A 57,671-nucleotide genomic window follows, 5' to 3' on the forward strand; every position below is an offset into this window, starting at 1 on the left:
AGTACGCGCGTCTTACCGCTGCCCGCCCCCGCTACTACCAGAAGATGTGCACCTTCATATACAACTGCTTCATATTGACGTGGGTTAAGCCCGGCTACTATTTTTTCTATCCGCTCCGCCAAATACGGATTTACGGCCGGCTGGCGCGGTAGGGCCAATTGTGAATTAAATTTTTCTCCCGTTGCCGCGCGCGCTGCCTCTCCCGCTACTCCGCGCGACTGCAAATCGCCTCCAGAATTGCCTGCTGGCTGCGGTTTTTCCGCCGATTTTTCCGTTGCTTCTAGGCGCTGCTGTATTCTTTCCATGGCTGCCAAATAGGCAGAGTGCACTGCTTTATCGTTCATAACACTCTCAGCCTACTCAACGGCGCGGAAAAGTACCTTGCGGCACTCGGTTAATAGAGCCACATATTCTTTTTTCCGCACTACTTAGCTATCGAAACATTACTTAGCTATCGAAACATTACTTAGCTACCGAAACACTACTTAGCTATCGAAAATTCTGGAAGTAGTTTTTGCAAGAAATGGTGCATTTCGCGGCCTTTTTGCGCGGCATTTTCTTTGCTGATTCCGCTGTAATCTACTACTAACTGGCGCTCATAACGGCGAGCTTGCGCCGGCGGCGCTGCCGAAAAATCGGCTAGACATCCCATTCCAGCTGGGAATTTCCCCAGCATATCCCGGCGCAGCGACCAGTGAGATGGAATCATAAGCAAAAAACTCAAGCCGGAATCAGCGTGAGAAATTTTTATATCCGGATATTTCTCTAAATTGAGCTCAGCAATTATCGTATCGCGAACATGCCGGTAGGAAGTACGCGAACGATTCAAGTGGCGTTCATAAGCTCCGTCTTCAATATATTTCGCTAAAACAAACTGCTCGATTGTGGAAACAGTAGAGGAATAAAAACTTAAGTTTTTTTGGAATTTCTTCATAAGAGGCGGCGGTAATATCGCATAGGCAATGCGCAGCGAATGCCCCAACGTCTTAGAAAAAGTATTGGTATAGATTACCCGCCCACCGGTATCAATACTTTGCAGCGGCGGTATCGGCAAGCCAGCTAAGCGATATTCACAGTCATAATCATCTTCGATGATGTAACGATTTGGCTTTTCTAGTGCCCACGCCAGTATTTCATAACGGCGCGAAGCAGAAGTGACTAAACCACTCGGATATTGATGCGAGGGCATAATATGAGCCACCTGTGCTTTACTTTCACGCAGTCTTCCTATTTCTATTCCTTCTGTATCGAGCGGGATATGCACTGTCGGAATATTCTGAGCAGCGTAAAGATTAGTAAGACGCTGGTAGCCGGGGTCTTCGAGCGCGTATAAATTATTTTTCCCTAGTAGTTGCGCAATTATCCCATAGAGCACCTGCGCTCCCGCTCCGATTAAGATATTTTGCGGATCTGCTAAAAGAGAACGGTTTTGCCGTAAATGCCGCGCAATCGCTATCCGCAATTCGGGAATCCCGGCCGGTGGGGCTGGAGCCGCCAATTTAGCTTCCGGCAACTGATTAAGCACTGCTCGCATCGTCTTACCCCAACTCCGCAGCGGAAATCCCGTAAAAGAAACACTTTTCGCAAAGCTTCTTTCGGCGCTTCTCGTAAAACTTCTTTCAAAGCTTTTCTCCGAGAATACCTCCGCTTGGCCAGCTGTCCGATTAACTGCTTGTCTCTCTTCAGTACCCACCGCTGCTACTCTTTGCCCAAAATTTGCTGCGGATGCCGACGCCGTGGAAGAAGATTCCAGGGCAGCTAAATCGCTTATATAAGTACCGCGGCGTTCTTTAGTGTAGATATATCCTTCCGCCAGTAATTGGTTATAGGCTCCCTCTACCGTAATCTGGCTTATACCCAGTTGCTGCGCCAAAGTGCGTTTCGCTGGTAATTTTTCTCCCCCTCTAAGCACCCCTCTTTCAATATCTGCCCTGATTAAAGCATATAAATAAGCATAGAGAGGCTGGGACCCCCGTTTAGTTAAATCATAAGCAAGCATTTCTCTGACCCTATATCTGGCATTAACGAATAATCCTATTTTGCATCTATCATTAAGGCTAGTCTACGGCTAAGGTCAAGTTTTGTAAGAATTATCAGCCAAAATATAAGGAATGACTTATGGAAACTGCAAAAGAATCAATCAATATAGCGGAAAAACGCGCCTTAACTGAAACTTTCAAAGGCGGAGTTATTATGGATGTCACCACGGCCGAACAGGCAAAAATTGCCGAAGACGCCGGAGCAGTGGCAGTGATGGCTCTGGAGCGGATTCCCGCCGATATCCGCGCCGCCGGCGGAGTCAGCCGCATGAGCGATCCGGATTTAATAGATAAAATTAAAGACTCCGTAAGCATTCCCGTCATGGCCAAATGCCGGATTGGGCATTTCGTAGAAGCGCAAATTCTGGAAGCAATCGGGATTGACTATATCGATGAAAGCGAAGTGCTCTCCCCCGCCGACGATATGCACCATATCGATAAGCATTCTTTCCGCACTCCGTTCGTCTGCGGAGCACGTAATTTAGGAGAAGCACTCCGGCGGATAGCTGAAGGTGCAGCTATGATTCGCACAAAGGGTGAAGCCGGCACCGGCGATGTAATTCAAGCCGTACGCCATATGCGCACCATCCAAGCTGAAATGCGCAAAGTAGCAGCCCTGCCCGAAGATGAACTTTTCACTATCGCCAAAGAACTAGCGGCTCCACTTGCCTTAGTGCAAGAAATTCACCGCACTGGCAAACTTCCGGTGGCAAATTTCTCCGCCGGCGGAGTGGCCACTCCGGCAGATGCTGCCTTAATGGTGCAGCTAGGAGCAGAAGGCGTCTTTGTAGGCAGCGGCATCTTTAAGAGTGGAAATCCAGCGAAGCGTGCAGATGCTATTGTACGTACGGTAGCTAATTACCAAGATGCAGCTCTTATTGCTGATGTATCCCGGGGGCTCGGCGAAGCAATGGTGGGAATTAACCCCGATGAAATTCAGGTAATTATGGAAGGTCGGTAAACTTAGCTAATTGATCCGCTGTCGTCTAGCACAAATAAGGAATCTGCTGGAGTTTTTATATCGGCCCGGTGAGTGATCTCCACAGTGGTAAGAGAAGGAAATTCTCTATCTAGACGGCAGCGGATTCTCTCTGCTAAATCTGCATTTAGATTGGCGTTGAATTCGTCTAATACTAAAACTGCCGGATTAGTTAGTAAGGAGCGCGCCAAGCACAGCCGCTGACGCTGTCCGCCCGAAAGAGCAGTTCCTTCGGTGCCGGTAGGAGTATCGAGACCTTGTGGCAAAGAAGAAATGTAGTCAGCTAGTTCTACTATTTCCAGCACTTTCCATAAATCAGCCGCAGAAGCCTGCGCATTTCCTAAGCGTAAATTCTCTGCAATAGTGGAGTTGAGTAGCTGCGCGCGCTGAGGCACGAAAGCCACACCGCGGCGGAGAGAATCTAAAGTGTAATCTTGGACAGGCCGCCCGTCTAAGAAAATTTCTCCCGCATCTGGATCGTCATAGCGCAGAAGCAGCTGCACCGCCGTAGACTTTCCCGTTCCCGAAGCACCCGTAATAATAGATTTTTGCCCAGCTTCCGCTCGCATAGAAAGATTTTTCAATACTGGTTTTCCACCGGATTCCGGATAGCTATAGCTGACTTTACGCCACTCCACTGCTACCGGAGCCGTAGGGGAAAATACTATATTTCCGTCTTTAATTTTGGTATCCGCGTGGCAGATTTCGTAGAGCCGCTGTGCCGCCGCCAAGGAAAAGCTCCCATCGTCTACCGCCGCCGCAATATCGCGCGTCCCCGCAAAAAGTTTCAAGCATCCTCCGAGCAGCACAGCTAGCAAACAAGGATCAGTACCGGCGCTGCGCGCACTGACGAAAACTCCCAGCATAGAAAATAATGGCAGCGTGAAGCTAATTCCCCTGCGCAACGCGGGAGGAATTGCACTGCGTACTGCGCGGAAAGTTATTTTTTCTCCGAGCTCCCCCATCTCTGCTACCCGGACTTTTTCCTGTCCATATACCGTCACTTCTTCAGCACCGAATACCGAATCAGTCACGTGCTGGGCAAGGTCGCGGCGCACCTGCAGCAATTGCTCCGTCTCCGCTAAACCCGCGCGAAACCCGATAAAGGGAACCACGAAAATAGCTAGCAGTACGCAAAGCAAGGGAGCCCAGACCAAATTCCAGCCCCAGCAAATTCCGGCGCCAATGGTGAAGAAAAGCGGAATAAAAATTCCACTTAGCACTGGTGCTACTGTGTGCGCATAGAGTACTTCTATGCGGTCTATATCGCGAGTAAGAGAAGCGAGCATGTCACCAGATTTAATGCGGGTGACGATATAAGGCGATTTTGGCCAGAGCAAAGAAAAAGCCTGCGTACGAAGCAATTCCAAGGCCTTAAAAGCCACAAAATGCCCCGAGAATTGCTCCAAATAAGCGCTGATTGCTTTTAATACTGCCATTACCACCAGTGCCGTCAAAAGGTTGGAAAATTCAGCATTTCCTCTCCACACGGCTATTATTCCGCCTGCTCCCACTGCAAAAAGTAAGATATTCAGGGTCTGGGAGCAAAATCGCATCACAATAGAAAGCAAGAGCGCTCTATGTACAGGGCGAGTAATCGAAGCTAACCAAAGTAGTATCTTGCGCACTTTTATTTTGGGCATTTTCTACTCCTCACCGCTGGCCATTTCCGTATACTCCATGCCGGCAATATCCACCTTTTTTAAGACGCCACCCTCTAAGCGGTACACAACATCGGCAATTTTCAATAAAGAATGCCGATGCGTCACCAGTACAATCGTTTTCCGCGTAGCTAAAGAAGCAATAGCTTTGGTGATCAAAGCCTCCGATTCGTAATCCACATGTGCAGTAGCTTCGTCGAATAAGAGAATTTCTCGCCCACTGAGCAGGGCCCGTGCCAGAGATATCCGTTGCTTTTGCCCACCGGAAAGCAAATCTCCCCCTTCTCCTACGTCAGTATGTAGCTGCTGGGGCATACGGCGAATATCCGCAGCTATATTAGCTGCCTCTAAAGCCTGCCAAAGCTCGGCCTCCGTAGCTTGCGGATTTGCAAAGTAGAGATTCTCCGCAATAGTGCCGCTAAATAGCCACGAACGCTGCATTACGGTGGCCGAAGCCGCCCGAATTGACGCCACATTATTGGAAGTAGCAGACACTCCGCCGATTTCTAACTCGCCGCCCTGCATTGGAATCTGGCCACTGAGTAAGGAAATAAAGGTACTTTTTCCGCAGCCTGAATCACCAATTATAGCGACCGTGCTTCCGCTGAGAACTTCTAAATTTACATCTTTTAATACCGTATTCTCTCCATACGCATAGGAAATATGCTGCGCTTTAATTGCTGGATCTGCCGAAATAGAGGGCACGCGGGCAGAATCCCCAGCAGTAGTTAAGTTCTGCACTGAGCGCGGGTGCGCTGCCAAATATCTACGGAGAGCTTTTTGCGCCGCTAGACCACCCATTCCCACATAGAAAAATCCGGCCACCTGCTCAATGGGCTCTAAAATTATCATTAGAAGCAGCACGACGGTAATAGCTTCACCCACCGTAATTATTCCCGCCTGTAAACGAAGCAGAGATACCGCAATGCTCATCGTAATGAGCAACAACGAGACTGCTCCGTCCAGAATAATAATCACTACCTGATTTCCAGCTAGCATACGCATGATAGAACGCCGATTCGCTTCTCCCACCTGCCGCAAATCTGTTTCTACCCGTTCACCTGCCCCTAAGAGCCGGATAGGTACTAAGTTACGAATGGCATCTAGGTACTTCCCCGCCAGCTGGGCGCGGCGCGCGCGCGAAAGCCGAGATCGCTTTCGATAAAGCCGCATAAATCCCCCCGCTAGAAGCGGCACAGCTGGCAAAGCTATAAAAAATAATCCTCCGAGGAGCTTATCTATTGCGAAGAATATATAAAAAGAAATTAAGAATGGCGCCAACAAGGCAGCTTGGGTAGATCCCCAATAATTTTGCCGAAATTCGGTAGTACGCTCCACGTGATCATTTAGTAGCGTCACCACCTGCGCTGGCTCATAGGCACCCGCTTCCCGTATCGCCATCTGCGGAGAAGCATAGAGAGATTCTAAAAGCGCCCGCCGCAGCCGGATTTCTTCGCGCCGGGCTGCCCATACCCCGCTGAGAACTTCTAGAAATGCACAAATACCACCTATAATCGCTGCCAACAAAGCTATAAATACGTATTTATTGCTTGCTATATAGGTATTTAGCAATTTTCCAATGCAGATAATAGTGATTGCTGCGCTTAGCAGACTAGCTAAACGTAAAACTGCCACCTGCCGAGTGCCCCAACGCCCAGCTGCCGAAATTATCTTAGGTTTACCTCTCTTAACCACCATATCAAGGTAACTAAATTAGCTGTTTTGCGCAATTAAGCCGGCAAAAATGAGAACGGTAAGAACAGCACTTTTAAGTTAAGTGCTAAAATATACATAATTTAAGGTTTGTAAAATATCGCAAGGTGGCGTTTTTTATGACAAGACAAATCACTCCACTCGGAAGCCGTAATTGGTTCGCCGTTATTCTTATCGGGTTAGTAGGGCAAATTGCCTGGACTATAGAAAATATGTATTTAAATATCTTTATTTACAATACGATTACCGATGATCCCCGTGCTATCGCTGCCACCGTCTCTGCCTCTGCAGTAGTAGCTACTATCACCACCTTATTAATGGGTGGAGTATCCGATCATTTTGGAAAGCGCAAAGCATTTATTGTAGCGGGCTATATTCTTTGGGGTTTCTCTACGATTGGTTTCGGTTTTATTAAAGTGCCAGCTGGAGCAGCAGATATTGCTGCCGCCACCCACAGTGCGGTACTCTTCGTAATCCTGCTCGATTGTGTGATGACTTTCTTTGGCTCTACTGCCAATGACGCCGCCTATAACGCTTGGATTGTAGATATTACCGATAAGACTAACCGCGGGCGCGTAGAAGGCGTAGTCACTGCCTTACCGTTATTTGCTATTCTGCTCATATTCGCCGTCTTCGATCCACTTACGCAGGCGGGGCGCTGGCAATTATTTTTCTTAATAATCGGCGTAATTATTCTCTGCGTAGGCGGAATCGGGATTCTCCTCATTCACGAATCTCCGCAAACTCCCCGCACCGAATCTCTGGGGAAGAAAATAATTTACGGTTTCCGCCCTTCCACTATTCGCCAGTTACCGCGGCTATACACTACCTACAGTGCACTTCTCCTCATAAGTATCGCCAACCAAATTTATATGCCGTACTTAATTATCTATATTCAAAACTATCTACAGATTAAAAACTATGTGCCCATCCTGGCAGTGGTATTACTCGGCAGCGCAATCGCCGTGGTAATAGCAGGAAGACTTATCGATAAATTTGGCAAAGTACCTATTGCTTTTGGCGCTTTTCTACTCCACGGCTGCGGCTTGCTAGCGATGTACTTTGCGCGCAATCCCCTTCCGACCACTATTTCCGGTCTGATAATGCTTTCCGGATTTATGGCATTGAGCGCGGCCCTAATGGCGTTGACGCTTGATAATATTCCCGCCCAAATGGGAGGAAGATTCCAGGGAGTGCGCATGATTTTCGTAGTTATGATTCCAATGATTATCGGGCCTTTTATCGGCAGCAGCGTCATAAAAAATTCCGATTTGCACTACACCGACTTGGGAGTAGTAAAGCAAGTGCCTACTCCCGCTATTTTCCTTACAGCCGCACTTGTTTCACTACTCGTATTAATCCCTTTGTATTTCTTAAAGAAAGGCACTCAGAACCATGCCTGATATTTCTTCCACTGCTAAACCACAGATTCCACTGCCCGAGTATCCCCGCCCCCAGCTCCAGCGCAGTGCCACCACGTGGAAATCACTAAATGGCTATTGGCGCTACGGCATAGAAGCGGGAGATTTAGCAGCCTTACGGCAGCGCTATGGGGAAAAAGCAACCGCTAACGAGAGAGAAAAATTCTGCCCTCCTCCACTTACCGAGAAAATACTGGTACCTTTCTCTCCGGAAGCACCTCTTTCCGGTGCAGGAAAAAGGTTATTACCTGGGGAATTACTCTACTATGAACGCACTCTCTCCCCCGATGAGCTTCCCGATAGTTTTATTTTCCCCAATTCAGATTCCCCTTCCGGCGCGTACCCGCCCGCGCGACTTTTGTTGCATTTTGGCGCCGTAGACCAGAATTGTTTGGTATTCATAAACGGCCACTATGCCGGAGAAAACCGCGGCGGATATTTTGCTTTTACGTTGGATATTACTCCTTATCTACAAGCCGGAGAGCAAAAGATTCAAGTAGTAGTAGAAGATCCCAGCAATCAGGGGCAAAGCGCCTACGGTAAGCAATCTCTACAACCGGGAAATATCTGGTATCGCCCCAGCTCTGGAATATGGCAGAGCGTATGGCTAGAAGCAGTGCCCACGTCTTATATTTCCGCGGTGCAAATTACGCCTTATTTCGATAGCGGTGCCGTCGAATTAGAAGTACAGATAGAATCACCCCTATCTACCACTACTGCCACTGGCATTACTCCCGATAGTTCCCTTAATGCTGCTGCTAGCACTACTGCTAATTCTCTACCAATCCAAGGGAAAATTTTGGCACCTGCGGCTGCCGGTCTGCAAGGAGAATCTATAGAGCTCGGTTCTTTCGAAATAAAAGCTGTTTCTACTTCCACTGCTACGTTATATGGGAAGTTACCACCCGATTTTCGCCCGTGGAGTCCAGAAGATCCTTATCTTTACCGCTACGAACTTCAGTATGGAGAAGACTTGCTCCAAGGTTATTTTGGAATGCGGAAGTTTTCCCTTATCAGCACGAAAAATGGAGTACAACGGCTAGCTCTCAATAACCGCCCCTATGTACATATGGGAGTACTCGACCAAGGATATTGGAGTGAGGGCTTCTATACTCCCCCGAGCGATGCCGATTTAATTGCCGATATTAAGAGTATGCAAGCGCTCGGATTTAATATGCTCCGCAAACATATAAAAATTGAATCCGCACGCGCCTACTATCACTGCGACCGACTGGGTATGCTTATCTGGCAAGATATGGTGTCAGGCGGTGGCCCCTACTGTAAACCTGCTATCTCAGTGCTGCCTTTTTTGGGTATTCATTTTAACGATATGCGCTGGGCTCACCTCTTTGGGCGCCGTAATAGTGAAAGTAAAGACCTCTATAACCAGGAATTATTACGCACTGTAAAGCAGCTTTATTCCGTACCTAGCATAGCTTTATGGGTACCTTTTAACGAAGGATGGGGGCAATTTTCCGCTTTAGCCGCAGCAAAGAAAATTCGCGATTTAGATCCTACCCGATTGGTAGATCACGCCAGTGGCTGGCATGACCAGGGTGGTGGAGATGTAAAGAGTAGGCATATTTATTTCCGCAAACCGCGGATGCGCCTCGATAAAAAAGGGCGAGCACTAGCTCTGAGTGAATTTGGCGGTTATAGCTTTGCAGTACCCGGGCATTGCTACAGCTCCCACAGCTTCGGGTATCGGCGTTATAAAGATATCGCTACTTATCAACAAGCCGTGCTAGAACTTTTCCGATTCCTGCTAAATACGGGTAAAGATATATCAGCTTACGTATATACCCAGCTCAGTGACGTAGAAGATGAAGTAAATGGCTTCCTCACCTACGATCGAGCAGTGAATAAATGGCCAGATTCTTCCCTCGCTGCGGCAGAATTACGCAGCCTACTTCTCGCTCTGCGCAAGCAAATATAAGAAGCTACCTGCAGAGCAGATTCACCGCGGCGCAAGCTTAACCAAGCAGCCGCGGCGCAAACTAGCACACGCAGACCTAGCGAGCTAGCGGCGCAAGCCCTCCCGCACATAAATTTGCCATTATTTACCTGCAAATATTACGCCGTAATCACAGTAAAAGAAGATGAAGAATCTCTTTTTCATAGATAATATAGTTTGTATATACGTTCACTTTTCGAAGGAAATATATTGTTATCTACAATTTTCTCTACACTTGCTGAAAATCAAGTGTTACTCCTATTTGTATTAGTAGGGGTCGGTGCACTCTTTGCGAAAGTACGAGTAAAGAATATTTCGCTAGGTGCCGCTGCCGTACTATTTTTCGCAATTGCCCTCACTGCTTGGGGCTTAAGTATGGGATACGAGCTGAAAGTAGAGCACGATCTCGGCGTGCTCGGTCTAGCCCTCTTTGCTTTCGCAATTGGCATCAGCTCCGGCCCTTCCTTCTTCCAGACCCTAAAGTCCTCGGTAAAACCCGTATTATTGATGCTGCTCGTAGTAGCCACTGCGGCCGTATCTGCTGGCCTAATCGGGCGGCTATTGGGAATGGACTGGGCACTTATCGCCGGTACCTTTGCCGGAGCGGTCACTAACACCCCAGCTCTTTCCGCTGCGGGTCAGGCTTCTGGAGACCCGGCTACTGCCACTGTTGGCTACGCAATCGCCTATCTTTTCGGCGTAATCGGTATGCTGGGCTGGGCTATGCTGGCCCTCTCAAAGCGCGCAAGTGATACCGACGCCCCTTCCCCGATTGTGAACCGCACTATTCGGGTGGATATGGAAGAACCGATTACCGTCACCAAGGCACAAAAAGAGATCGGTACCGGAGCTACTTTTTCGCGGCTGCGCCGTGGCGAGGTAGGCCCCATTTGGGTACCTACTGATGCCGATGTGCTGATGAATGACGATTTAGTGACGGTAGTAGGCACTTCTTCCGCCGTCGATAAAGCAATTGCTTTGCTCGGACATAAATCTTCTCATTCGCTGCTCGCTGATCGTTCTTTCATCGATTTCCGCCGCATTACGCTTTCCAATCCAAAGCTAGCCAATATGACGGTACAAGAAGTAAATCTGGAAGAAAAATACGATGCCACTATTTCTCGTATTCGCCGGGGCGACGTAGATATTATTGCGCATGCTAATGAACCTCTGCAGCTCGGAGATAGAATCCGCGTAATTGCTCCTGCCACTAAGATGAAGGAAATTTCTAAGTTCTTCGGCGATTCTGCACATGGACTCACCAATATCAATCCTTTTGCGTTGGGCTTAGGAATGGCGCTCGGCGTTTTGATTGGCGAATTAGAATTCCTCACTCCTACTGGATTGAAGTTCTCCATCGGTTCGGCAGCTGGGACGCTCATCGTGGGCTTGATTATGGGCAAGCTAGGAAAAGTAGGCAATTTCATCACCACTATTCCACATGCTACTTGCCAGGTACTCTCTGAGCTCGGTTTGTTAATATTCCTTGCCTATGCGGGTACCACAGCCGGCTCGCAAATTCTCAACGCCTTTACCGGCGGTTCCTGGATTAAGATCTTTATCCTAGGAGCAATCGTCACCATGATTATGGGCGCTGGGCTCTATTTCACGATGCGATACATCGGAAAAGTTGGCGGTACTCGCCTCTCCGGTATTCTGGCTGGTACCCAAACCCAGCCGGCCGTACTGGCCTTCTCCAATGACCGCACTAATTTCGATCCGCGCGTAGCCCTCGGATATGCCATGGTATATCCGGTTGCGATGGTGGTAAAGATTTTCTGTGGGCAGATTTTGGGATCTTTTGCGATGTTCTAAAAGCTCTAAAAGCTCTAGAAATAAAAATGCCTGGGGAAATCCCCCAGGCATTTTTATTTACGCTTCTCTAAATCTCTTATAGCATTGAATACCTATCCCAAAGCTCTTCAGAAAAATCTTTAAAGCTAAATTCTAAGTATCTAAATTGCTAGGCCCCACATTCTTAATTACTCAGATCCTTAAATACTCAAACTATTCCAACCTTATACCGACTGAAAATTTTTCTGCTCTAAAGAATCAGGCAAAGTAGAGGTATCAATATCCATACGCCAATCCGGGTCTAAGATAGTCCGAGCTAAAGCAAGGCCGAAACCGATAGCCATCACTACGAAGAAAACTTCTGCTAACGAAGAAAGTGCATCTAATACATTTCCTTCGTTGGCTGCCACTAGAGCTCGGTAAAAAGGCACTCCCGGTATCATAATCACTACCGCTGGCACAGAAAGTGATACCCGGGAATGCGCCGTCTTCCAAGCAATAACTGTGGAGAGAATGCCGATTACTAGAGCGGCCATACCTACACTTACTTGCCAAGGTATATCTAGGCATTCTTGGAGTACGATAATACGCCCGGCATTAGCAAAAGCTCCTACCCCGGCGGCGGCCGCTGCCACTTTCCACGGCGCATTAAAAAGAACTGCAAAGCCGTATGCTGCTATAAAGGAGCACAATATGCGCAGAGCATTTCGCAAAGCAGGATCTATCAGATGATTAGCTGGATTAGCCACATTCCAATCTGCAAAGTGGCATACCAACCAGACTGAAAGCCCGGCAGAGCCAATCACTAAGATACAGTAGCTAAAACGAGTAATAGCGGATTGATAGTCGCCGCGCACTAAATCCAACATCGCAGTGGTAAGAGGAAATCCGGGAATTAGATAGAGTATTGAAGATATTATTCCCGCCTCGTGCATATATACCCCAGCTAGCTGGAAGTATTCATAGCAGTTAAGAATTCCGATATAAAGAAGAGTAGATACAATCGCACAGACAATCCACACTAAAAAATGCGCATAGTTGCGGCGCAGCATTACTTTTCGTACATATTGCCCGACTCCCGCAGCAAAGAATACCGCAGAACATTCCACAACATATCCACCGTTCAAAAAGCAGAAAGCTGCACAGGCAATGGCAGCAAAGAATACCGTGACCCAGCGCCGATAATGCCAATCATCTGCAGAAAGCTGCTTCAGAGTACTGCGAAAATCTGCTACCGTCATCCCCGGGCGAAGCTTTTCGGAAAAAACCATGAGCCGGTCTAGTTTTTCTGCGTTTACTCCCACCTGCCGTTGCTCAGTATACTGAGTATGGGCTTTTTCGTTTTCCCAAGCTGTAGCAGTAATATGCTTCATCGAAATATGGGATTCGTATTTGGTGAGTCCTAGTGCTTTTGCCGCGCGAGCCAAACAAGATTTCACTCGGTAACCACCGGCGCCGCAAGCCAGAAGCAGACTACCAAAATCTAATATCGCTGCCGCTTTTTCTGCAAGTGAATCAGAGGTACTAAAATCTTTTTCGTTCGCTGCCACTTCCGCTGCCATGCATCACTCCGCTTCAAATTTCTTAAATACTCAGCTCATACGTAAAGCTCATACGTAAAGATACTATCTATTATTAAAAACTGCTGACAAATTTTCCCTTAGCTTGTCTAGTTTATTACTGCTTATATGCTGTCCACAGCAGAGTGTGATACGGAAGTCGGATTCTTCCTTCCGCAAAATCTATCCCCAGCTCCTCACAGATATACCAACGCAAATTTTCGCGCATTTTCTGCCGATTTTCTGCACTAGATTTAATCCACGAAGAACGAGTGGTGCCAAGAGCAAAGAGTTCTGACACTCGGAGAGTATCTATCCAATAGCTGCGTTCCAGCTGCGGAGAAGAAAAATCTTTTCCTAGTTTAGGCGGTTTATCAAACCGATGTACATCCCCGGAACGCATAATTCGCGAAAGCTGCAATACCCACGGTATAGAGACGTCGAATTGATTATAAACTATCGCCACTACGCCACCGGGAGTTAAAATTCGCGCCGCCTCTTGGGCCGCTTTTTCTGCATCTAACCAATGCCAACACTGGGCATAAGTGAGAAGTGAAAAAGTAGCGGGATCAAACCCCGTATTTTCGGCGGTAGCAGAGACTAAACGAGAAGTAGGAAAATCTGGAAGCTCCTGCTGGAAAATTTCCCGGAATTCTTTAGCTGGCTCTACCGCCCAGACCGAATCGCTTATCTGGCAAAGCTGCGCAGTGAGTTTCCCCGTACCTGCTCCTATATCTGCAACTGGAGTATGAGAACTGAGCGGCAACTGCGAAATAATATCTGCTGGATAGCTAGGACGTACATCGCGATAGGCAGCAGCACCGCCACCTATCTGTAAAAAAGGATTCTGTACTTCCGCTTTCACTACTTTATTTTCTTTTGGGGGTGTGGGAACGGGGCTCCATTTGTTTGGAGCCCCGTTCGTTTTTTAGGTTTGAATGGCGGCGGTTTCTTACTCTCCCACGCTCTCTCGAGTGCAGTACCATCAGCGTTACCAGGCTTAGCTTCCGGGTTCGGAATGGGACCGGGCGTTTCCCTGGCACTATTGCCACCGCCAAAACGGTTGGATAGCCACTCTTTCTGAAAAGAATCCTCTTTTTTTGGTTGGTGGCCGGGAATTGTATAGTGGATGCGAAACATTAAATAAAACTTTTATAGATTTGTTGGTAAGTGATCGGTCATTAGTACTAGTCAGCTCCAGACCTCTCGGCCTGTCCACTTCTAGCCTATCAACCCTATAGTCTATAGGGGACCTCCCAACCCTAAAGGGTTATCGAAACCTTATCTCGGAGCAGGCTTCCCACTTAGATGCTTTCAGCGGTTATCCTTACCGAACGTAGCAAACCAGCCATGCACCTGGCGGTACAACTGGCACACCAGAGGTTCGTCCGTCCCGGTCCTCTCGTACTAGGGACAGCCCTCCACAAGTTTCTAACGCGCGCAGAGGATAGGGACCGAACTGTCTCACGACGTTCTGAACCCAGCTCGCGTGCCGCTTTAATGGGCGAACAGCCCAACCCTTGGGACCTACTCCAGCCCCAGGATGCGACGAGCCGACATCGAGGTGCCAAACCATGCCGTCGATATGAACTCTTGGGCAGGATCAGCCTGTTATCCCCGGGGTACCTTTTATCCGTTGAGCGACCACGCTACCATAAGCCATGGCCGGATCACTAGTTCCTACTTTCGTACCTGCTCGACCCGTCAGTCTCACAGTCAAGCTCCCTTCTACACTTACACTCGCCACCTGATTACCAACCAGGCTGAGGGAACCATTGAGCGCCTCCGTTACAATTTAGGAGGCAACCGCCCCAGTTAAACTACCCACCAGGCACTGTCCCTAAACCAGATCATGGTCCAAGGTTAGACATCCAGCACGATCAGAGTGGTATTTCAACAATGACTCCACCCAAACTAGCGTCTGAGCTTCACAGTCTCCCACCTATCCTACACAAAACGTACCAAACACCAATACCAAGCTATAGTAAAGGTCCCGGGGTCTTTCCGTCCTTCTGCGCGTAACGAGCATCTTTACTCGTAATGCAATTTCACCGAGTTCGCGGTTGAGACAGTGGAGAAGTCGTTACGCCATTCGTGCAGGTCGGAACTTACCCGACAAGGAATTTCGCTACCTTAGGATGGTTATAGTTACCACCGCCGTTTACTGGGGCTTAAATTCTCAGCTTCGCCACCACAAGGATGACTAACCAGTCCTCTTAACCTTCCAGCACCGGGCAGGCGTCAGTCCGTATACATCCACTTACGTGTTCGCACAGACCTATGTTTTTGATAAACAGTCGCTTCTCCCTGGTTTCTGCCACCATCACCCCTAGCCTGCAAAAAGGCCTCAAGGTTCCGGTCCCCCTTCTCCCAAAGTTACGGGGGCATTTTGCCGAGTTCCTTAACCACGATTCACTCGAACGCCTTAATATACTCTACCCAACTACCTGTGTCGGTTTCGGGTACGGGCGGCTCGAACCTCACGTCGAGGCTTTTCTAGACAGTACAGGATCACCCTACTTCCCTTAAAAAAAGGTCATCATCCAGCCTCACCTTAAACATTTCCCGGATTTACCTAGGAAACAGGCCACACTGTTAAACGCGGCAAGCCATAAGCCACGCGGAAGCTACCTCACTGCGTCACCCCTGTTAACACGCTTGCCTACCACAAGATCAGTTCCCACGCCATCAACCACCCAACACCCGAAAGTGTCAAGCAATATCCGGGATGGTTAGTATCCCTCGCTTCAGCACGGACGGTTCTACACCGGTACCAGAATAACAACTGGTCACCCATCGACTACGCCTGACGGCCTCGCCTTAGGACCCGACTAACCCAGGGCGGAACAACCTGGCCCTGGAACCCTTAGTCATACGGCGGATAGGATTCTCACCTATCAAATCGCTACTCATGCCTGAATTCTCACTCGCACGCAATCCACAACAAGTTCACACCATCGCTTCACCTCACGCACGACGCTCCCCTACCCAATACAAAATATTGCCACGGTTTCGGCGGTGTACTTAGCCCCGCTACATTGTCGGCGCAGAATCACTAGACCAGTGNTGAGTCCCCACCCGAAGTGATGGCAACACAAGACAAGGGTTGCGCTCGTTGCGGGACTTAACCCAACATCTCACGACACGAGCTGACGACAACCATGCACCACCTGTACACCAGCCCGAAGGCAACCACATCTCTGCAGTCTTCCAGTGTATGTCAAGCCTTGGTAAGGTTCTTCGCGTTGCGTCGAATTAATCCGCATGCTCCGCCGCTTGTGCGGGTCCCCGTCAATTCCTTTGAGTTTTAGCCTTGCGACCGTACTCCCCAGGCGGGACACTTAATGCGTTAGCTACGGCGCAGAACCCATGGAAAAGGCCCCACACCTAGTGTCCAACGTTTACAGCATGGACTACCAGGGTATCTAATCCTGTTCGCTCCCCATGCTTTCGCTCCTCAGCGTCAGTAACGGCCCAGTAACCTGCCTTCGCCATCGGTGTTCCTCCTGATATCTGCGCATTCCACCGCTACACCAGGAATTCCAGCTACCCCTACCGCACTCTAGTCTGCCCGTACCCACTGCAACCCCGGAGTTAAGCCCCGGTCTTTCACAGCAGACGCGACAAACCGCCTACGAGCCCTTTACGCCCAATAATTCCGGACAACGCTCGCGCCCTACGTATTACCGCGGCTGCTGGCACGTAGTTAGCCGGCGCTTATTCAACACCTACCCTCAACCCTAAAAAGAGCCTTGTTCAGCATCAAAAGGAGTTTACAACCCGAAAGCCTTCATCCCCCACGCGGCGTCGCTGCATCAGACTTCCGTCCATTGTGCAATATTCCCCACTGCTGCCTCCCGTAGGAGTCTGGGCCGTATCTCAGTCCCAATGTGGCCGGTCACCCTCTCAGGCCGGCTACCCGTCACCGCCTTGGTAGGCCATCACCCCACCAACAAGCTGATAGGCCGTGAGCCCATCCCCCACCAGAAAAACCTTTCCAACCCCCACCATGCGGCAGAAGCAGAATATCCAGTATTAGACCCAGTTTCCCAGGCTTATCCCAAAGAAGAAGGCAGGTTACTCACGTATTACTCACCCGTTCGCCACTCGAGTACCCCAAGCAAGCTTGAGGCCTTTCCGTTCGACTTGCATGTGTTAAGCACGCCGCCAGCGTTCGTCCTGAGCCAGGATCAAACTCTCCACAAAAAACCAAAAAATTTTGCAAAAAGCCCAAAACGACTCAAACAAAAAACAAAAAACCAGCAACACCACCAAAAAAAAGCAGCACCACCAGTCAAAAAAGCCAACCCCCAAAAACCAGCAAAACCAGAATCCAGAAGCCAACCAAAAAATACAACAAAAAAGCTGACACACTATTGAGATCCCAAACAACACACCCACACCCGACTCCTAATTCATTTTCGAATCAGTGCCGGAGGAGCAACTTCTCTATCTTAATATTTTTGAAAAAACTTTCCAAATGAAAAGACTCAAAAATCTTGTGATATCGGCCGCTATTTCCCGGAACTCCAGATTTTCTCCAGAGGACCTAGGTCTTGGCGACAAGAAAAAACTTTACGACATCTGAGTATTTACGTCAAATAAGAACGCGGTGGCTCTGCTCACACCCCCAAAACCGCTTTATCATGCGCTTTTACTACCGCATTAGCCACCGTTTCCGCCACGTGTAAATCAAAAACTTCTGGAATCACGCGCCGCGGACGCACTTCTTGTGCCGGCAGAATGTTGGCAATTGCCCGCGCAGCTGCCGAAAGCATATCGATAGTTATCTCTTTTGCTCCCGCATCTAATAAGCCGCGGAACAAACCTGGAAATACCAGCACATTATTTATCTGATTCGGATAATCGGAACGCCCAGTGGCCACTATAGCGGCTTCTTTCCATGCATCGAGCGGATCTATTTCCGGAGTCGGATTGGCAAGTGCAAATACAATCGCGTGCTCAGCCATCTGGGCAATATCAGCTAGCTGCAATAAATTACCACTAGATACCCCAATAAACACATCGGCTCCTGCCAAGACTTCCTGCACACTCCCCTGCACATTGCGTGGATTTGTATGCTGTGCAAGCCATTGCCGATCGGCACCTTTCTCAGTGCGAAAACGCCCAATTGCCCCTTGCCGGCCGCAACCGATAATATCGCGCACTCCCGCATGCATTAAAAGTTTAATAATTGCCGTACCAGCCGCTCCGATTCCCGATACGACCACCCGAATATCTTGGATATTTTTCCGGACGACTTGCAATGAATTATAGAGAGCCGCTAAGACCACTACTGCCGTGCCGTATTGATCATCGTGAAAAACTGGTATATCTAACTCAGCCCGCAATTTTCTTTCGATTTCAAAGCAGCGCGGAGCCGATATATCTTCTAAATTTATTCCACCAAAACCAGGCGCAATTGCTTTTACGATTTGCACAATTTCATCTGTATCTTGCGTATCTAAACAAATTGGCCAGGCATCTACGCCGGCAAAGCGCTTAAAAAGTGCCGCTTTTCCTTCCATCACTGGCAAAGCAGCTTTCGGCCCGATATTACCCAAGCCAAGCACTGCACTGCCGTCCGTTACCACCGCTACCGAATTTTTCTTCACCGTAAATTCGCGTGCCAAACTCGTATCTTCATGAATAGCTGTGCACATTTGTGCCACTCCCGGAGTGTAGACGCGCGCCAGATCTGCCGCATCGGTAATAGGATAGCGCAAAGATATGGCAATTTTTCCGCCCCGATGCACGTCTTTAATCGCATTTAACTGTTGCAGGTTCATCTAAACCGACCTCCCGGCATCTATATACACTCACGAAACTATTTGTCAGTACCTATCAGTAGCGACTTCCTAATGTTGCCAAAATTTTTTTGATTTTTATACGTTAAATAAGAGAGGAGCGAGAATAGTTACAATTCCCGCTCCTCTACGATAACTATTTTTATCGGCTATTAATTTAGGCCTTTTGCCACCATTTCCGCGATAAGTGCATTTACTTTTGCCGCATCTGCTTTTCCATGTGTGGCGCGCATAACTGCACCGACTATAGCTCCGGCAGCTTTCACCTTGCCACCCCGGATCTTCTCCACAATATCGGGATTCTTTGCTAATTCGGTGCTTATCACCGCCATCAGCTCATCGTCATTAGATACGATTTCCAGATTGCGTGCTTTCACTACTTCGAGCGGATCGCCCTCACCAGCTAGTACTCCGGCGAGCACTTCACGCGCCAATTTATCAGTGAGTCGGCCAGCAGAAATTAATCCATCTAGCTGCGCCACCTGTGCAGGAGTTACCGGAACATCCGCCAGCTCTATTTCCTGCTCTTTTGCATAGCGAGCCAGTTCGCCCATCCACCATTTGCGAGCGCCTTCCGCGCTCGCTCCGGCCTGCACCGAAGATTCAATTAAATCTAAGGCTCCTAAATTGACTATATCGCGCATTTCCAGAGCAGAAACTCCCCACTCTTCCCGTAGCCGCCGGCGTTTAACAGCGGGTAATTCTGGCAGGGAAGCCTTTATTTCGGCTACCCATTCCCGCGCCGGGGCCAGGGGCACTAAATCTGGTTCTGGGAAATACCGATAATCTTCTGCGTCTGATTTCGGCCTACCGGGGAGCGTAGTGAAATTACTTTCTTGCCAATGCCGCGTCTCTTGCAGCACTTTTTCACCCCGCGCCAATATGACTGCTTGCCGGCGCATCTCATACTCCACCGCACCAGCAATAGCTCGGAAAGAATTGACGTTTTTCGTCTCCGTCCGCGTACCTAAAGGAGCATTCGGATCCGGGCGTAAGGACACATTTACATCTGCCCGCACATTACCGCGCTCCATACGCGCCTGTGAAACGCCAATGGCTTTCGCAATATCCCGCACTGTCTGCACATACTTCGCCGCAACTTCTGGAGCGCGTGCCCCAGCTCCTTCGATCGGGCGCGTCACGATTTCCACCAAGGGCACGCCCGCTCGGTTGTAATCTACCAGTGAATAGGCAGCTCCCTGAATACGGCCACTGCCTCCGATATGCGTATTTTTACCAGCGTCTTCTTCCACGTGCGCTCTTTCAATTTCTACGCGGAATATATCGCCATCGTCTAACTCAATATCTAGATATCCGTCATAGGCAATAGGCTCATCGGACTGCGAAGTCTGAAAGTTCTTACACAAATCTGGGTAAAAATAATTCTTCCGCGCAAAACGGCAGCTCTCCGCAATATGACAATTCAACGCCAAACCGAGCCGAATCGCATACTCAATAGCCTTTTTATTAACTACTGGCAAGGCACCGGGCAAACCCAATGAAACTGGGGTGGTATGCGTATTTGCTTCTCCACCGAAGGCATTGGGAGCACTGTCAAACATTTTCGTCTTAGTACCGAGTTCGACGTGAATTTCCAGACCCAGCACCGGATCAAACTGTGCTACTACCTCGGAGTAATCCATAAGTTCATCCATTTACTTTTCCTCTCCCATAGCTACCGGACATTCACTCGCTGCGGCCGGCGCGAGCGCCTCTACCGCCGCCGCATACTCATACATGGAGGCATCTGCATGGGCTGGTGCCATTACTTGTACTCCTACCGGCAAACCGTTCACCAAGCCAGCCGGAATAGTCATAGCAGGAACTCCTGCCAAATTAGCCGGAATGGTAGTCATATCGTTTAAGTACATCTTCATCGGATCGTTGATGTTCTCACCGAAACGGAAAGCGACAGTAGGCGCAGTAGGCGATATCAGCACCGCAACTTTTGAAAAAGCTGCTGCCAGATCGCGCTGCACTAAGGTACGCACTTTTTGCGCCGAACCGTAGTAAGAATCATAGAAGCCAGCGGAAAGCACGTGCGTGCCGAGAATAATGCGTCGTTTTACTTCTACCCCGAATTTTGCTTCACGAGTAGCACGCATCATCGTTTCTGCCGTCACGGGACCACTCGTTGGCTCTACCCGGTTGCCGTAACGCACCCCATCGAAACGCGCCAAATTAGAAGAGGCTTCCGCCGGCATGATTAAGTAGTAAGCCGCTAAAGCGTATTCAAAAGAGGGGCAAGAAATCTCCACAATTTCTGCTCCCCGCTCCCGCAGAGAATCCAAAGTATTGGAGAATACCTCTAGTACACCTTCTCCATATCCGGCAGCGAGAGTTTCTTTAACTATGCCAATCTTGCATCCATGCAAATCTGCCGGCTTACCTTTCTGGGCAGCAGCTGGTAAATCCACCTCCGTATCCGGAAGCGAAGTAGAATCAAGAGGATCGTGCCCGCCTACGAGAGTTTGCAGAATTGCCGCATCTTCTACCGTGCGCGCCACCGGCCCGATTTGATCTAAAGAAGAAGCCATCGCAATTAACCCATAACGCGATATAGCTCCATAGGTCGGTTTAGCTCCGACGGTGCCAGTAACTGCCCCAGGCTGGCGAATTGAACCGCCAGTATCGGAACCCAAAGCCCAAGGAGCTAAATACGCCGCTACCGCTGCAGCACTTCCACCGCCAGAACCGCCAGGAATACGGCTCGTATCCCACGGGTTGCGAGTAGGCCCGAAAGCAGAATGCTCGGTAGAAGATCCCATCGCGAATTCATCCATATTAGTATGCCCAAGAATGGGGAGACGGGCGGCTTTAATATTGCGCACTACTGTGGCGTCATAAGGAGCTTTCCACCCTTCCAACATGGCAGAACCACAGGTAGTGGGAATTCCCCGCTGGCAGATATTATCTTTTATCGCAATCGGCACTCCCGCATAAGGAGGTAACTCTTTCCCAGCCGCTAAATCGGCGTCTACTGCTTTTGCCGCCGCGAGTGCTCCCTCTTTATCTACAAAGAGAAAAGCGTGCAACTGGGTATCTAATTTCTCTATACGCGCTAAGAATGCTTGCGTAACTTCTACAGAGCTCAGCTCACCAGCGCGAATAAGTTCAGCTAATTCCCGCGCCGTTTTTTTCACTATTTCCATCTACTATTCCTCTCCCAAAATCTGCGGCACGGCAAACTTTCCGTCTTCTACTGCTGGAGCCATCTCCAAAACTTCTGGCAGATTTATTCCTTCTCCTATTTCATCTTCTCGCCAGACATTGGTGAGAGGAATAGGATGAGAAGTAGCGGGAATATCGGGGGCAGCCACTTCAGATACTTTTGCCATAGCATCAGCTATCACAGCTAGCTCTGCCGTAAATTGATCTACTTCCGCTTCTGTTAAAGAAATACGCGCGAGGTCAGCCACTCGGACTACCTCTTCTCTAGAAAATGTCGACATACCTTTATTGTAGTGCCTAAATTCGGCGCAATGCGAACGGGTAGCGAATTACTTACTTTTACCAGCACTTTGTGAAAGAAAGTTTTCGATTAAACTAGTAGTTATGAATGACAGGCGCAGAATTGGAAAAAAGACTCTAAAATCAGTAATTAAATATGGAGCTCTCGGTACTTTCGGAGCACAGCTTACTGCAATTGCTGCCGTCACCGCCGTGGATGAACACCGGAAACGGCGTAATCCGCAGAGTGGAAAATTCCCGGCCAGCCCCCCGTTAGAGGTACAAATTTCAGATTGCCGAGTGACTATCTATACCGACGGGATGCGCCTGTACGATTCTATGCTAGAAACTATTGAACGCGCCCAAGAATACATTTATTTTGAAACCTTTATTATCAAGGCCGATCCGGTAGGTTTTGCTTTTCGGGAGGCGTTGATTCGCGCGGCGGAACGCGGAGTAAAAGTATTTATTATTCAAGATTCTTGGGGAAATCTAAATCAGCCACCTACTATTTCCACCTATCCACCCCACCCCTGCATCCAGGTAATTAACTTCCCACTTATCCGCCCCGGAATTTTAACCGGGCAAGCACGCCAGAAAGGGCGTGACCATCGCAAAATTTTGGCGGCAGACGGCAAGGTCGGCTATGTAGGCGGATACAATATCGGTAAACTTTATGCCCAACACTGGCGAGATACCCATATAAAGATCACCGGCCCCCAGGTGTGGGAGCTGGAAAACGCTTTTGTGGATATGTGGAATCTCTACCATAGTGAGAAGCAAACTCCGCTACTTGACCGCAATAGCCCTGATTGGAACCCAGATTTACGGGCGATTGTGAATACTCCTGCCTTTAATTCGCATCCGGTGCGGGCCTCTTATTTAGAGTCGATCGATCGCGCCTCCAAACGCGTATGGATAACGATGGGGTATTTTATTCCTGATCAAGGCCTCCGTTTGGCTTTAATTCAGGCTGCACAGCGCGGAGTAGATGTAAGAATTCTGATTCCGGAATACTCCAACCATATTGTGGCAGACTGGGTGGGGAAACCGCACTATAGCGAACTACTGGAACATGGGGTGCGTATCTTCCTTTACCACGACGCCATGATTCACGCTAAAACAATGACGGCAGACGGAATCTGGTCTACCGTGGGTACCACTAATATCGACCGCCTTTCGATGGCCGGTAATTTTGAAATAAATATGAATATATTTTCTTCCGATATGGCTACAGCTATGGAGGAAATCTTCCGCCACGATTTGACTAATGCTTCAGAATTGACCCAAGAGATATGGGAAGAGCGCTCTAATTGGGCCCGATTAGCAGAACAGATACTTCGCCCCTTAGGCCCACTTCTCTAAGGCACGAGCAAAGGCAAACTAGTAAAACTACCAACTAGCAAATATGCCTACTAAATAATTCTCTTAACTGATGCAGCCACTCTCCCTAATGTGGCAACAGCTCCTTGGCGCAGGCGCATCTACTCGGTGAGGCCGCGTTCGCCCTGTAAAAACTCTAAAAATTCCGCTTCGCTCAGAATCGGAATTCCGAGATCTGCAGCTTTTTGGGCTTTACTACCTGCTTTAGCTCCAGCCACTACAAAAGTAGTGTTTTTTGATACCGAGGAAGCAGCTTTTCCTCCGCGCCGCCGAATCTCTTCCTGTACCCCTTGCCGAGTGAAGTGCTCTAGCGATCCAGTGGCCACCACCGTCATTCCAGATAAAATGCCCGGAGTATCGCTAGCAGATTCTGCAGCATCCGCCTTATCCGCAAATACTACGCCTGCGGCTTCCCACTGTTGCACTATGTTTTGATGCCAATCCACTTCTAGCCATTCTTTTAACGAAGAAGCAATTATTTCTCCTACTCCTTCTACTTCGGCTACTTCCGCAATATCGGCTTGTTTAATAGCGTCCAAAGAACCAAACCGGCTCGCGAGAGCCCGAGCGGCTACCGGCCCGACGTGGCGAATATTAAGTGCCACTAGTTTGCGCCAGAACTCCTTACTTTTAGCTTTCTCTAATTCGACAAATAATTTTTCTGTATTCTTAGTGGGATTTAGCGCCGCTTGACCATCTTTAGCGTCACTTACCCAAGCAGCACGCGTATAGAGGTAATCTCCACTCGGCTCGCCATTTATCCGCAACTCTTGCCAGATTCGCACTTCTTTCACTTTTTCGGCGTTCAGAGCAAAAAGCTCTGCTTCGGAATCAAGCACTGGCTGCTGCGGCTCCGGCAAGCCTAACTGGGAAATAAGCGCGGGCGGAATTATCTCTTCCGGATATTTAAATACTCCTCTTTTATCGACAATTCCCAACTCCTGTAGCTCTGAAGCAGAAAATTGCAAATAGCTACTATCTGCTCGGGAATTTTCGAGGAAGATTTTATGCCCGGTTGCTAGCGCTACTAACGCATCGCGCCGGTACCTATCTGGATCAGCTATCCACAGCGCCGTCTTTTCTCCCAAACCTTCAATATCGAGCGCACCCCGCCCCCCAATATGAGCTATCCGCTGCGTGAGCTGCGCTGGGCAAGAACGCGTATTTTCACAGCGCAGATCCACATCTCCCGCTTTCGCTGGCCGCACCGGCGCACCGCAAGCTGGGCAAGTATCCGGCATAATAAAGGCTTTTTCCGTGCCGTCGCGCTCGGCCAAAATTGGCCCGACAATTTCTGGAATTATATCGCCAGCTTTCCGCACGATTACCGTATCGCCGATTAATATCCCTTTACGCACTACTTCTTGCGGATTATGCAAAGTTGCTTGCGCTACAGTCGAGCCATCTACCATTACCGGCGTCATAATTGCATAAGGAGTGACGCGCCCGGTTCTCCCTACCTGTACTTGAATATCAAGTAGCCGAGTTTCCACCTCCAGAGGAGGGAATTTATAGGCTAGGGCCCAGCGCGGCACTCGGCTAGTAAATCCAATTTTTTGCTGCTGTGCGTAACTATTTACTTTAATAACTACGCCGTCAAATTCATGACGTAAAGAATTTCGCGCCTGCGCGTATTTATCTAAATAGCTTTCTATTTCTGCCTGAGAATGTGCCAGCACAGTTTCGGGAGAAGTAGGCAGCCCCCATTTGGTAAATAGCTCATAAATACTGCTCTGTTTCTGCAGATATTTCTCTATTTCTGGAGGCGCCCCTACCACTGCGCCGATGCCGTGGGCAATAAAATCTAAAGAACGCAAAGCGAAACCGGTGGTATCTTCTTGCCGCAATGACCCGGAGGCGGCATTACGCGGATTTACGAAAGTTTTTAATTTTGCCTCTCGCCGCTTTATCGCTAAAAGCGGTAAGCGATCTTTTTCCGGCAATGATTCATTCTGCTGCGCAATTTTTTTATTTTCCCGCTTTATCCGCTCATTTTCGGCTTTTATTTGCTGATTGCGCTCGTCAATAAGCTGATTGCGCTGTGCTACTTGTGCATTAAACTCATTAAAAGCGGCTACCGGAAAAAATACTTCGCCCCGCACTTCCAGAATATCTGGAACTTCTCCCCGCAAACGATGCGGAATAGCGGAAATAGCTAAAGCATTCTGCGTCACGTCTTCCCCGGTCACTCCATCTCCACGCGTGGCAGCAGTGGTTAGTATGCCTTTTTTATAGGTAAGATTTAGCGCCAAACCATCTATCTTTACTTCTAAAGTAAACTCTGGGCGGCCAGGTATTTCTTTTTCTAAACTCTCTAAGCGAGTCCGCAGCTCCGTGCGGGAAAATACATCTTGTAAAGAATACATCTGCATTCGGTGCTTCCGCGGAATGCTCTCCGGCCCAGTTGGTTTCGCTCCGACTCGCATAGTAGGAGAATTTACCGACCAGAGCTGCGGAAATTCATCTTCCAAATGCCGCATCTCATACATGAGCGAATCATATTTTGCATCCACCATAATCGGCTCTCCCGTTAGATGGTATGCCGCTTGGGCGCGCTCCAGCAGAGGAGCTAATTCTTGCCACCGCTGCTGCGCCGCCGCGAAATCCAGATTTTCTTTCACAGTTCCTATTATTGCGAAAAGATTTACCTATGGGTAGGCAGCAGAAAAATCACCCAATTATTTCTAGTGTGAGCTATTTCTAGCACAACTGTTAAGAATCACAGTTTTACCTCTTTACTAGCACCCACAAACCTGCAAAAGTTATTAACTGTAGTTCACGAAGATATGTAAAAGCATATCCGGTAAATGAAATCGATTCCGTATTCGGAGGCAGAGGCAAATAATGGATTGGCGCCACAGAGCAGCTTGTTTAAATGAAGATCCGGAATTATTTTTCCCTATCGGTTCTTCGCGCCCTGCTTTAGCGCAGGCAGAGAAAGCTAAGCAGATATGCCGCAGCTGCTCTGTACTGGACATTTGCTTAAAATGGGCCCTAGATACCAGCCAAGATGCCGGAGTTTGGGGCGGAATGTCGGAAGACGAACGGCGGGCTATTCGCCGCCGAAATGTGCGCACCCGCCGCGTCGGCTAATGCTACCAACCTCTACTATTTAACTATTTAGCGCAATTTTTAGTACCGCACTGTTTAACGCAATATTTAACGCAAACGCATAGTAGTTTTTACGAGCGTGCCCCCCTCCGGAGCATTTTCCCAACTAATCCGGCCATCTAATTCGTGGTTTACCAGAGTCTTAACGATTTTCGTACCGAGACCATCTCCGGGCATTTTATCGCCAATTCCTACTCCGTTATCCTGCACCTCAAGATGAAGAAGATTATCTGTACGTGCCGCCCGTACCTGAATCTCGCCGCCCGCAGAAAGCCCATGCTCTACCGCATTAGAAATTATTTCATTTAGCACCATCGCCAAGGCCGTAGCTTGCTCAGCCCGCACTTTCCCAAAACTACCCGTAAAATCAATACTCACATCATTATTAGAAGTGACCGCAATATCGCGCACCATGCGTAGCAACGAACCGAATACGGAATCAAATTCCACCACTTCGTCTACCGTCTGCGAAAGCCCTTCATGCACTAGGGCAATCATCTCTACACGGCGCTGAGCCTGCCCGAGCGCTTCTTTAATTTCCGCATTGGATGCACGCCGCCCCTGCAAGCGCAACAGCGCCGAAACTGTCTGCAGATTATTCTTTACTCGATGATTTATCTCCCGAATAGTGGCATCTTTGGAAAGAAGTTGCTGCTCTTGCCGGCGCAGCTCCGTGACGTCGCGGCTCATCACAATTGCGCCCAGTCTTTTTCCATTTTCTAAGAGCGGCACACTGCGCACCGAAACAGTGACGCCGTGCGTAGTAATTTCTGAATTCCAGGCCGCTTTTCCGGTGAGCACTAGGGGCAAAGATTCATCCGGCACTGCATATTCTTCCAAATGCCCCGTAACTACTTCGGCTAGCACTTGCCCCGCGAGAGGCTTTTCTTCGCCAAGCCGTCGAAAATGCGATACCGAGTTCGGGCTCGCATAGATTACGACCCCTTCCGAATCTAAATGAATTACTCCGTCTGATACCCGAGGTGCACCTCGCCGCACCCCTAAGGGGACATCACTAAAAGGAAATTCTCCACTCGCCACCATATGGAATAATGTCTGGGAAATTTCTTCATAGTTTTCGTGGCGTTGCGAAGGCACTCTATCTGGCACTTCTGCCGTCACTACCTGCATTACCGCTATTATCGAGCCCTTATAAACTACTGGAATATAGGTGTGAAGCACCCCGTCGCGATTTTGCCGAAATATATTTTTATCACGGCAAGCCTGCTCGATATTGTGTGAATCTATACGAGCAGCCCGGTCTCCCACGATATCAGCTTCGATAATGGTTGCTGCCGTAGCGGGGCGCGAGTGAGCACCTATTACGTAACCAGCAGAAGTCTCCACATAGAGCAATAGATCCGAAAAAGAGATATCGGCAATGGTAGACCAATCTCCAATAAGTAAATGTAAGCGTTCCCGCTCTCCTGCATTGAGACGCCCAGAGCGCTCTAAAATTTTTGTCAAAGTAGGCACACTTTCAGGATAGACGGTTTTTCGATTTAATAGGAGTATGGATTTTAGATATGAGATGACTTTTACAGCAGAACTCTCCGAGCTGTGCCCAGTGCTAAAGAGCCGAGCCCTTTTTGCCGCGCGCGCCGAAAAACTAGCGCTTACTTCCTATGAATTGCAGGAAAGCTCCACTCCGGATGCCCCTGCCAGCGCTGCTGCGGATACCCCGAGCAGCGCTCCGGCCGATACAGAGATCACCTTTGCGGCACATATTGAAAATACCCAGCTGCCCGGCTTGGCAAGAAATCTACTCCCGCGCGGAGCTGATATTAACCTCACCGCCATATTCCACACTGATAGTGATTACGCAAAAATGGATATGGATTACCAAATCGATATTCAGGGAGCACCGCTCAGCATAACTTTAGAAGGAGTAGCTCTCCCTGCTGCACCTGGGAGTAAAATCATCTATAGCGGCACCCTAAAAGCGAGTGATCCTTTCTTCGGGCGCCTAATTGAGAAGAAAATTCTGAGCTACGCTCCGCAGGTACTCGAAAATGATAAAGATCTGATTATGCACATCTTAGGCAACTAAATACTTATCTCCTTTAGGATAGAACTATGGCGATAATTAATAGACAGTATGAAGACCTCCTAGCTGAAGTATTAGAAAATGGGGCAGCGAAAGGCGACCGCACTGGCACCGGTACCCTCTCCCTTTTTGGAAAGCAGCTCCGTTACGATTTAGCGACAGAAGGTTTCCCCCGTATCACCACTAAATTCGTTGCAATGAAAGCAGTAAAAGGTGAATTACTGTGGTTTCTGCGCGGAGACACTAATATCCGCTGGCTCCAAGAGCAGGGAATCACTATTTGGGATGAGTGGGCAGACGAAAACGGCGATTTAGGCCCGGTATACGGCTATCAGTGGCGTTCTTGGCCAGCTCCGAATGGTGCACATATTGACCAAATCCAACAAGTAATAGATACGCTGCGCAATAATCCCGATTCACGTCGCATTATTGTATCTGCTTGGAATGTGGCCGAACTAGAAAAAATGGCGCTTATGCCTTGCCACGCATTTTTCCAGTTCTATGTGGCAGATGGAAAGCTTTCTTGCCAGCTCTATCAGCGTTCTGCCGATCTTTTCTTAGGAGTGCCCTTCAATATAGCTTCCTACTCTTTGCTCACGCATATGGTGGCGCAACAGTGCGATTTAGAAGTAGGTGAATTTGTGTGGACCGGAGGGGATTGCCATATCTACACTAACCATATTGAGCAGGTAAAAGAACAGATTTCGCGCACTCCTTATCCTTTCCCGAAGCTAGAGCTAAAGAAAGCGCCCTCAATTTTCTCCTATGAGATGGACGATATTCGCGCTTCCGAAGGCTACCAGCATCATCCCGCTATTAAAGCTCCGGTGGCCGTATAATGCTGGGAATGATTTGGGCGCAGGGAAAATCTGGAGCTATCGGGAAATCGGGCACTATTCCGTGGCGAGTTCCTGAAGATATGCAGATTTTTAAACAGCTCACAATCGGCCATCCCGTAATTATGGGGCGGCGGACGTGGGAATCCTTGGGCGATAAATTTCGCCCACTCCCGCAGCGAACAAATTTTGTAGTCACGCGGCAAAGTGACTATAAGGCAGAGGGCGCGCACGTATGTCCCGATTTAGCAAGCGCTATCGCAGCCGCGGCCGCAGTTACTGAGCAGGTTAGCGATACGCCGGATAACAATCCTTTGCATCTCAGCTGGATAATTGGCGGGGCTTCTCTCTATAAGCACGCGCTGGCACAAGCAGATATCTTGGCGGTGACCGATATTGATATTGAGGTGCCAGAAGCTGATACCTTCGCGCCAAAGATCGACGCAGCGTGGGAAATATACTACCAAAATCCTCCGGTAGAGGATCTTGCTGCTCCTACTTGGCGGCAATCAAAAAAAGGAATTAATTACCGCTTTACGCTCTACACTCGCCAAAATACCGCAGATTTTGCGCTGACGGCGGCAGTGGCTGAGGCGGCGCAAATGGAAGTGGAGAAAATTCAATCCCTGATCTGATTGATAGGAAATACTTGGTAAAAAGTATTCGCAAAAAGTACTCGACAGAAAGCGTTCAATAAAAGCACTTATTTAGCAATTTGGGAGCAGACTGGCCGTCTGCTCCCAAATTATTTACAGATAATTAAAGGTGAAGCGCTACTTCACTTCCTGCGATTTCTTTTCTACCCACCGGTAGCTAAGAATCAGCGTACCTATAAATACGATTACGCCGAGTGGAATAGCGGCTCCCGCAAAGCTTTCTGGCATAATTGCCAGCGCATCTGGATTCGCCGTAGCTCCGATAATACCGGCGTTTAATACTCCGAAAAGCGATTCACCTACGATAAGGCCAGTAGCAAGCAGTACTCCCAAACGCTTCGACTGCGCTGGATTGCTCTGCTTATCTGCCCGCTTATTGTAGATATAGCCGATTAACGCCCCGAGCGGCACCATAATGGTCAAGCTGAAAGGCAGATACATACCCATGCCTACCGCTAAAGGAGGCAAAGAGTATTTAGTGGTACGAATAAGTACCTCGTTTATGGCTACTACCCCCATACCTATAAGAGCGCCTAAGCCAATATGCGCCCAGTTGAGGTTACCGCCAAATATACCCTGAGCTACCGAAGAAAGTAGGGCCGCCTGCGGCGCAGCCAGCGCATCCGGGCCCGCCCCTTCCATGCCTTGGAATCCAAAAGCCGTGAGCATAAGCTGGAGAATCGGCGGAATAATCAAAGAACCGAAGACTACACCAATTACTAAAGCCACCTGCTGCTTCCAAGGAGTAGCCCCTACCAGCTGACCAGTTTTCAAATCTTGCAGATTGTCGTTAGAAATTGTGGCAATTCCAAATACGATAGCAGTGGTGAAGAGAGTATAAGCCACAAGAGCCGTGGGGTTCATATCTTTTTCACTCCCCGTCACTAACAGCGTGAGAAGCGCACAAGCAATTACTACGATAATTCCTACTCCCGAAATTGGAGAATTGGAAGCTCCAATTAAACCGGCCATATAACCGCAAATACCGGCAATTATTAAGCCAGCTAGCAGCACAAAAAGAATAGAAGAAATCAGCAGTATCGCCGTGTGATGGCTGATCGGTGAAGAATGCAGGAAATTCCACAGCAAGAAACCGATTGGAATCATCGAGAGTAGCGTCACGAGCAAAACGATCTTAAACGGAATATCTTGCTCCGTGAGCGGCACCGTCTCCCCTTCTTCGCGTTTACGGGAGGAAGCGAGCGATTCTTTCATTCCACTTACGATGGGGCCAATAATTTTAATTAAAGTCCAAATAGCGGCTATAGCCATTGCTCCGGCGCCTACGAAGCGCACATCATGCTGGAATACGGTACCTACAAAATCCAGCAGAGAATCGGCGTTTGCAGCTTCTCCGGCCGTAAAAATGGGGAGCAAAGCGCCATAAGAAATCACTAAACCGACTATCATGGCAATACCTACTGCCGGGCCAACTAGATGCCCGACCCCGACTAAAGCGAGAGAAAGCGAAGCGCCGGCCATAGTACCGCTCCCTCCAATACGGAAAGCGGCGGAAAGCGAACCAGCTACAGCTTTAAAAGCAGTAGCTAAAGCATAGCCCGCGGAAGTAAGAGCACCGACGATAATTATCTTTAAGCCGCGCTTATTCTCTTCTGCCGAGCCAGTTTCATCGCCTACCTTTAGCACCTCGGCGGCTGCTACTCCTTCGGGGTAAGGCAAATCAGAACCCGTCACCAGCGCCCGACGCAGCGGTATGGAATACATGACGCCTAAAGTACCGCCAATGGCACAGACGAACATAGTGGTCCAATACGAAAACCCGCTCCACCAACCGATCATTACTAAACCGGGAAGCACAAAAATAATTGCGGAAAGCGTACCGGCAGCCGAAGCGATGGTCTGCACGATGTTATTTTCTACTACCGTATGCCCAGAAAATTTCCGCAGCACTGCCATAGAGATAACGGCAGCGGGGATAGAAGTGGCAAAGGTAAGCCCTACTTTTAATCCTAAATAAGTATTTGCAGCGGTAAATACTAGGGTAATTAATCCGCCAATTATTACTGCCCGCAGCGTGAGCTCTCGAACGCTCGTAGCGGCCTGCGGTGAAGATTCTGTTTTGTTTTTAGCCATACTTTCTCTTTTCAATATTGCGTGTATCTAACTACACAAGTGTTTATTATGCCACTTTCAACCACCGGGCAAAGGTATTCCAGATATTTTGCGGAGAGTACCACGCTTTTAGGACCTAAGCCTACGCCAGGGCAATATCTATATTCATATCTATTAAAGCTGCAATATAAGCAAGCTAAGTAGCAAAATTAGAAAGAACAAATAAAAGGGAGCAGGCTCCCAGAATGGAACCTGCCCCTTATGTCTAGAACTTTAGATTAAGGCAATTGCCCGCCCAGGAGCTCCTGAGCCTCTTAGCAGACGAATTGGTAAAAATATGAATTGCGCTCCGGTAGCTGGCAAAGCACGTAAATTGGCCATGCCTTCCAAGAACACTATTCCTTTACCAAGCCCAGCTGTATGGGTAGCTTCACCGGAATCTGCTGGCCCCATCGATGGCCCATCCGTACCTGCGCAAGCAATACCTTTATCGACTAAGTATTTAACTGCCTCCGGAGAGGGAGCTGGCCACGCATCTCCTTCTTTCAAGATAAAGGGATTGAAGCAATACTTTTTGCCTTCATAGCCCTTCTTGAAGAAGAGATAGTCCCAATCAGCACGGAAAAGTACGATATCTCCCTGCTTAAGTTCTCGGTTATTTGCTTCCCAATCTTCAATATGCTTTTTTGTAATTCTGGGGCTTATTCCCGGCGCTTCTGTGCCCACTAAATCCGTCACAGAAATCACGCAGGCAGGGCCAATGAAAGAGCTGATATCCACTTTATCTGCTGTGATATCCCCAGCCGGACTACCATCCGGCAATCCAGAATCAGAAGAAGGCAAAAAATGCGCGGGAGCATCAAAATGGGTGCCAGTATGCTCATCCATAGCGAGCCACCGCGTGTGATATCTACCCGTTACCTGAAATTTAGGCTGAGTAATGCTGTCTATATTTTCAAAGTAGTTAAACACTTTACTTTGAAAATACATATGGCCTGGCCAGGTCACTGGATACTCTTCTCCCAACGGAAGAGATAAATCAATAATTTTTCTTCCATCCATCGTTTCCATTTTAAATCTCCATTCCATCCGCAGATGCTAATATGTTATGCTCGGTTGCTTCTCCACGTTTAAATTCATTTACAAAACGCCCGTTACTCATCACAAAAAGCCGGTCTGATAAAGCAATCACCTCTTGCATTTCTGAAGAAACCAATAATACGGCCATTCCTTCTTTCACCAATGCGTCAATTACGTGATAGAAATCAGCTCGCGCACCTACGTCTATTCCCCGGGTAGGCTCATCTAAAATTAACAACTTTGGATTAGTCATAAGCCATTTCCCTAAAATGACTTTTTGTTGATTTCCTCCAGAAAGAGCGGTAACAGGTAAATCCACTCCAGCTAATTTTATGCGCAGCTTTTCAATAAGATTAGAGATCTCGCGCCTATTCTCACGCTTCGCAACCAAGAAATTTTTATTCTTTGCTTCATTGGAGACAATCATATTGTCTTCGATACTTAAGTCTAAAAATAAACCCTGATGCTTACGATCTTCGGTAACCAAAGCCACGTGCTTATTTAAAGCATCTTTTGGTTTACCATTTCTTATTTCTTTACCAGCAACTTTCACAGTACCAGTTCGTTTATCAGCTCCGTAAATGGCCCGCATGAGCTCCGTCCTACCAGAACCCACTAAACCAGCAATTCCGACTACTTCACCAGAATGCACAACTAAATTTATTTTCGAATCAGTGCCCGCTACTTGTAGATCTTTAACCTCTAAAACTACTTCACCTCTAGGTTGTATCGTACGCACTGTCTCCAAATCATAAGATAGTTCTCTTCCTACCATGGCATTTACTACTTCACTGGAAGTAGTTTCTTCCGGCTTAAATTCGCCGGTGAAAATTCCATCTCGCAAGACAACAATACGATCAGAGACTCGGAATACTTCATCCAATCTATGAGTAACGAGTACGATACCTTTACCGCGCTCCCGCAAAGCTTCTACACAATCGAGAAGCTCGTCTACTTCATTTCCACCGAGAGCCGAAGTAGGCTCATCCAATATCAAAATAGAAGAATCAGCGATAAGAGCTCGTGCAATTTCTACTAATTGCTGCTGCGCTACTGATAATTCCTCTACCGGAGTTTCAAGCGGAAGCTGAAAAGGTACATTCAGTCTATCTACTGCTTCCCGAATAGTGTCTACTTGCGATTTTAAAGATCTGAACCCTAATTTCGAGTATCCAGCTGGTTGAGTTAGCAGTAGATTCTCGGCAACCGTCATTTCAGGAATTAAATTAAATTCCTGCAATACTATCGAAATTCCGTGCTCTCTAGCTTCCACAGTAGAAGCGAAGGACACTTCTTTTCCATCCATCTTTATTGTGCCTAAAGTCTGCTTATGCACTCCGGCAATTATTTTCCCTAAAGTGGATTTTCCGGCTCCGTTTTCCCCAACTATCGATACGACTTCTCCGGGAGAGATGCTCAAATTAACACCTTTAAGTACCTCATTAGAACCAAAACTCTTGTGTATATTTTCTAATTCGAGCATCTCTCCCTACCTCTTTTTTACAAATAGCACTTACTTAGCAAATACAGTCTTTGAAGCTTCAGCTTCTTTATCTCGGACATTTAACGAAGAAATGGGCAAAGTATCCACATTTATTCTCTTTTCCGGAGTCTTCCCGGTAATTACTGAGCAGGCAGCCTTCACTGCTTCCACACCCATCAATACCGGCTGCTGCATCGAAGCACCGTATACAATTCCGTCTTTAATAGCTTGCATAGTATCTGGGCTACCATCAAAGCCTACTAAGACGAACTTTCCTTTAGCGTTAGCAGTCTGAATAGCGGTAACTGCTCCTAAAGTTGCCTCGTCATGCTGAGTAAATAGACCCACCATATTAGGATGCGCGGTCATTAAGTCCTGAGTGAACTTCAGCCCTTCGGAACGTGTGTACTCAGAGGACTCTAACAACGGAATCATCTTGAATCCTGCAGCCTCTACCTTCTCAGTAAAGCCTTTAGTGCGGTCCTTACCATTCTGGCGAGTTTGCGAAATAGAAATCATACCAATTTCGCCACTGGTAATACCCTTTTCTTTCAGGGCTTCCAGCATCATATCGGCAGCTTTAGCCGCTCCGGCCACATTGTCAGTGGCTACATAAGAAGCATATTCACCGCCATCGGTGCCCACATCGGCAATAACTACGGGTACGCCAGCTGCCTTAGCTTTATCCAAAACTCCAACCGCTGCTGCGGAGTCAGTCGGAGAAATAATAATGGCATCGGCGCCAGAAGTGATGATATCTTGTACATTCTTCATCTGCGTAGATTGACTCAGTTTAGAATCATAAGTCGTTACCTGCGCACCTTCTTCTTTACCTTGACTTTCTGCTCCCACCGCAATGGATCTCCAGAACGGTACCGAAGTAGAAACAGTCATATACGCGAGCTTTGCATCTTTACAAGAAGAAGCCGCTTCTTTTGCATCGCCGCCCTTATCTGCACTGCCGCCACAGGCAGCCATTGTAAGAGCCAAAGCAGATGCCAGCACAATACCGGTAATTTTCTTTTTCAGCATGTTTTCCCCCTTGAAAACGAATCGTTATTTTTATTACTGCGCAATATATGCGCAGCAAAGTATGTTATTTTTTAGAATTTCTAATTCTCACTACCCGATCGAGTACCACGGCGAGAAGCATGATTACTCCCAGCGCAGTTCCCTGCCAGAACGCATTCACTCCTAAAAGGTTTAGACCATTAGAGAGCACTCCAATGAGCAATATGCCGATGAAAGTACCTACTACAGTGCCTCTACCTCCCATAAGCGAAGCACCACCAATCACGACGGCGGCGATTGTGTTCATCTCAAAGCCCGTACCCGTATTAGGATCAATAGCTCCTAAACGCGAAGCCTCAATCATCATGGCGACTGCACACAGCACGCCGGTGACTATATAAGGGAACATCAGCACGCGGTCTATCGGCACACCCGCCAGCCGAGCAGCTTCCGCATTAGAGCCAGCTGCATACAGATAGCGCCCGTACTTAGCTCTAGTCAGGAATATATGAGCCAAAATGTAGCAAATCACTAACAACCACAGGTACGCATAGGTACCAAAAATTTTCATAGATCCGAGCTTGGCAAATTCTGCAGGTAAACCAGTTTTGGTGGAACCATCAGATATTACGTAAGTAATAGATACTGCTATAGACGCAGTAGCTAAAGTAACGATAAAAGGAGCTAATTTTATTTTTGATACCAAAAACCCGTTTATAGTGCCTACCAAGGCTCCGACCAGCAACATAGCTATTACCCCAGGAACGAATCCCCATTGCAACATCACTATTGCGCCCACCATGGTGGATATGGCAGCAATACCGCCTACCGAAAGATCAATGCCACCAGTTAAAATTACAAAAGTCTGCCCAATAGCAATTAATCCCAACACCATTACTTGCGATAGAACATTCTCAATATTGGCGGGCATTAAAAAGCGTGGTTCAATAATGCTCAAGCTAACTACTAGAATCACCAAAGCAAATAAAATAGCTAGCTCAATTCGATACTGATTAATAGCTGCCTTAATAGGATTCTTAGCAACTAAAGGCACAGCTTTGCTAGGCGTAGAAACCTTGTTACTCATAATTATTACCCTCTCCCCTTCTTCTTACTTGGCTAATTTCGCTCGCAAGATTCTGCGAATATACTCACGGTTAGTGGCAGTCACAGATAGCCCATCACCACCGTAGTGCTCCACACAAAGAGGGCCTTCGTAGCCAGATTCCAAAGCAATTTCTATCGCACGCCGATAATTTATAAATCCGAATTCCATAGGAGCAGGAGTAGTAGTGTACAACCCATTCTTTGGATCTTCATCACGGAAGTAATTCTTCATATGCCAATAATTAGAATGCGGCAGAAGCTTTATAAACATCTCTTCCCAGTTTTCAATGGGGCGATGTAAGCGCACTAAATTCCCGATATCAGGATTAATTCCTAAATTACTAGCCCCAATATCCGAAACTAATTTCAAGGTGGAATCAGCGGTACCAATATAGGTATCTTCATACATCTCTAAAGAAAGCTCGATATTAAAAGGCTTGGCATACTCACAAAGCTGGCCGATTCTATCGACGCAAAGATTCCAATTTTCGGGATTATTCGGCTCATCTATCGCGCCCGGCTCCACCCAGAACCACTGCGCAGTTTTTTGAGCTGGAAATAAATCTCTGTGCAAACCAATGGAAACAATTGACACCCCATACTCAGCAGCTGTATCAATCGTGCGCTTAATATAATCAAAATTTCGTTGCGCTTTTTCCTCATCAGGATCGATTACCGACTTACGAATGACGGAGATAGCGGCAAAGCCTACCCCATAAGCATCGAAGCTCTCTTTTAACTCTACTTTTCTTTCTTTCGAAAGGTCTGCAGGGCGAAGCCAGGTATCCATTAAATCTATATGCGCAAATCCTTCAAGACTGATTTCTCGCGCTACATCTCGCCACCGGGAAGCCGGAGCTTCCTGTTCTAGCATTCCATTGCTTCTTTTTGCAGGAAACTGCAGTAGTGCAGCTGCAATAGGCCAATTTTCGGCAGTGTATTTCATTTATTCTCCTCTTAACTAACTGCTCCGTCGCAGTATGAGGTGGTTTATACACACTTAGTCATTCGGTATAACCAAGCTTAAATTTATAAAGTACCTATAGGATATAGGATATATCGAGTGAGTGCAACCACTTTTCGCACCATTTTTGTTTCGTAAATCTCATCTATAAATAGCTACTCTCAATGCTCGATAGAAAATTATTCTTGAAGTACCTAGCTGTAGCTAAAAATTCCACGTATTATAAATTACGTTTCTATTACTTTATTTGAAAGCAATAAATAGCATGATTCCTCTGGGATTTAAACGCGATACATTACGGGATGAAGTATATAACCTACTTTTACACCGCCTTATCTCTGGAAAATATGCACCGGGATCTCCTCTTCAGATTGGTCTGTTAGCTAAAGAACTCGATATCTCCCCCACTCCAGTGCGAGAAGCCCTGGTAAAACTGGAAAATACTTCTTTAATTTCCCGTACCGCCCTAAAAGGTTACCGAGTATCTGAACCACTTTCTAATAAACAAATATCGCAACTTATAGATATGCGCCTCGTACTCGAAAATGCGGCAGCAGAACGAGCTGCAAAAAATGCAAAAAAATTATTTCCAGATTTGCAAATAGCCCACGAAGAACATGCTAGACAGGCAGATAAAGTAAATAAACTAGCTGAAGCAGGAAAATTAGCAGTAGAAAATTTAATTCCCTACTTTTCCGCTGATTGGAATTTCCACCATACAATTTTGCAATACTGCGAAAATAGCTACATAGAAAAAACTGCCGATAATCTTTCATTTAATATCCATCGCATCAGGCAAGATTTATTAACTAAATCTTCCGATGCACTCATAGCGGTAGCAGAACACCAGCAAATACTCGACGCATTTAAAGACGGAGACGTAGAACAAATTCGAAATGCAATGACGAATCACCTTTTAAATGTGCTAAATAGATCCACTGCCAGCAATAAAATAATTAAATCCACAGTAGTAATAGATAACTAATTTTCACCGAGAAGCTACCCAAACTAATCGCATCTTCCTGCAAACTTTTCATACAGTCTTTTGCGTCTTGCGCCACATCTAAACAAGCTATATCATATAGGATATATTAGAGTGTCTATGACGTAGTGGGGTGCCCCACTATAGACACCGCGACTTTCTAGTTACACTAATAAATAATCAACCTTTACCGTCATAAGCAATGGAGCAGGAAATGACATTTTTAGTAAATAACCCCGAAGAATTTGCTGCCGATTCCTTGAAAGGTTTTACGGCTGCTTTTCCTAATCATGTACAGCTGGTACATGGAGGTGTAGTGCGTGCTACTGAAAGCCCGCGTGGTGAGGTAGCTGTTGTTGTGGGTGGAGGATCTGGCCACTATCCCGCTTTTGCTGGTTGGGTAGGCCCCGGTATCGCACATGGTTCAGTATGCGGAAATATTTTTGCTTCTCCTTCTGCTTCCCAGGTCACTTCGGTAGTAAAAGCTGCTGATAACGGTGGTGGCACTATTTTACTTTTCGGTAACTATGCTGGAGACGTGCTTCATTTTGGTAATGGCGCTAATCAGCTGCGGGCAGCGGGAATTGATGTACGAATTGTGACTATTTCTGATGATATTGCTTCTAATACTCCCGATAAGCATGATGATCGCCGCGGGATTGCCGGGGATGTATTAGTAGTAAAAGTAGCTGGCGGAGCGGCTGCAGCCGGGCTGGATATTAATAAAGTAGAAGAACTGGCTCGGCGTGCTAATACCCGTACGCGCACGATTGGAATTGCTTTCACTGGCTGTACTTTGCCTGGCGCTAAAGAGCCACTTTTCACGGTAGAACCCGGTACTTTTGGTTTAGGTTTAGGCATTCATGGTGAGCAAGGAATTTCTTCTCATGAGATGATGCCTGCCCGGGATATCGCGAAGATGCTGGTAGAAAAAGTTTTAGCGGAAGAACCCGCCCGGGAAAATGGCTATACCGGCCGCGTAGCCGTGGTAGTAAATGGTCTGGGTGCCACTAAGTATGAAGAACTTTTCGTGCTCTATGGAACTATATCTGAGCTTTTAGCTGACCATGATTTAACGGTAGTAGCACCGATAGTTGGCGAACAAGTAACTTCGCTGGATATGGCGGGCGTATCTCTTTCGCTTATGTATCTAGACGAAGAACTAGAGAAATACTGGGTTGCTCCTGCAGATACTCCTGCTTTCCGTACCGGTAATATTGAAAATGCTGGCACTCGTAAAGTAGTAGAAGCAGAAGATAATAGTGTAATACCGGCCGGAGCTCCCGCTTCCGCAGAATTTGCTCGTAGCCTCGCTGAGATCTTAGAACTTTTTGAAAAAACTGCACGAGCAGCCGAACCAGAACTAGGCAGAATTGATGCTATAGCCGGAGATGGTGACCACGGGCAAGGAATGACGCTCGGCACTACCGCCGCTGCAAAATCAGCGCGGGAATCTCTAGCAGCCAAAGCTGGAGCTCGTACCCTGCTTTCCCGCGCTGGCGCAGCCTGGTCAGAAGGAGCAGGTGGCACTTCCGGAGCTCTCTGGGGTGGAGCCCTCGCAGCAGCAGGCGGAGTATTCTCTGATGAAACCGCCCCCACCCAAGAAGAAATAATTACCGCCGCAATCGCTGGAGCTAACTCCATAACCGATATGGGAGGAGCAAAAGTAGGCGATAAGACGATGGTAGACGCGCTCGTTCCTTTCGCTGATTCACTAAAAGAAAATATTTCTTCTTCGAAATCACTGAAAGAAATCTGGAATACTGCCGCGGAAGCCGCTCAAACAGCAGCCGAAGCAACCGCGAATATCACTGCCCGGAAAGGCCGCGCCCGCACCCACGGAGACGCCTCTCTCGGAACTCCTGATCCAGGAGCAATATCCTTCGCGCTACTCATGCAAGCAATAGCAGACTTCCTCCAATAAACAAACACTGACAAAGGTAGGCGACACAAACAAAATCAATAGATAACAACCGCCTACACCAACAAAAATTCCCGATGCCACACCAGGCATCGGGAATTTCTCTTCGTAGCGGGGACAGGATTTGAACCTGCGACCTCCGGGTTATGAGCCCGGCGAGCTACCGAACTGCTCCACCCCGCGTCGGTATCTATTACTCTAGATAAAAAATACTTCTAATAGCAAGGCGGGGTACGTGTACTTACTCACGTCCCCGCCTTGCTTAATTCCCGAAATTAAGGGCTTATCTCCTCTGGGCGATCAATTTTTCACCAGCTTTTCACCAGCTTTTCACCAGCTTTTCACCAGCTTTTCACCAGCTTTTCACCAGCTTTTCACCAGCTTTTCACCAGCTTTTCACCAACTTCTCGCCACTATTAGTAGATAAATCTCCCCTTATTTCTTAGTTTCTGCTTGAGCAGCGTTGGCATCTTCAATAGCTTTCGCTAATTTAGCTTGCGCGCTACCATAGGCTGCCCAATCACCATTCTTTCGCGCAGTTTCGCTTTCTTGTATCGCACTGCGTGCATCTTGAAGAGCTTTCGTCAATCTCTGCTCTGGAGTACCTGCTGCTGGAGCTGGAGCAGCGCCGCCTTCCGCCGGCTTAGCTGCCTCTTGCCCTTGCTTGTTATCTCCAGCTACCGGGGCATCTTTCGCTCCGGCAATTGCCGCATCCCCCGCTTTTGCTCCGGAATCTCCGCCGAAGACCTCATCTAAGGCTTCGTCTAAAGTAGGAGCAAATCCTACTTGGTCACCGAAGAGCGCCAGCACATATTGCAGGGTCGGATACTGCGTACCGGAAGAAGCCTGCACATATATTGGCTGTACATAGAGTAAACCGCCGCCAATAGGCAAGGAAAGCAGATTACCTTCTAGCACTTCCGTGCCTCCTTGGCGAAGCAAGTTCAGAGCTGTAGAGACATCCGGATTGGTGAGCATAGTATTTTCCGCCTGCCCAGGCCCGGAAACCGTCAAATCTCGCGGAGCTTCGAGCAGTCGCAGTTTGCCATAAGAATCAGCTATCTTTCCGGTCTCATTGCCCGCATTAGAATCTGCCGCTAAGAATCCCGTCATTACGTTTCGGTTCGTATTACCACCCGGAATATAAGAAGTGGTAATCGAGAAGGAAGCGGCATCCTGCCCTGGCATTTGCAGCGTCATATAATACGGAGGCTGCGCCGGAGTATTTTCTTTCACGGCCATCGTGGGCTCGCGCGGCACCTGCCAGAAATCACCGCCAGAGTAGAAAGATTTTGCATCTTTTACGTGATAGCGAGCGAGCAGAGTGCGCTGTACCTTAAAGAGATCTTCTGGGTAGCGCACATGCGCAATCAAATCTCCCGGCATCTTCGCGAGCGGAGTAATCTGCCCCGGGAAAATTCCCTTCCAAGCATTAATTATCGGATCATCTTGATCCCACTGGAAGAGCTTTACACTTCCGTCATAAGCATTTACCACTGCTTTTACTGAATTGCGAATGTAATTTATCTCTTCCGGAGCTGTACTAGAGACTTGGCGGGTACGCGAATCCATCGTCGCCTCAGCTAAAGTCTCGCGCGCCGAATATGGATAGTTATTAGAAGTAGTGTAACCATCGATAATCCACACCAATTCTTTTGGCGTATCCGGATTATCATCCATATCTACCACTGCTGGCAGTGCCTTAGAATCTAGCGTCAAGTACGGAGCTACTTTACTTAGTCGCTTATGCGGATCACGATCGAAAAGAATCTGCGATTCGCTCGTGACTCGATCCGAGAAGAAAAGCTCAGTGGAGCGGAACTTCACCGCATAAAGCAGTTTGTCGAAGACATTGGAAATCTTTGGCCCGCCGTTGCCCTTATAGGTAGTATTCACTTGCCCATTCGGAGCCTTATCGTCTGGATAATCTAATTCCCAAGGATCAGTGCCTTCGGGAGCCCCAACAATGGAGTAACTAGGAGATTTCTTTCCAAAGTAGACGCGCGATTCGTAATCGCCCATCTCCCCTGCCGAAGGAATGCCTGCCTCCCAGAAAGTAGGATCACCTTTCGTGGTCATAGTATTTCCATAAGCGGCAGCTACTCCGAATCCGTGGGTATATACCGTATGGTCATTTACCCACGAACGGCGCGAATTATCCAAACCATCCAGGTTTAGCTCTCGCATCGCCACTACCGTATCGCGCATCTTCCCGTTAATTGCATAGCGATCTACGGCAAGCGGATTTAAGAATTCGTAATACTGGCGATTCTGCTGTAGCTGATTAAAAGACGGAGCCACAATAGTCGGATCGAGCAAACGAATCTGTGCCGCGGTTTCAGAATCGTGGCGCAACTGCCCGCTCTTGGTATCGGTGCGCGCGGCATATTGCTGAGATTCCACATTTTCTAGACCATAAGCAGCTAGCGTGGCATCGATATTGCGCTGTATATACTTCGACTCTAACTCCACCGCATTCGGATTCACTTTGAAATTCTGCACCAGGAGCGGATATACCACACTGAGTACCAAAGCGGCGGTGACGGTGGCGGCCACTCCCACCAGAGCCGGTTTCCAGAGCTGCTTTACAGCCGCAACTATGAGCAGAATACCGATGAGGAAGACGGAAATAGCCAAAATGGTGTATCCCGGCTTAGAAGCGTTGATAGCCGTAAAGTTGGCGCCCGAAAAACGCTGATTATTTCCGAGCAATAAATCGTAGCGCGCGAGCCAGAACTGGGCGGCTATTACAAAAGCAAAGCATATGCTCAATACCGCTAGATGCATCTGTATCCGCTTCGGCAAGCGCACACGAGTATTTTTCTCCGGCAGGCTCGCCGTGAGCCAGTAACCGATAACGCCGAGAATCACACAGGCAATTAACAAGGTAATTAGGAAACTCAGAATTAAGTGCAGCGCAGGCAAAGTAAATACGAAGAACGAAACATCCAGCCCAAACTCCGGATCTTTAGTGCCGAAGGAAGATCCATGTAGCCAAAGTAATACGGTGCGCCAAGAAAAGCCGAGGCGACCTCCGATTACGAGCCCCAGCACCAAGGGAATAACTCCGTATGTAAGCCAGCTATGCGAACGCAATGCCTTTAGATAGGTATCTTGCGGACGGGGCTTCAGCACCACTTCTGCCCCCGCCTCTGACTGCGGTTTCTTCCCAAGCGTGATCCGAATATTTAGGGCAAACACCAGAGCAGCGATTAAAGTACCGACTAAACCCACCAAGAGGGCTGCTCCGTATTGCGTCCAGAACACTCGCAAAGCATTAATCTGCTTAAACCACTGCACTTCTGTCCAAAATTCGGAGAGAAATACCACTGCCGCTAGGATTAATGCAAGTACCACTAAAGTAGGGATAAAAGCACCGTTCTTACCTGCTTTTTTTCCTCCCCCTGCGGGAGTTCTCAATTTTGCTGCTGCTGAAGTAGCCAAATTCCGACCTCAACTTACGTATAGAAATATCTGCTTAAGACTAATCTAACTTAAAAGAGGGAGTAGTGAGAAGACGAAGGTGAAAAAAGCGCCCAGAGCGAAAAAGTGAGGCCGGGCAACTGCTTATGCCAATATAGAATCATGGACGCAATTAATTCTTTAGAAGCCACGGCGCGGGAAATAGATAAATATGTAGCTCGCGGCGGCTGGGACGGGCAGATACATCTATTTGCATTGGTGCAAGCGCAGAAAGCCTTGGCAGAAAATCCCGCTTTAAAAGCTGATTTACCACCGGGAGTAAACAGCGAAGATTTGAACTCGCCACAAGCTATGCTCTCGATTGAGCAAGAAAACCTACCGGCAGCAGCCGGAATTGGAGAATTATTGGCGCAAATTGCCTGGCCGGATACGGTCGATGGCGCCGCCCTAACTGTAGAGCGAATTTTATTGCCGCCGGCCGCCGAAGCAAAATTACCGAAAGATCCGCAAGCAGCCTTAAAAGCTCTCGAAAATCATCCTGATAAACAAGAAGCACGCATCACTGCTAGCGTCACTCGCTCTGGAGATGCTTGGTGTATTATCCGCCTCCGTGCCTATGACACCGAGAAGATGGTACTTTCCGGCGCCGAATTAGCCCCCGGAATCACTCAAGCTTTAGCACAGACTTTTCAAGACTGAGATCGTTTTCCAAGCGGGGCGTTTCTTGGCTAAAGAAAAGAGGCGTTTCCAGACTAAGGGCGCGCCTGCTGCTGCTTTTTAACTAAATCTCGGCAACTAGTGAGCTTTTCCGTATTTCCTTGCGCAATTTCTGCCACCGCCAAGATAGATTCCTGCGTATTGCGTATTGCCCATACGCGCATTCCCGGCGGCTCATATCCGATAGTTTCGGCACAGTTCAGAGCAGGAGCTAGGAAATCACGCGCCCCTTCGGCAGCGGCTCCCCGCATTTTATGAGTAATACCTCCGATTGGCCCCACATCGCCATCCCAAGCTACCGTACCCGTACCGGCGATAGTATGCCCTCCGCCGAGCGAACCTTTGGTGAGTTTATCGTATATAGCCAGCGCAAACATATTCCCTGCACTCGGCCCACCAATATCTTTCAGTAAATAATTCACCGTCGCCGGTATCTTGACGTTAATCGCTTCAATACTCACTCCGAGCAGCGAACCCGGATGTACCCAACCGGTGGCGTCTTTCTTGTACGGAATTGTTTCGAACTGTACTTCCTGCTCTTTTCCATCCCGCACGATTTGGAAATAGAGGGTAGTGTTCGGCGGAACTCTATCTATCACCGTGGAAAGTTCATTTTGGGTCTTCAGCTCGTAGTAGGAGTCCTGGGGGAAAATTTTCATTCCCTTGATAATATCGCCCTCTTTGAGGACTTTGCCGGAAGGATTATTCGGATCTACTCCTACTACTTTTATCTGCATCGATACTTTATATCCAGCTAATTCAAAAGCAATAAGAGCCGCAGAATCTTGAGAGAACTCCATCAATTCTTTATTCTGCTCTTTGTACTCATCGGCATTTAAATTCTGCGGATACATTACCTCTACCGGCAAGAGCTGCTTATTTTTACGTAATAACGCATACCAAGCCTGCGCCCCCAGCACTCCTCTATCTGCTGTGCCTTGCGCAGCCACCGTCGTCATTAATAACCGCGTATCACTCGGATAGGTCTGCGCCTTTTTAATTTCCACTACTTCTTTGTTTTCTACCGAAGAATTTACATTTATAGCGGGGCCAGCAGAAGCTACTACGTAACCAGAGGGAATTACCATTCCCAGCGCTATCAGCACAATAAACACCACTGCCGCCAGCTTTATCCGCTGCCGACTATCTCGTAGATCTATTCTTCTCATTGCGCTTTCTCTATTCCTCTTCTGCATTCTCATTCCGCAGGCTGATTCCATAATGATTTTCTACTCTACCAAAACCGCCGGCTCTGCAGTTCGCTACTCGCGGAGAATTATTCTTATAGATTAGATTTGTGAAAGACTTACCTGAGGAAGGATCCTAGGAGGTAAAAATGAGTGAATTTTCCCCTGATGAGCCAGGCAAGCCCGATTGGGAAAAAATGCTGCGCGCTGTACTGGGAGACGCGGCCGCCGAAGAGATGCTACAGGCTTTGCATGGGCAAGGCATAAATCCGGGAGCACTGCCGGACATATTTAGCAATGAAAATTTCACTCTTATTACCCAGCAGATTCAACAAATGTTAGGCTCCTCTGGCGCCGGCGCCGTCAACTGGAATATCGCAGAAAAAGTAGCCCGCGAAAGAATAACTCAGCAAAAACTGGATAAACTTACCGCCGGCGAAGCAGAAACAGCTCGGCAAGCTCTGCGCGCCGCCTCGCTCTGGCTAGATGCAGCGAGTGAAATCAATCCACTCTCCGGCCCGAATATGGCGTGGACGCGGCTAGATTGGATTGCCCATTCTCTGCCCACTTTTAAGCGCCTCCTCGATCCAGTAGGAGAAAATATTGCGCGCGCCTTCGGAGAATCTTTTACTGCGCAAATCGAATATGCTCCGGAAGAGATGCGTAACCTACTTCCAAACACTGATTCGCTGCTGCAGAATATCACGGCCTCGATGCTGGGAATGCAGTACGGAAGTGCTCTGGCAGATTTAGCTGCTTCTTCCTTTGGATCTACCGATACGGGCCTGCCGCTCACCGAAGGTTCCACTGCTGCCCTAGTACCAGCCAATATTGCCGAATTCTCAAAAGATTTAGAGGTACCCGCTAGCGAAATACTCAGCTATATTGCAGTACGCGAAGTAGCTGCTGCCCGGCTCTATACTGGGGTACCGTGGCTACGAGCCCGCGTCTTAGACACAGTGGCAGAATTCGCCCAAGGAATCGAAATAGATACTAGCGCCATAGAAGATAAGATTCGCGATATTAGCCTGGACAACCCCCAGGCTATCCAAGAAATTGATTTAGACGGCATCTTTTCACTCGGGCTCAGCCCGGCCCAAGAAGATGCACTAGAGCGCCTCGAACACCTCCTTTCTTTAATAGAAGGTTGGGTATCGGAAGTATCCGCGCGCGCCGTAGCACCTCATTTACCTAATGCAGTACCTTTACGGGAAATGTTTAATCGCCGCTACGCCACCGACAATCCGGCTAAGCACGTCTGGGAAGCCCAGCTAGGAATGGAGATGGCACCGCGGCAACTGCGAAATTCGATTACTTTTTGGCAAATGGCAGAGCAGAAACTCGGCATTGCTGAGCGCGACGCCCTCTGGCAGCACCCAGATTTACTGCCCACTGCGGCAGATTTGGCTGACCCGGAAAGTTTCTTCGCCCAAGAAAAAAATACCGATATCGAAGCCGAACTGGATTCTTTCCTCGCCGATCTTTTCAGCGAGAACCCGCAAAACACGGGAGAAGTACCGCATGAACCAAAATTTATGCCGCCCACTTCTCCCGGCGCTCCCGGTTCTACTGATAAACCTGATAATTCCGATTCCTCCGCTACCCCTGACTCTGCGGAATAAGTAGCTAGGTAAAATCCCGCCGCTAATTGCGGAATTATCCTCTTTTTCGTTTTACGTATAGTTTCTTTTCCACAGTTGCGGATACTTTTTACCGCCACCAGCAAAGCTCTTTAGAGTCGAGATACACCCTGAACTAAGTATTTCGCAAAGGAGCCGCCATGCATATCACCCCGGGGATCGGATTCTACTGGGTAAGCCCCCAGCAAGCACAGATAGGATTAGATACACGGCGAAAAGTAGAGTTAGCTACTTATAACCGAGCCGAGCTACAACTTATAGATATGCTCACTATTCCACATACCCTTTCTGAGATAAGAAGACTGGCGGCAAAGCGAGGCATTTCGGAGGCACGTCTCCAAGATATTTTAGAGATGCTTAAAGAAAATGAGCTTTTAAACGAAGAGAAGCCGGCTATAACTGACGGACTAGCTTGGGAACGCCTACACCGCAAGCTACCTACCCATCGCGAAAAAATAAAAATTTCTCTACCCCGCCTTGACCAGCTAGGGTGCTCTATCGCTATGTATTTAGCGGCGGCAGGAATTAATTTTCTCAACTCTACGGATATGCAAAAAATAGGAGAATTTGACCATTTCCAATTGCAAGCCCAATTCTTTGGCCTGCCGCGCATACATGGAATTACCACTATTTTGCGGCAGATTAATCCACATATCGCATTTTCAAACAAAAAAGATTCTGAATTTTTACCAGATATCGTGGTGCTATCTGGCTCGCACACTTTAGACCCGATAGTAGTAGGCGAATACTTAGCGCGTGGAGTTACCTGCTTACAGTGCTGGGTAGAAGAATTAGATATTTATATCGGCACTCTCTGCAGCCCCCATCTGGGCACTTGCGCCAACTGCTTCTATCAGCACCGCTGCGCAGCTGATCAGAACTGGCCAAAGTTAGTACCACAGGCTCTACACGGGCGGCCGGTAGTGCCAGAAATGAGCAGTCTGCAGTTAGCTGCCAGCTTAGCGGGGAGAGAGCTACTGAATTTAATAGATTTTCATACCACCCAAATTCGCTACGCCGTCTGGAAAATTCCTCCCGCTCCGGAAAAAGTACAGCTTATTTCGGTGCCTCCGCATCCAGAGTGCGGCTGCCAACCAGCTCATCTCACTGCACACTAGCTAGCTAAAACTGCACACTAGCTGCGTAAAGCCGCACACTAACTATCCAAAGAATTTAGCAAGTGAAGAATCTCTACCCCATAGGTGGCGAGGCGTTTCTTACCGATTCCCGCTACCTGGCTCAACTCAAATAAATTTTGCGGCTGCTGCTTACTGATTTGCCGCAGCGAAGTATCACTGAGTATCTGATATTCTGCCCGCCCCGTTTTTTGCGCAGTTTCTTTCCGCCACGCTCGCAAACTTTGGAAAAGTTTTTCCGCAGCTGGGCTCAAGGGAGTGGCCACGGCAGAAGCAGTCGGGCGCACTTGCCTAGCGTTCGTAGAGCGCAGCCAAATATCAGCTAAGAAGCGGGAACAATTCCCGCGGTCGCTCCCGTTTTTCTCCGCATAGGAAATATAGAGATTATCGCGCGCGCGAGTGATACCCACGTAGAGTAAGCGACGCTCTTCCGTTATTTCTTCCTCGCTCCCAGCGTGCGTAAGTGGCAGCAATCCTTCCTGCACTCCGGCTAAAAATACTTGCCGCCACTCCAAACCTTTTGCGGCATGTATGGTGGAAAGCACTACCGATTGCAACTGCGGGTCGTACTGATACTCAGCTCTTTCTGCTAGCTCCGCCAGAAAATCCGCTACGCTTCCGCGCCGGCTTTCCCAAATTTGCCGGCCAATTTCCGCCAAAGCTCGCAAAGATTCCCATTTTTCTCGCGCCGCCCCCTGCTGCGCTGGAGGTTCTGGGCGCCAGCCTAAATTGTAGAAAGCCGCGTCTAAAAACTGTGGAAGTGGCTGGTCACCCGCTGTCTTAGCTTCAGCTCGCAGGCTAATCATTGCTTCTTTTATTTCTCGACGTTCAAAAAATCGTACATTACCTTTTACTACGTAAGGAATTCCCGCTTCCCGCAAAGCATTTTCAAATACTGCCGACTGCGCATTAATGCGATAGAGCACCGCGATATTAGCAGGAGCTTCTCCTGCCCGGAGCAAAGCTGTAATTTTTTCCGCTACTCCGGCTGCTTCCGCGCTGGCGTCGCGGTATTTCTTCCAGTAAACCTGCCCACTATCTGGGCGAATAGCCTCTAGAGAGACGGAGCCCGGCAGCGATTCAACACTGCTTATACGATTCGCTAAACTAATTACCGGCGCAGTAGAACGATAGTTTTTATTTAAAACTAGCCGCTTAGCGGTCGGAAATTCCCGCGCGAAATTAGCTAAATATGCAGCACTCGCCCCCGCAAACGAATAAATAGTCTGCGATACATCACCCACTACGCAAATATCTCTGCTATCTCCCAGCCATAACTGCAAAAGTCGATGCTGCATAGGAGAAATATCCTGATATTCATCTACCACGAAATGCCGATAACGAGCGCGCACTAAATCGCGAATATCTTTTCTATCGCGCAGCATTCCGATGAGGGTGAGAATAATATCTTCGAAATCTATTACTCCGCGCTCGCACTTTACCTCTTCATAGGCGGTTATTAACTCTGCGAGCTTTTCTGGGCTCTGCCCCCCAATTCCCTCGCGCCCATTTTGCCGCGCTTGATCAGGATAATCCGCGGGAGTTATTAGACTAACTTTTGACCATTCAATCTCTTGCGCAAAATCTTTTACCGAGGGAAGGTCGGTAGGCAGACCCAGCTGCGTAGCTGCTCCGGCGACTAACGCAAATTTATTTTCTTTAATTTCTGGCACGTAACCACCAATAGCTTGCGGCCAAAAATACCGAAGCTGCGCTAGAGCCGCCGAGTGGAAAGTACGTGCCGTAATTTGCCCTACCCCGAGGGTACGCAAACGCGCGCGCATCTCCCCTGCCGCACGCGAAGTAAAGGTGACGGCCAAGATGTGTTGCGGGCGATATATTTGCTGCTCTACTGCATAAGCGAGACGATAAGTGATAGCGCGCGTCTTGCCGGTGCCGGCACCGGCAGCTACGCAGAGCGGCCCAGAGAAATAGGTGGCCACCTGCTTTTGATTCTCATCTAACTGCGCTAAAAGATTATCCGGTGGCATTTCAGGCCTCTTCTTGCCCCGCATACCAAGCACGTAAAATTACGTGTACCGCTCCGCTCCGACTCGGTAAAGTTACCTCTCCATCTGCTATCTTTTGCTGTAACTCTTGACGCGTAAAGAAATGCGCTTCCACTATTTCTTCTCCGTCTACCTTTATCTCCGGAGCGAAATCGCAGGTGCGCGCCGTATAAACCAGCATAAGCGAACGCGGAAAAGGCCAAGGCTGTGTGCTCAGATATTGCACATCTTCAACCGCAATACCTGCTTCTTCTTGCACTTCGCGCACTACTGCCATTTCGGCGGTTTCTCCCGCCTCGATAAAACCAGCTAGAGCCGAAAAACGCCGCTTATCCCACCCGGCCTTCCGCCCTAAAAGTAGGCGATCTTGTGCATCTAATACCCCTACGATCACCGCCGGATCAGTACGCGGGAAAATAATATGCCCGCGCGCGCAATGCGCCTCCCAGCCGCCGTTTTGGAAAAAAGTAGGAGCGGCACAGATACTGCAATATTTTTGACTCAATTGCCAATTACCGAGCGCGATTTGCGCGGTAGCTAAGCCCACTTCTAAATCGCTCAATTTCGGGCCCACCGTATAAAGAGGTAGAAATTCACTATGCGGAGGAAGAACGAGCGGCGGAATATTTGCAGCAAGAGACGGCGCGGCCGAATTATTTTCTACTGCCGTCAATCTCCCCAGCTCAATACCGAAGTAGGGAGTTTGCGAATAAATACCGAGATAGTTAGCTTGAGCGGCAATTTCCGAAGGAACTTGCGAATGAGAGAGTAAAAGTAACTGGCGCGGCGCAGCGCCTTTGGCGTTTACTTCTGCTCCACTACTTACTTCTGCTTCTGAGTTCTGCGCAGAAGGCGCAGCGAGCAGAGCAATTTTATTTTCATCGGTAACTAAAAATCGAGCAGCCTGGGCAGAGCACATATTTTGTAAATACGCCGGATCAGCCCGCCGGAGAGCATCTCGAAAAGCTTTAGCTCTTCCTAATACAAAATCCATATTTCCTAAACTCTCCCTCAGTTCTCCAAGATTTCGCGCTGGTTTAATACCTCTACTTCTAAAGATTCTCCGTTTTCTTATCTCGCCGCTCCTCTTAAGGGTATTCTAGCGCGAAAATTCCCAGTTAAAGCAGTGGTGTTTTTCTTAAATTATGAAATCTAGAGAATAAACTGCCAGAATAATACAGTGAACCTTGTGGAAAAAGATTTGGAAGTAGCTGATTTTATCTCACAGTCTTCCAGTTGGGCCGCCCCGCCGCGCGCATACCCGCTACGCGAAGGAGCTCATCTAGTAGGAGATGGCATCGATGTAGCCGTGTACGCTGGGTTAGCAAAAAAAGTAGAGATTTGCTTTTTCTCCCCAAACGGCCAATGCACAGAATCTTTTTCGCTACATCGTCAATTGCACGGCCTATGGGCAGGGCATATACCGGGAATATCGGTAGGAGCCCGCTACGGTTTTCGCGTCTTCGGGCACTGGGATCCAGATTCTGGAATGCTCTACAATCCAGCAAAAGTACTCCTCGACCCCTATGCGCGCGTTTTGGCGCAGACACCCACTCTACACCCGGCGCTATATGGGAAAACTGTAGATAAGCACTTTATTCCTAATCCGGATATGCAGGCCGATAAGCGCGATTCAGCGCCTTTTGCCGCCTTAGGCATGGTCACTCCCCCCGACGAAAAAGTCGATTCCCATCCGCGTATTCCTTGGAACGACACCGTTATTTACGAAGCGCATGTAGTGGGATTGACGAAAAATCTACCCGGAGTACCTCCGGAGCTGCGCGGCACTTATGCGGGAGCCGCCCACCCCGCCACCATCGCCCACCTAAAAAGAATCGGCGTCACGGCACTCGAATTACTCCCGATTCACGCTAAATTTAGCGAGCCTTTCTTAGCGCAGCGTGGTTTAGAAAATTACTGGGGCTACAATACGCTTTCTTTTTTCGCCCCTGAACCCTCCTACGCTTCTGCCGCTGCGCAGGCCGCTGGGCCATTGGCGATTCTCGCAGAAATAAAAGGCATGGTAGAACTACTCCACACCGCCGGGATTGAGGTAATTCTTGACGTCGTCTACAACCACACTTGCGAAGGCGGAAAAGACGGGCCTTCCCTCTCGTGGCGCGGTTTAGATAATACTGGCTACTATCGCCACGATTCTCACCATCCGGGAGTGCTAAAAGACACCACCGGTTGTGGAAATTCTTTAGATTTTCGGCGCGACACCGTAATAAAAATGACGCTAGATTCGCTGCGCTATTGGGTAGAAGTAGTGGGAGTAGACGGTTTTCGTTTTGATTTAGCCGTCACCTTAGGGCGCGAAGGCGATTCTTTTAACCACAATCACCCCTTGTACGTGGCCATGGCCAGCGACCCCATACTCTCTAGCGTAAAACTAATTAATGAACCGTGGGATATTGGCTACGGCGGCTGGCAGACTGGCGGATTCCCGATTCCCACCGCAGATTGGAACGACCGCTTCCGTGATTCTCTGCGCTCTTTCTGGGTAGCCCAACCGCGCGCAATTACCGCTGGCACCCCCGGCACAGATTTACGCGATTTAGCTACGCGCCTTTCCGGCTCTGCCGATCTTTTCGGCCGCGGTCGGGTACCGGGCGGGCGCGGAATCTATGCTTCGATTAATTTCATTACGGCGCATGATGGCTTCACAATGCGCGATTTGGTGTCTTATAACGACAAACACAATGAACTGAACAAAGAAGATAATAAAGACGGCACTGGCAACAATCTCGCGTGGAACCACGGCATCGAAGGCGATACCACCAACCGGGAAATCCAAAAGAATCGCCAAAAAACTATTCGCAATCTTTTCGGCTCGCTGCTACTCTCGGCGGGCACTCCGATGATTACCGCTGGAGATGAAATAGGGAAAACACAACTAGGAAACAATAATGCTTACTGCCAAAATTCCCCTATTTCGTGGCTAAATTGGGATATCGACCCCGATTGGGAAAATATCACTGCCACCGTGGCTTATTTAACGGAACTACGCCGCCAGCATCCGGTGTTGCGCCCCCAGGTTTTCTACACCGGCGAAGCTATTTCCGAAGGCGAGGTACGCGATTTAGAGTGGTTTAATAAAGATGGACAACCAATGGAAGAATACAGTTGGTTCGATAATTCTATCCGCACCCTGCAAATGCTGCGCGCCGGCGGCAAAGCCGATGGAGATGCCTTGCTGGTGCTAAATGGTAATCTCACTGCACAAGAAATTACCCTCCCGCAAGGGCAAGGCAAAGATTTCACTTTGGTTTGGAGCTCCGAATGGGAAAATCCCCAGCAAGAGCATATTGCTTATGCGCCGGGCAGCTCTAGTGCGCAAGAAGCACTTTCTCTCCGCTTATATTTCACTTCTCCCCCGGAGTAAGGATAATATGAGGGCGGACTACCCAAGAGCACATCACCGTGGGTAAATGCCATATAGGCAAAATTGGGATGGCAAGTTATTTATTTCAGGAAAGAGAATCGAATTATGAGTGCGCAAGATTCAGCTACTGCTCTCGAAGACGCTACTTCCGCTGCCTCTTTGGCGCAGGCACATCGCGTAAGTGAAAAAATAAAGGCAGCTATAGCCAAAGACCCTTCCTCTTTCCGAGTACTCACGGGAGATAGACCTACTGGGAATCTGCATATTGGCCACTATTTTGGCTCCTTGCTCAATCGCCTTAATCTGCAGCAACAAGGAGTAGACACTTGGGTATTGATTGCCGATTACCAAGTGATCACTGATCGCGACGGCGTCGGGCCAATTCGCGAGCGCGTCTATTCACTGCTTACTGACTACTTAGCAATCGGTATGGATCCGGAGCAGACCACTTTCTTTGCTCATTCGCAAATACCGGAATTAAATGAATTACTCCTTCCGTTTCTCTCTTTAGTGAGCGACGGAGAATTACGCCGCAACCCGACGGTGAAAGCAGAACACGAAGCTACCGAAGGGCGGGCGCTAAGTGGTTTATTACTCACTTATCCGGTACATCAAGCTGCCGATATTCTCTTCTGCAAAGCAAATGTAGTGCCGGTAGGAAAAGATCAGCTTCCCCACTTGGAACAGGCGCGCCTAATCGTTGATCGTTTCCATAAACGCTATACCGATGGCTCAGAAGAGGCGCGAATTTTTGCGCGCCCCCAGGCTTTACTTTCCGAAGCGGAAACGGTGCTAGGACTCGATGGGAAAAAGATGAGTAAATCGCGCGGCAATACCATTGAAATCGGCATGAGCGCCGATGAAACTGCCCAGCGTATTCGCAAAGCGGTGACGGATTCCGATCGCCATATCACCTACGATCCGGTAAATCGCCCGGAAGTGGCGAATTTACTTCTCCTTACCGCTTTAGCCAGTGGCAGAGATCCCCAAGAACTCGCAGCAGAAATTGGCGATGGCGGCGGCGGGGCGCTAAAGAAGATGACCACGGAAGCAATTAATGAGCATTTTGCCCCAATTCGTGCTCGGCGAGCTGAGTATGCCCAAAATCCGCAATATCTAGAAGAAATTTTGCAGCGCGGAGTGGAAAAGGCCCGGGAACAAGCCCAAGCTACTTTGGGGCAAGTACACCGCGCCTTAAATATGGTATATTTCTAATCCGAAAATTTTTATGTAAAATTTTTCATTAATTTAAAGCTACTTGCAGGGGCTTAGATTTTCTTTACGTAATTTTTTGCAAGAACAAGGCTTTGTAGAAAGCTCTTTCTCGTATATGCTTGCAGTGACAGCTTAGGCAAATTTATGCCAAAAGGTATTGATTGCCTTCTGATTGCAAGGAGAGTCATGACTAACGTTGATACTACCTCCGCCATTGGCCAACAAATCCGTACTGTTTCTGGGCGCACCCCTGCTGCAGGTACAGATATGGAGTACTGGACCGCTACCGCGAATGCGATTGTGGCAAAATTGGCGGATTCTTGGGAAAAAACTGAGAAGACCTACAATTCCGGGCGGATGCAACATTATTTCTCGGCAGAGTTTTTAATGGGGCGAGCAATGCTCAATAACCTCAATAATTTGGGGCTTATTGCAGATACCCGTGCCGCACTCGAAAATTATGGGCAAGATTTAAGCAATGTCTTAGACGCCGAATACGATGCAGCACTTGGAAATGGCGGCTTGGGAAGATTAGCAGCTTGCTTCCTTGATTCTTGCGCCACCCTGAATTTACCTGTGCGCGGATATGGAATCCTTTACCGCTACGGCTTGTTCAAACAGTATTTTGAAAACGGCTACCAGGAAGAAAAGCCGGACGCGTGGATGGAAGAGGGCTACCCCTTCGTCATTCGCCGAGAAGAAGAGCAGAAGCTGGTGCGCTACAACGATTTAGTAGTGCGCGCTATCCCCTACGATATGCCTATTACCGGATATGGCACGAAGAACGTGAATACCTTGCGGCTGTGGAAATCAGAGCCACTGGAAGATTTCGATTACAACGCTTTCAATTCGCAAAAATTTACCGAAGCAATTGTAGAGCGGGAGCGCGTAAATGATATTTGCCGCGTACTCTACCCGAATGATTCCACTTTCGAAGGAAAAGTACTCCGGGTACGCCAGCAGTACTTCTTCTGCTCTGCCTCCCTCCAAGCTATTGTGGAAAATGAGTTGAAAGAGCGCGGCAGCCTCAAAGACTTCGCTAAGTACAACTGCATGCAGCTCAACGACACCCACCCGGTGCTGGCAATTCCAGAATTGATGCGTATTTTGCTCGATGAGCACAATATGACCTGGGAAGAGGCTTGGGATATCGTCAGCCACAGCTTCGCCTACACTAATCACACCGTATTAGCTGAAGCGCTAGAAACTTGGGAAATATCTATTTTCGAGCGGCTCTTCCCGCGCATTATGGAAATCATTTACGAAATCGATAATCGTTTCCGCTCCGAATTAGCAGCTGCCGGCTACCATCCCGGAAAGATTGACTACATGGCTCCCGTGAGCGGGAATATGGTGCATATGGCGTGGATTGCCTGCTATGCCTCGTATTCAATCAATGGCGTGGCAGCGCTGCACACCGAAATTCTCAAGCGGGATACGCTCCACGATTGGCACGATATCTGGCCCGAGAAGTTCAATAATAAGACAAACGGAGTGACTCCCCGCCGCTGGCTCGATTTATGTAATCCGCGGCTTTCGCAGCTACTTACGGAACTAATTGGCAACGATTCTTGGGTACGCGATCTCGATAAGCTCCAGAGCTTGGAAAGCTACCTAGAAGACGACACTGTGCTCACGCGGCTGAATGAAATAAAAGCAGCCAATAAGCGCGATTTTGCGAAGTGGATTAAGCAGCGGCAAGGTATCGAAATTAATCCAGAAGCTATCTACGATGTACAGATTAAGAGATTGCACGAATATAAGCGGCAATTAATGAACGGATTGTACATTCTGGATTTGTATTTCCGCATCAAAGATAATCCGGAACAAAAATTCCCACCGCGCGTATTTATTTTCGGAGCTAAAGCCGCTCCCGGCTATGTACGGGCGAAGGCGATTATCAAGTTGTTGAATGAAATTGCCAAACT

39 protein-coding genes, 1 tRNA gene, 1 rRNA gene and 4 other annotated features (2 of these 45 cut by a window edge) are annotated in these 57,671 nt (G+C 48.4%); of the genes, 17 read left to right on the forward strand and 24 right to left on the reverse strand.

From position 1 onward, the window contains the following. A protein-coding gene (locus BQ7117_RS05895) for an ATP-dependent helicase (protein ID WP_237563066.1) crosses the window boundary here: on the reverse strand, window positions 1-344 show its start. The gene continues 2,452 nt to the left of window position 1, outside the view; 344 of the gene's 2,796 nt are visible here — the first part of the coding sequence; its start codon is at window positions 342-344; the stop codon falls past the left edge of the window. 137 nt (window positions 345-481) lie between these two features. After that, window positions 482-1,999, reverse strand: a complete 1,518-nt coding sequence (gene pdxR / locus BQ7117_RS05900) for a MocR-like pyridoxine biosynthesis transcription factor PdxR (protein WP_073996624.1) — start codon at window positions 1,997-1,999, stop codon at window positions 482-484. A 119-nt stretch (window positions 2,000-2,118) separates the two neighbouring features. Between pdxR and pdxS the strand changes: the two genes are divergently transcribed. Then, window positions 2,119-3,000, forward strand: a complete 882-nt coding sequence (gene pdxS, locus BQ7117_RS05905) for a pyridoxal 5'-phosphate synthase lyase subunit PdxS (RefSeq protein WP_073996625.1) — start codon at window positions 2,119-2,121, stop codon at window positions 2,998-3,000. Window positions 3,001-3,002: 2 nt separating this feature from the next. On the opposite strand, the gene BQ7117_RS05910 is transcribed toward pdxS, so the two are convergent. Next, window positions 3,003-4,661 (reverse strand): amino acid ABC transporter ATP-binding/permease protein, encoded by a 1,659-nt coding sequence (locus BQ7117_RS05910; RefSeq protein WP_073996626.1) that lies wholly within the window; start codon window positions 4,659-4,661, stop codon window positions 3,003-3,005. Between the two features lie 3 nt (window positions 4,662-4,664). Continuing rightward, window positions 4,665-6,377: an ABC transporter ATP-binding protein/permease gene (locus tag BQ7117_RS05915; RefSeq protein WP_084789952.1), complete on the reverse strand. Its 1,713-nt coding sequence runs from the start codon at window positions 6,375-6,377 to the stop codon at window positions 4,665-4,667. Between the two features lie 134 nt (window positions 6,378-6,511). Here BQ7117_RS05915 and BQ7117_RS05920 point away from each other — a divergent pair, with 134 nt between their 5' ends. From BQ7117_RS05920 to BQ7117_RS05930, 3 genes are all read left to right on the forward strand, one after another. Beyond that, on the forward strand, window positions 6,512-7,795 hold the full coding sequence (locus BQ7117_RS05920; RefSeq protein WP_073996627.1) for an MFS transporter: 1,284 nt from the start codon (window positions 6,512-6,514) through the stop codon (window positions 7,793-7,795). Then, entirely contained in the window at window positions 7,788-9,749 is a 1,962-nt protein-coding gene (locus BQ7117_RS05925) for a glycoside hydrolase family 2 protein (RefSeq protein WP_073996628.1), read from the forward strand. Before BQ7117_RS05920 ends, BQ7117_RS05925 begins: the two co-directional genes overlap by 8 nt. Window positions 9,750-9,977: 228 nt before the next feature. Next, window positions 9,978-11,582, forward strand: coding sequence for an aspartate:alanine exchanger family transporter (locus BQ7117_RS05930; protein ID WP_073996629.1), 1,605 nt, complete (start codon window positions 9,978-9,980; stop codon window positions 11,580-11,582). Window positions 11,583-11,785: 203 nt separating this feature from the next. On the opposite strand, the gene BQ7117_RS05935 is transcribed toward BQ7117_RS05930, so the two are convergent. From BQ7117_RS05935 to gatC, 7 genes are all read right to left on the reverse strand, one after another. Beyond that, the gene (locus tag BQ7117_RS05935; protein WP_073996630.1) at window positions 11,786-13,123 is read right to left on the reverse strand and encodes a threonine/serine exporter family protein; all 1,338 of its coding nucleotides are present in this window, start codon (window positions 13,121-13,123) and stop codon (window positions 11,786-11,788) included. Window positions 13,124-13,238: 115 nt separating this feature from the next. Next, window positions 13,239-13,985, reverse strand: coding sequence for a class I SAM-dependent methyltransferase (locus tag BQ7117_RS05940; protein WP_084789953.1), 747 nt, complete (start codon window positions 13,983-13,985; stop codon window positions 13,239-13,241). 74 nt (window positions 13,986-14,059) lie between these two features. Then, window positions 14,060-14,176, reverse strand: a 5S ribosomal RNA gene (rrf, locus tag BQ7117_RS05945). Between the two features lie 118 nt (window positions 14,177-14,294). Beyond that, window positions 14,295-15,162 (reverse strand) — a sequence feature (23S ribosomal RNA rRNA prediction is too short). 2 nt (window positions 15,163-15,164) lie between these two features. Beyond that, window positions 15,165-16,033, reverse strand: a sequence feature (23S ribosomal RNA rRNA prediction is too short). 87 nt (window positions 16,034-16,120) lie between these two features. Then, window positions 16,121-16,380, reverse strand: a sequence feature (16S ribosomal RNA rRNA prediction is too short). 71 nt (window positions 16,381-16,451) lie between these two features. Beyond that, window positions 16,452-17,318, reverse strand: a sequence feature (16S ribosomal RNA rRNA prediction is too short). 424 nt (window positions 17,319-17,742) lie between these two features. Next, a complete protein-coding gene (locus BQ7117_RS05955; protein WP_073996631.1) occupies window positions 17,743-18,909 on the reverse strand; it encodes an NAD(P)-dependent malic enzyme in 1,167 nt (388 codons plus the stop codon). Between the two features lie 170 nt (window positions 18,910-19,079). Then, window positions 19,080-20,582 (reverse strand): Asp-tRNA(Asn)/Glu-tRNA(Gln) amidotransferase subunit GatB, encoded by a 1,503-nt coding sequence (gatB, locus tag BQ7117_RS05960; RefSeq protein WP_073996632.1) that lies wholly within the window; start codon window positions 20,580-20,582, stop codon window positions 19,080-19,082. Continuing rightward, the gene (gene gatA, locus BQ7117_RS05965; protein WP_073996633.1) at window positions 20,583-22,079 is read right to left on the reverse strand and encodes an Asp-tRNA(Asn)/Glu-tRNA(Gln) amidotransferase subunit GatA; all 1,497 of its coding nucleotides are present in this window, start codon (window positions 22,077-22,079) and stop codon (window positions 20,583-20,585) included. A gap of 3 nt (window positions 22,080-22,082) precedes the next feature. Beyond that, window positions 22,083-22,379, reverse strand: a complete 297-nt coding sequence (gatC, locus tag BQ7117_RS05970) for an Asp-tRNA(Asn)/Glu-tRNA(Gln) amidotransferase subunit GatC (RefSeq protein WP_073996634.1) — start codon at window positions 22,377-22,379, stop codon at window positions 22,083-22,085. A 103-nt stretch (window positions 22,380-22,482) separates the two neighbouring features. On the opposite strand from gatC, the gene BQ7117_RS05975 reads away from it, so the two are divergent. Then, window positions 22,483-23,742: a phospholipase D-like domain-containing protein gene (locus BQ7117_RS05975; RefSeq protein WP_073996635.1), complete on the forward strand. Its 1,260-nt coding sequence runs from the start codon at window positions 22,483-22,485 to the stop codon at window positions 23,740-23,742. A gap of 119 nt (window positions 23,743-23,861) precedes the next feature. Here BQ7117_RS05975 and BQ7117_RS05980 read toward each other — a convergent pair whose 3' ends face one another. Continuing rightward, window positions 23,862-26,381, reverse strand: coding sequence for an NAD-dependent DNA ligase LigA (locus tag BQ7117_RS05980; protein ID WP_237563067.1), 2,520 nt, complete (start codon window positions 26,379-26,381; stop codon window positions 23,862-23,864). A 223-nt stretch (window positions 26,382-26,604) separates the two neighbouring features. On the opposite strand from BQ7117_RS05980, the gene BQ7117_RS05985 reads away from it, so the two are divergent. Then, window positions 26,605-26,853 (forward strand): WhiB family transcriptional regulator, encoded by a 249-nt coding sequence (locus BQ7117_RS05985; RefSeq protein WP_073996637.1) that lies wholly within the window; start codon window positions 26,605-26,607, stop codon window positions 26,851-26,853. Window positions 26,854-26,919: 66 nt separating this feature from the next. Here BQ7117_RS05985 and BQ7117_RS05990 read toward each other — a convergent pair whose 3' ends face one another. Beyond that, window positions 26,920-28,347: a sensor histidine kinase gene (locus tag BQ7117_RS05990; protein ID WP_073996638.1), complete on the reverse strand. Its 1,428-nt coding sequence runs from the start codon at window positions 28,345-28,347 to the stop codon at window positions 26,920-26,922. Window positions 28,348-28,384: 37 nt separating this feature from the next. On the opposite strand from BQ7117_RS05990, the gene BQ7117_RS05995 reads away from it, so the two are divergent. The 3 genes from BQ7117_RS05995 to BQ7117_RS06005 are packed head-to-tail and all read left to right on the forward strand — an operon-like array spanning window position 28,385 to window position 30,389. Continuing rightward, window positions 28,385-28,921 carry a DUF2505 family protein gene (locus BQ7117_RS05995; RefSeq protein WP_084789958.1) on the forward strand — a complete coding sequence of 179 codons (537 nt, stop codon included), beginning with the start codon at window positions 28,385-28,387 and terminating at the stop codon, window positions 28,919-28,921. A 26-nt stretch (window positions 28,922-28,947) separates the two neighbouring features. Beyond that, a complete protein-coding gene (locus BQ7117_RS06000) occupies window positions 28,948-29,757 on the forward strand; it encodes a thymidylate synthase (protein WP_073996640.1) in 810 nt (269 codons plus the stop codon). Then, a complete protein-coding gene (locus tag BQ7117_RS06005) occupies window positions 29,757-30,389 on the forward strand; it encodes a dihydrofolate reductase (protein WP_073996641.1) in 633 nt (210 codons plus the stop codon). Before BQ7117_RS06000 ends, BQ7117_RS06005 begins: the two co-directional genes overlap by 1 nt. A 138-nt stretch (window positions 30,390-30,527) precedes the next feature. On the opposite strand, the gene BQ7117_RS06010 is transcribed toward BQ7117_RS06005, so the two are convergent. The 6 genes from BQ7117_RS06010 to BQ7117_RS06035 form a co-directional block, all read right to left on the reverse strand. Beyond that, window positions 30,528-32,504: an OPT family oligopeptide transporter gene (locus tag BQ7117_RS06010; RefSeq protein WP_073996642.1), complete on the reverse strand. Its 1,977-nt coding sequence runs from the start codon at window positions 32,502-32,504 to the stop codon at window positions 30,528-30,530. Window positions 32,505-32,756: 252 nt separating this feature from the next. Next, window positions 32,757-33,554, reverse strand: coding sequence for a cyclase family protein (locus BQ7117_RS06015; protein ID WP_161939425.1), 798 nt, complete (start codon window positions 33,552-33,554; stop codon window positions 32,757-32,759). 1 nt (window position 33,555) lies between these two features. Next, window positions 33,556-35,046, reverse strand: a complete 1,491-nt coding sequence (locus tag BQ7117_RS06020; protein ID WP_073996644.1) for a sugar ABC transporter ATP-binding protein — start codon at window positions 35,044-35,046, stop codon at window positions 33,556-33,558. 30 nt (window positions 35,047-35,076) lie between these two features. Beyond that, window positions 35,077-36,078 (reverse strand): substrate-binding domain-containing protein, encoded by a 1,002-nt coding sequence (locus BQ7117_RS06025; RefSeq protein ID WP_084789960.1) that lies wholly within the window; start codon window positions 36,076-36,078, stop codon window positions 35,077-35,079. Between the two features lie 64 nt (window positions 36,079-36,142). Next, complete coding sequence (locus tag BQ7117_RS06030; RefSeq protein WP_073996645.1) at window positions 36,143-37,144, reverse strand: ABC transporter permease; 1,002 nt, start codon at window positions 37,142-37,144, stop codon at window positions 36,143-36,145. Window positions 37,145-37,168: 24 nt separating this feature from the next. Further along, window positions 37,169-38,110, reverse strand: coding sequence for a sugar phosphate isomerase/epimerase family protein (locus BQ7117_RS06035; RefSeq protein WP_073996646.1), 942 nt, complete (start codon window positions 38,108-38,110; stop codon window positions 37,169-37,171). Window positions 38,111-38,393: 283 nt separating this feature from the next. Here BQ7117_RS06035 and BQ7117_RS06040 point away from each other — a divergent pair, with 283 nt between their 5' ends. Beyond that, window positions 38,394-39,113 carry a GntR family transcriptional regulator gene (locus BQ7117_RS06040; protein WP_073996647.1) on the forward strand — a complete coding sequence of 240 codons (720 nt, stop codon included), beginning with the start codon at window positions 38,394-38,396 and terminating at the stop codon, window positions 39,111-39,113. A 211-nt stretch (window positions 39,114-39,324) separates the two neighbouring features. Next, window positions 39,325-41,034 (forward strand): dihydroxyacetone kinase family protein, encoded by a 1,710-nt coding sequence (locus BQ7117_RS06045; protein WP_073996648.1) that lies wholly within the window; start codon window positions 39,325-39,327, stop codon window positions 41,032-41,034. A gap of 106 nt (window positions 41,035-41,140) precedes the next feature. Here the strand turns inward: BQ7117_RS06045 and BQ7117_RS06050 are convergent. Together BQ7117_RS06050 and BQ7117_RS06055 are read right to left on the reverse strand one after the other, a co-directional pair. Next, a tRNA-Met gene (locus BQ7117_RS06050) sits at window positions 41,141-41,214 on the reverse strand. A gap of 252 nt (window positions 41,215-41,466) precedes the next feature. Continuing rightward, the gene (locus tag BQ7117_RS06055) at window positions 41,467-44,475 is read right to left on the reverse strand and encodes a UPF0182 family membrane protein (protein ID WP_084789962.1); all 3,009 of its coding nucleotides are present in this window, start codon (window positions 44,473-44,475) and stop codon (window positions 41,467-41,469) included. A 141-nt stretch (window positions 44,476-44,616) separates the two neighbouring features. Here BQ7117_RS06055 and BQ7117_RS06060 point away from each other — a divergent pair, with 141 nt between their 5' ends. Continuing rightward, the gene (locus BQ7117_RS06060; RefSeq protein ID WP_073996649.1) at window positions 44,617-45,153 is read left to right on the forward strand and encodes a PPA1309 family protein; all 537 of its coding nucleotides are present in this window, start codon (window positions 44,617-44,619) and stop codon (window positions 45,151-45,153) included. Window positions 45,154-45,206: 53 nt separating this feature from the next. Here BQ7117_RS06060 and BQ7117_RS06065 read toward each other — a convergent pair whose 3' ends face one another. Further along, complete coding sequence (locus BQ7117_RS06065; protein WP_084789963.1) at window positions 45,207-46,340, reverse strand: YlbL family protein; 1,134 nt, start codon at window positions 46,338-46,340, stop codon at window positions 45,207-45,209. Between the two features lie 167 nt (window positions 46,341-46,507). On the opposite strand from BQ7117_RS06065, the gene BQ7117_RS06070 reads away from it, so the two are divergent. Further along, window positions 46,508-47,980: a zinc-dependent metalloprotease gene (locus tag BQ7117_RS06070; protein WP_073996650.1), complete on the forward strand. Its 1,473-nt coding sequence runs from the start codon at window positions 46,508-46,510 to the stop codon at window positions 47,978-47,980. Window positions 47,981-48,138: 158 nt separating this feature from the next. Then, window positions 48,139-49,116 (forward strand): hypothetical protein, encoded by a 978-nt coding sequence (locus tag BQ7117_RS06075; protein ID WP_073996651.1) that lies wholly within the window; start codon window positions 48,139-48,141, stop codon window positions 49,114-49,116. A gap of 38 nt (window positions 49,117-49,154) precedes the next feature. On the opposite strand, the gene BQ7117_RS06080 is transcribed toward BQ7117_RS06075, so the two are convergent. Next, window positions 49,155-51,125, reverse strand: a complete 1,971-nt coding sequence (locus BQ7117_RS06080; protein WP_073996652.1) for an ATP-dependent DNA helicase UvrD2 — start codon at window positions 51,123-51,125, stop codon at window positions 49,155-49,157. A 1-nt stretch (window position 51,126) separates the two neighbouring features. Beyond that, the gene (gene nudC / locus BQ7117_RS06085) at window positions 51,127-52,137 is read right to left on the reverse strand and encodes an NAD(+) diphosphatase (RefSeq protein ID WP_073996653.1); all 1,011 of its coding nucleotides are present in this window, start codon (window positions 52,135-52,137) and stop codon (window positions 51,127-51,129) included. 195 nt (window positions 52,138-52,332) lie between these two features. Between nudC and glgX the strand changes: the two genes are divergently transcribed. The 3 genes from glgX to BQ7117_RS06100 all read left to right on the forward strand — a co-directional run. Next, complete coding sequence (glgX, locus tag BQ7117_RS06090; protein WP_237563068.1) at window positions 52,333-54,528, forward strand: glycogen debranching protein GlgX; 2,196 nt, start codon at window positions 52,333-52,335, stop codon at window positions 54,526-54,528. Window positions 54,529-54,633: 105 nt separating this feature from the next. Beyond that, window positions 54,634-55,743: a tryptophan--tRNA ligase gene (gene trpS / locus BQ7117_RS06095; protein ID WP_073996654.1), complete on the forward strand. Its 1,110-nt coding sequence runs from the start codon at window positions 54,634-54,636 to the stop codon at window positions 55,741-55,743. Between the two features lie 186 nt (window positions 55,744-55,929). Next, a protein-coding gene (locus tag BQ7117_RS06100) for a glycogen/starch/alpha-glucan phosphorylase (RefSeq protein ID WP_073996655.1) crosses the window boundary here: on the forward strand, window positions 55,930-57,671 show its 5' portion. Its footprint extends 631 nt past the window's final position; the window shows 1,742 of its 2,373 coding nt (coding positions 1-1,742); its start codon is at window positions 55,930-55,932; its stop codon lies off the right edge, out of view.

The organism is Arcanobacterium urinimassiliense (assembly GCF_900119495.1).
GTDB classification, from domain to species: Bacteria; Actinomycetota; Actinomycetes; order Actinomycetales; family Actinomycetaceae; genus Arcanobacterium_A; species Arcanobacterium_A urinimassiliense.

Bases quoted from the DNA above. Each gene is read 5' to 3' on its own strand.
- pdxR (WP_073996624.1), bottom strand. From the start codon at position 1,999: ATGCTTGCTTATGATTTAACTAAACGGGGGTCCCAGCCTCTCTATGCT.
- pdxS (WP_073996625.1), top strand. From the start codon at position 2,119: ATGGAAACTGCAAAAGAATCAATCAATATAGCGGAAAAACGCGCCTTA.
- BQ7117_RS05910 (WP_073996626.1), bottom strand. From the start codon at position 4,661: ATGCCCAAAATAAAAGTGCGCAAGATACTACTTTGGTTAGCTTCGATT.
- BQ7117_RS05915 (WP_084789952.1), bottom strand. From the start codon at position 6,377: ATGGTGGTTAAGAGAGGTAAACCTAAGATAATTTCGGCAGCTGGGCGT.
- BQ7117_RS05920 (WP_073996627.1), top strand. From the start codon at position 6,512: ATGACAAGACAAATCACTCCACTCGGAAGCCGTAATTGGTTCGCCGTT.
- BQ7117_RS05925 (WP_073996628.1), top strand. From the start codon at position 7,788: ATGCCTGATATTTCTTCCACTGCTAAACCACAGATTCCACTGCCCGAG.
- BQ7117_RS05935 (WP_073996630.1), bottom strand. From the start codon at position 13,123: ATGGCAGCGGAAGTGGCAGCGAACGAAAAAGATTTTAGTACCTCTGAT.
- BQ7117_RS05955 (WP_073996631.1), bottom strand. From the start codon at position 18,909: ATGAACCTGCAACAGTTAAATGCGATTAAAGACGTGCATCGGGGCGGA.
- gatB (WP_073996632.1), bottom strand. From the start codon at position 20,582: ATGGATGAACTTATGGATTACTCCGAGGTAGTAGCACAGTTTGATCCG.
- gatA (WP_073996633.1), bottom strand. From the start codon at position 22,079: ATGGAAATAGTGAAAAAAACGGCGCGGGAATTAGCTGAACTTATTCGC.
- gatC (WP_073996634.1), bottom strand. From the start codon at position 22,379: ATGTCGACATTTTCTAGAGAAGAGGTAGTCCGAGTGGCTGACCTCGCG.
- BQ7117_RS05975 (WP_073996635.1), top strand. From the start codon at position 22,483: ATGAATGACAGGCGCAGAATTGGAAAAAAGACTCTAAAATCAGTAATT.
- BQ7117_RS05985 (WP_073996637.1), top strand. From the start codon at position 26,605: ATGGATTGGCGCCACAGAGCAGCTTGTTTAAATGAAGATCCGGAATTA.
- BQ7117_RS05995 (WP_084789958.1), top strand. From the start codon at position 28,385: ATGGATTTTAGATATGAGATGACTTTTACAGCAGAACTCTCCGAGCTG.
- BQ7117_RS06000 (WP_073996640.1), top strand. From the start codon at position 28,948: ATGGCGATAATTAATAGACAGTATGAAGACCTCCTAGCTGAAGTATTA.
- BQ7117_RS06005 (WP_073996641.1), top strand. From the start codon at position 29,757: ATGCTGGGAATGATTTGGGCGCAGGGAAAATCTGGAGCTATCGGGAAA.
- BQ7117_RS06010 (WP_073996642.1), bottom strand. From the start codon at position 32,504: ATGGCTAAAAACAAAACAGAATCTTCACCGCAGGCCGCTACGAGCGTT.
- BQ7117_RS06015 (WP_161939425.1), bottom strand. From the start codon at position 33,554: ATGGAAACGATGGATGGAAGAAAAATTATTGATTTATCTCTTCCGTTG.
- BQ7117_RS06020 (WP_073996644.1), bottom strand. From the start codon at position 35,046: ATGCTCGAATTAGAAAATATACACAAGAGTTTTGGTTCTAATGAGGTA.
- BQ7117_RS06025 (WP_084789960.1), bottom strand. From the start codon at position 36,078: ATGCTGAAAAAGAAAATTACCGGTATTGTGCTGGCATCTGCTTTGGCT.
- BQ7117_RS06030 (WP_073996645.1), bottom strand. From the start codon at position 37,144: ATGAGTAACAAGGTTTCTACGCCTAGCAAAGCTGTGCCTTTAGTTGCT.
- BQ7117_RS06035 (WP_073996646.1), bottom strand. From the start codon at position 38,110: ATGAAATACACTGCCGAAAATTGGCCTATTGCAGCTGCACTACTGCAG.
- BQ7117_RS06040 (WP_073996647.1), top strand. From the start codon at position 38,394: ATGATTCCTCTGGGATTTAAACGCGATACATTACGGGATGAAGTATAT.
- BQ7117_RS06045 (WP_073996648.1), top strand. From the start codon at position 39,325: ATGACATTTTTAGTAAATAACCCCGAAGAATTTGCTGCCGATTCCTTG.
- BQ7117_RS06060 (WP_073996649.1), top strand. From the start codon at position 44,617: ATGGACGCAATTAATTCTTTAGAAGCCACGGCGCGGGAAATAGATAAA.
- BQ7117_RS06065 (WP_084789963.1), bottom strand. From the start codon at position 46,340: ATGAGAAGAATAGATCTACGAGATAGTCGGCAGCGGATAAAGCTGGCG.
- BQ7117_RS06070 (WP_073996650.1), top strand. From the start codon at position 46,508: ATGAGTGAATTTTCCCCTGATGAGCCAGGCAAGCCCGATTGGGAAAAA.
- BQ7117_RS06075 (WP_073996651.1), top strand. From the start codon at position 48,139: ATGCATATCACCCCGGGGATCGGATTCTACTGGGTAAGCCCCCAGCAA.
- BQ7117_RS06080 (WP_073996652.1), bottom strand. From the start codon at position 51,125: ATGCCACCGGATAATCTTTTAGCGCAGTTAGATGAGAATCAAAAGCAG.
- nudC (WP_073996653.1), bottom strand. From the start codon at position 52,137: ATGGATTTTGTATTAGGAAGAGCTAAAGCTTTTCGAGATGCTCTCCGG.
- trpS (WP_073996654.1), top strand. From the start codon at position 54,634: ATGAGTGCGCAAGATTCAGCTACTGCTCTCGAAGACGCTACTTCCGCT.